Genomic DNA, 54,635 nt, shown 5'->3' with positions numbered 1-54,635 from the left:
GGAAGACACTTTTGGTTAGGCGATAAATATTAACGTTTCGAGAATTGAGGAGCGCGACGAGCGGCTTTCAATCCGTATTTCTTACGTTCTTTCATACGAGGGTCACGAGTCAAGAAACCGGCTTTCTTAAGAGCAGGACGAAGTTCCGGGTCCGCTTTAAGAAGTGCGCGGGAAATTCCGTGACGGATAGCGCCGGCTTGACCGGAAGTTCCGCCGCCGTGAGCCAGTATAAGAATATCGTATTTGTTCACCGTTTCGGTAAGGTTAAGCGGTTGTTTAACGATCAATTTCAATGTTTCAAGATCGAAATAGTCGTTGATTTCGCGTTTGTTGATAACGATGCGGCCTTCACCCGGCACGAGTCGAACTCGCGCTACGGAGTGCTTGCGGCGACCCGTTCCTAAATATTGCACTTGAGCCATTCGTAAGTCCTCCTTTTTTTATCCGCGAAGTTCGTAAACTTCAGGTTGTTGGGCTTGATGCGGATGTTCCGCTCCAGCGTATACTTTAAGCTTGGTTTGAAGCTGATGACCCAGCTTGTTCTTAGGAAGCATTCCGTAAACGGCAAGCTCGATGATGCGAGCTGGACGCTTCTGAATCATTTCCCCTGCAGTAGTCGTTTTCAATCCGCCCGGATAGTGGGAGTGAGTGTAATATTTCTTTTGTTTAAGCTTGTTGCCGGTAAGTACGATCTTTTCGGCGTTGATTACGACAACGAAATCACCTGTATCGATATGAGGGGTGAATTCAGGTTTGTGCTTGCCGCGGATAAGGGCAGCAGCTTCGCTAGCCAGACGACCAAGGGTTTTGCCTTCGGCGTCGATGATAAGCCATTTGCGCTCTACTTCTAGAGGCTTAGCCATAAAGGTTGTACGCATGAAACATCCTCCTTTTGGTAATGATCTCGCTTGTATGTGGTACGGCTATTACGATTTTCAATCATTCATATCTTAGTTGTAAGGTTAGGTATGCATAAGCTTAAGTAGTCGGATGAGAAGTCCTTTCCTTCAAACTCAGCAAATAGCGCGACATTTCTACGCTGGGGCCGTGGGTAGCCGCGCAGAAAGCACAAAATTTATTGTACATGAAATCGGGCTGTTATGCAAGCAGATATTTATCGAGTTTGCTCGCCGATCATGCTGTCCGAATATCTTGGACCATAGACGACTTCCCATAAGGTAAGGCCATGCGGGACCGCCGTGGGACCGGCTCTGGCCCTGTCCCTTGCGGCGAGTATTTCAGCCATGTCGGCAGAAGTTCTCTTGCCTTCGCCGATTTGTATCAGCGTTCCAGCAATGATGCGAACCATATTGTACAGGAAGCCGGTTCCCGTGATATGCAGATGAATGACGCCTCTTTGTTTGCCCGGATAGAAACGTTCATCCCAGTCCCTCCCGAAGTCGTTAGCCGTATCCGCCATTTGTTGGTAGTCTCTATTCGTTTCCACTACCAATCTTGCTTCGAGTATCGTCCGAATATGGCTAGGCTTCGTAGACTGGGGTGCGGTGAAAGATGAAAAATCGTGTTTACCCAGCAAACATTCAAGACCTGCGCGCATGGCTTCGAAATCCAGCGGCGTTGGATGATGGAATTCATAACGGCGACGGAATAGATCCGGAGTCCGATTGCAATTAATCGTATAGCGGTAAGTCTTGCTTAGAGCCTTTCGTCGGGCATGAAAATGTTCGGGAACGACATAAGCGCACTGAATAACAATATCGTTGGGAAGTCTCGTATTCAAGGCTAGCGCCCATCGATCGATAGGAATGCTTGATTCCGTACTAAAGTTCACGATTTGGCCTCTTGCATGAACTCCCGCGTCCGTGCGTCCGGACCCGATAACTTTTACCTGCTCGCCGGACAACATGTAGATCGCGTGCTCCAGCCTGTCTTGAACGGTGTTACCGCTCGGCTGGCTTTGAAATCCGTAGTATTCCGTGCCGTCATAACTGACGATGAGAGCTATATTCCGCACCATCTCATCCTCCAAGCATATCTGAATGACCAAGTGGTAGTCCCACAAAAAAAGGATGATCCGAATTCACGATTCGGGCCATCCTTCTTTGCTCCGTTCTTACGCGCGATCTACGAGCTCGAGATACACCATCGGAGCTGAATCTCCGCGGCGGGGTCCCAACTTCAAGATGCGTGTATATCCACCCGGACGTTCCGCATAACGCGGAGCTAGTTCAGAGAACAGTTTTTGGATGGCGTCTTGATCGCCGTTAAGGCTCTCACGACGCACGAATGCCGCTACCTGACGACGGGCGTGCAGGTCGCCGCGTTTAGCGAGAGTAATCAATCTCTCGGCGATAGAGCGCACTTCCTTAGCTTTCGCTTCAGTCGTTTGAATGCGCTCGTACAGGAACAGGTCGGTACACAAATCACGGAAAAGTGCTTTCCGAGAGCTGGAATCGCGACTCAGTTTTTGATAAGCCATTTGTTTTCCCTCCTCACTAGTGCAGTTACTACAACAATAACGATGCTACTCCTCGAAACGTAGACCCAAGCCCAATTCTTCAAGCTTCTCTTGAACTTCTTCCAAAGACTTGCGGCCCAAGTTACGAACCTTCATCATGTCTTCTTCGGTTTTCGTGATCAGCTCTTGAACGGTATTGATGCCGGCGCGTTTCAGGCAGTTATAGGAACGAACGGAAAGGTCAAGCTCTTCGATAGTCATCTCTAGAACCTTTTCCTTCTTGTCCTCTTCCTTTTCCTTCATCGTTTCGGTATCTTTTGCCTCATCCGTGAGACCCACGAACAGGGATAAGTGATCCGTCAGGATTTTCGCGCCTAAGCTAACCGCTTCTTCAGGTCGAATGCTGCCATCGGTCCATACTTCAAGCGTTAGCTTGTCGTAGTTCGTTACTTGACCGACGCGCGTGTTCTCGACTTGATAGTTAACGCGGGTAATCGGCGTATAGATCGAATCGATCGGAATGACTCCAATCGGCTGATCTTCCTTCTTGTTACGATCGGATGGAACGTATCCACGTCCGACTCTGGCGAATATGCGCATGTGAAGGCGCGCGCCGGAAGCCAACGTTGCGATATGCAAGTCCGGGTTAAGAATTTCCACGTCGCTATCGGCGCGAATATCTCCTGCCGTTATGATGCCATCGCCTTCCGCATCGATTTCAAGCACTTTTTCCTCGTCCGAATGGATCTTCAGCGAAAGACGCTTCAGATTGAGGATGATTTGCGTGACATCCTCAATTACTCCTGGAATCGTTGAAAATTCGTGAAGCACGCCATCAATCTGTACCGATACTACGGCAGCGCCCGGTAAGGACGACAACAGAATGCGGCGAAGAGAGTTGCCTAGAGTCATCCCATAGCCGCGTTCAAGCGGCTCTACGACAAACCGACCGTATCTCTTGTCATCTTGAATTTCCACAGAATCGATTTTCGGTTTCTCGATCACTATCATAACCAAAACCTCCTTCAAAACGTCGCTGACGTTGCCCTTTGTTCACCCAAGCTTAAATGGTTCAGCCTTTAGTAAGGAGAAATGTTTATAGGGTAAACCATGTAGTATGCCTAACCGTTACAACCATTATTCTCAAGTTGCTCTTGTTTGATACCACATTGCAACGATGCTATACGCGGCGGCGCTTCGGAGGACGGCATCCGTTATGCGGGATTGGAGTCACGTCTCGGATCATGCTGACTTCAAGACCAGCGGCTTGCAACGAACGAATCGCAGCTTCACGACCAGCGCCAGGACCTTTAACGGAGACTTCAACCAGACGCATACCGTGATCCATCGCAGCGCGAGCTGCAGATTCGGCTGCCATTTGAGCAGCGTATGGCGTGCTTTTACGGGAACCCTTGAAACCGAGGTTACCGGAGCTCGCCCAGGAAACCGCGTTACCGTGCGGATCCGTGATCGTCACGATTGTATTGTTAAACGTAGAACGAATATGCGCTACGCCTGTATCAATGTTTTTCCGGTCACGACGCTTGGTGCGTACGACTTTCTTGCCTTTTTGTGCCATGTTTGTTATCCCCCCTTATTACTTCTTCTTGTTCGCAACAGTACGACGTGGGCCTTTGCGTGTACGTGCGTTCGTTTTCGAACGTTGTCCGCGAACCGGCAGACCGCGGCGGTGACGGATGCCTCGATAGCAGCCGATATCAATCAGCCGTTTGATGTTTATTGCAATTTCGCGACGCAAGTCGCCCTCGACCTTTTGTTCCTTATCGATCGTTTCGCGAAGACGAGCGAGCTCATCCTCCGTCAGATCACGAACGCGAGTGTCGGGATTGACACCCGTAGACGCTAGAATCCTCTGGGAAGTTGGTTTACCAATTCCGAAGATGTACGTTAGGGCGATTTCCACGCGCTTGTCGCGCGGGAGGTCAACACCAGATATACGTGCCATAGTTAGGGGCACCTCCTTCTATTTTAGCCTTGTTTTTGTTTATGTTTCGGATTCTCACAGATAACCATCACGTTGCCTTTGCGGCGAATGACTTTGCATTTCTCGCAAATTGGTTTGACCGAAGGTCTCACCTTCATGATAATACCCTCCTTAGTGTGTGACTGAAGTAACGCGACACTGACGTCGCGGGTCAGTCATCACGGTATTGCGAACGAACTGACGCGCGTTAGTATAATCTAAGCCCGTTCCTCGCGCGCCTGGCAGACCGAACAAACTTATTTGCGGTAGGTGATACGGCCCCGCGTTAGATCGTAAGGCGACAGTTGGATAACCACTTTGTCCCCCGTCAGAATCCGTATAAAATGCATCCGAAGTTTACCGGAAACATGCGCAAGGATTTGATGTCCGTTCTCGAGCTCCACTTTAAACATGGCATTCGGTAGCGGTTCAATAACCGTGCCTTCCACCTCGATGACGTCCTCTTTGGCCACCGTCATTCTCCTTTCTCTACAGCATGCTTTTCGAGCCGTTGTTCGATTTGTCCGATAGCGAACCGGAGCTTCGCGTTGGTGACGCGACCGGTATCGCGAATACTATTCGCGACTTCCTCGCTTCGGGTCCCGATCGGTTCGAGATGCAGCACGTTTTTGCGTTTAGGCCGATCGAACCGGCGATTATCGCCGTCGGCTACGAGCGCGAATCGCTCATCGACAAGGGCGATCACGATGACCAATTGCCCTTCGTCTCTTCCACGCCGGCTTCTCACGATGTCTCCGGGCTCCAACTTAACGTTTACCGTCATTTCATTCACCTAGCTTTACGCACGGGTCAGTATTTCGTACCCGTCTTCGGTTACGGCAATCGTATGCTCGAAATGCGCGCACAGCGATCCGTCCACCGTGACGACCGTCCAATTATCGGACAAAGTCTTCACGTAACGTTCTCCCACGATGACCATCGGTTCGATCGCGAGTGTCATTCCCGGTTTCAACCGCGGACCGCGGTCGGGAACGCCATAATTCGGAATTTGCGGTTCCTCATGCAGATCGGCACCTACGCCGTGTCCGACATATTCCCTTACTACAGAGAAGCCCGCCTCTTCGATCACTTTCTGAATGCCGTGGGATACGGTGTATAGCCTTACGTCTGGACCAACCAACTCCAACCCCGCGAATAGCGATGCTTCGGTAACGTCCAATAAACGCTGCGCCTCTTCGGAAATCCTTCCGACACCATACGTCCAGGCGGAATCGCCGTGATAACCTTGGTACTGTGCGCCGATGTCGATGCTGATGATGTCGCCTTCTACTAGCTTCCTTGAACCGGGAAACCCGTGAACGAGCTCCTCGTTCGTGGAAGCGCATATGCTGGCCGGAAAACCGTTATAACCTTTGAATGAAGGAATTGCACCTTGGCTTCGGATGAAAGTATCGGCTATCCGATCCAACTCGGCGGTAGTAACGCCGGGAACAACAGCCTGTTTCATCAGGCGATGAGTTTCCGCAACGATTCTTCCCGCCTCGCGCATCAAGTTTAACTCTTTGTCGGACTTGATTACGATCATGGCCGATTACCCTCTGAGAAGGGAAGCGATATCGGCCGTAACCGTATCGATGTCCTTCTCCCCGTCTACTTCGCGGAGCGATCCTTTGTCGCCGTAATACGTCAGAAGCGGAGCCGTCTTGCTAGTGTACTCATCAAGGCGGGTTCCCACTTTTTCCTCCGTATCGTCGGAACGCTGATACAGCTCTCCCCCGTCTTTATCGCAGATTCCTTCCTGCTTAGGCGGGTTAAAAAGTACGTGATACGTCGTACCGCAAGTTTTACAAATCCTTCGACCAGTCAAGCGGGCCAACAAGAAGCCGCGATCGACTTTGAGGTTAACGACATGGTCAATCTTGCGATCCAACTCAGCAAGCATACCGTCAAGAGCTTCAGCTTGCGCGAGCGTCCGAGGAAACCCGTCCAACAGAAAACCGTCGGCGCAATCTGGAGCAGCAAGACGGTCGCGAACGATACCGTTCGTTACTTCATCCGGAACGAGAAGACCCTGGTCTACGTACTCCTTCGCCTTCAGTCCGAGTGGAGTTCCTTGCTTCATCGCTAAGCGAAACGCATCACCGGTAGAGATATGCGGAATGCCGAATTGCTCGACGATCCGTTCTGCTTGCGTTCCTTTACCGGCGCCAGGAGGCCCCATAAACAAGATGTTCATTGTTGTTCCTCCTGTCCGACTCGTTGGTTACTTATTGATGAAACCTTTGTAGTGACGTTTAATCAATTGGCTTTCGATCTGTTTCATCGTCTCAAGAGCAACCCCGATTACGATCAAGAGCGAAGTACCGCCCAATTGAACAGACTTCGGTAAACCAGCCAACGATCCGAAGAACACCGGAATGACCGAGATAATCGCCAAGAATACCGCACCCGCTAGCGTAATACGAGTGATAACCCGCATTAGGAAGCCTTGTGTTGGTTTGCCAGGACGAATACCCGGGATATAACCGCCGTTCTTCTTCATGTTATCCGCTAATTGCTGCGGATTGAATTGAACGAACGTATAGAAGAACGTAAACCCGATGATTAGCAAAATGTACAAAACCATACCAAGAGGTTGGTCATAAGACATGTTTTTGATAATCCATTGCGCCCATGCCTGGTTCGACCAGAAGTTCGCAATCGTAATCGGGAACATCAATAGAGAGATAGCGAAGATTACCGGAATTACGCCCGCGCCATTTACTTTAAGCGGAATGTGCGTGGATTGGCCGCCGTACATTTTCTGTCCGACAACTCGTTTTGCGTATTGAACCGGAATTTTGCGTACGCCCTGCTGGATGAAGATTACGCCTGCGATAATCAGGATGATTACTAGCAGGATAATGGCCAGCTTCACGATATTCATAAACAATTGGCTTGAATCCGTGAACAGCGTAGTGTAGATATCGCGTGCATGCTTAGGGATTGCTGCGACGATCGCCGCGAAGATCAAGATCGAGATACCGTTACCGATACCCTTTTCATTGATTTGTTCACCCAACCACATAAGGAACGCAGTACCTGCAGTCAAAACGATCGCAATCATAAGATACGTTGCCGTACCAGAGTCAATGACCATTTTGTATTCATACATCCGGTTAAAACCGATAGCCGTAGCAAAAGCTTGGATAAGCCCCAGGACAATCGTTCCGTAACGAGTGATCTGTGCCAACTTGCGCTTACCGTTCTCGCCTTCCTTCTGCCATTCCGAAAACTTCGGAATAACGTCCATGGATAGAAGTTGAACGATAATCGACGCCGTAATGTACGGCGTGATCCCCAACGCGAAGATGGAGAAGTTGAACAACGCACCGCCGGAGAACGTGTTCAGAAGGCCGAACAGGTCAGAGCCCTGTTGGTCGGCCATCGTTAGAACGTCCTTGTTAATGTTCGGAACCGGGATGAAAGAACCGATCCGATAAACAAACAGGATGAAAAGAGTGAAAAGGATCCTCTTGCGAAGGTCCTCGACTTTCCAAATGTTAGTGACGGTCGCGAACATTAGATCACCTCGGTTTTACCGCCGGCGGCTTGAATTTTTTCTGTTGCAGACTGAGAGAACTTGTGAGCTTTAACAGTCAGCTGCACGTTCAAATCGCCATTGCCCAGAATTTTAATTCCGTCTCTTGGATTTTTCAGAATGCCTTCTTCGAGCAGCAATTCTGGCGTCACTTCTGTACCAGCAGCAAAACGGCTTAGCTGATCAAGATTGACAATCGCGAAGACTGTAGCAAAACGATCGTTATTAAATCCGCGCTTCGGTACCCGACGGTATAATGGGTTTTGACCACCCTCGAAACCGGGACGAACACCGCCACCGGAACGAGCGTTTTGCCCTTTATGACCGCGACCTGCCGTTTTGCCGAGACCGCTACCAGCTCCGCGTCCTCTCCGTTTACGGGAGAACGTCGAGCCTTCATTCGGAGATAGCTCATGCAATTTCATCGTACGTCGCACCTCCTTGAGAGTTATGCTTGTTAGGCTTTAAATTTCTTTTACTTCGATCAAATGACTGACCGTGTTGATCATGCCGCGAGTAGCGACGTTATCTTCTCTTACTACGGAAGTATGCATCTTGCCGAGTCCGAGAGTCTTCACCGTTTGGCGTTGATTCTCCGGACGGCCGATCAAGCTGCGAACGAGTGTAATTTGAAGCTGTGCCATTTGTTTTCCTCCTTAGCGGAATAGCTCTGCCACGGTTTTGCCGCGCAGTTTCGCTACGTCTTCGGCGCGTTTGAGGCGGGATAAACCTTCCAACGTCGCATTGACCATGTTAATGGAGTTGGAGGAACCCAGCGATTTCGTCAAAATATCGCCGACTCCAGCAAGCTCGAGCACTGCGCGGACAGGACCGCCCGCGATAACGCCCGTACCTTCTGATGCTGGTTTCAGCAACACTTTGCCGGCGCCGAAACTTCCCGTAACGGCGTGTGGAATTGTCGTTTTCACGAGTGGAACGAAAACAAGATTTTTCTTAGCGTCATCGACGCCTTTACGGATTGCGTCCGGTACTTCGCCAGCTTTACCGATGCCTGCGCCAACCCAGCCTTTTCCATCTCCGACAACGACGAGTGCGCTGAAACTAAAGCGACGTCCGCCCTTGACGACTTTGGATACGCGGTTGATCTGTACCATCTTTTCGGTTAGTTCCAATGTATTCGGATCTACACGCAAGTCGTTTACCTCCTTGTGTCAAAAATGAATTAAAACTGTAATCCGGCTTCGCGAGCCGCATCAGCAAGTGCTTGAATACGTCCGTGATAGAGATATCCGCCACGATCGAAAACGACGATCTCATATCCTTTATCTTTCGCGCGTTTAGCGATGAGTTCTCCTACTTTGCGAGCAGACTCAACGTTTCCGCCGTTACCTGTTGCCAAATCTTTGTCAACCGTAGATGCGCTAGCAAGCGTTATGCCTTTAACGTCATCGATCAATTGAGCGTAGATATGTTTCGAAGAACGGAATACGGAAAGACGCGGGCGTTCGTTTGTCCCGGTAATCTTCTTACGTACCCGAAGGTGACGTTTCAGACGGGCTTTATTTTTATCGCTTTTTGTAATCATCCGAAAGGTTCTCTCCCTTCTCGTTGTTGCATCTAGGCAGCTTCTAACCACCCGCAACTTATTTCATTACTTCTTCTTACCTGCTTTACCTTCTTTGCGAAGGATTCGTTCGCCTTCGTACTTGATTCCTTTGCCTTTGTAAGGCTCTGGAGGACGAACGGCGCGGATCTTAGCAGCGATCTCGCCGACTGCTTCTTTATCGATCCCTTTAACGATGATCTTGTTTTGTGCCGGCACTTCGAATTCAATGCCGCTTGCCGGTACGATTTCAACCGGGTGTGAGTAACCTACGTTCAATACCAGCTTATCGCCGGATTTACTAGCACGGTAACCTACACCTACCAGGTCAAGGTTCTTGATGTAACCCTCGGTTACGCCACTTACCATGTTGGCTACTACGCTGCGGGTCGTGCCGTGCAGCGAGCGGTGAAGTTTGTTATCGGAAGGACGTTCAACGGTAATGACATCGGACTCGTAGGAAACCTTCATATCGCTGTGAAGAGTGCGGGACAAAGTTCCTTTAGGGCCTTTAACCGTAATTACGTTGCTGTCCAGGTTCACGTTCACGCCGTTAGGCACCTGAATCGGTTTGCGTCCAATACGGGACATAGGTACACCTCCAATCTTGTGACAGTTAAATTACCAAACGTAGCAAAGCACTTCTCCGCCGGACTTCCCTTGACGGGCTTCCTTATCGGTGATGATGCCTTTAGAAGTGGAAATGATCGCGATGCCGAGGCCACCCAACACACGCGGTACTTCAGTAGATTTCGTATAAACGCGCAAACCTGGTTTGCTAATACGTTTAAGACCCGTGATAACACGCTCGTTGTTCGGTCCGTATTTCAAGAAGATACGGATCAGGCCTTGCTTGTTATCTTCTACGTATTCAGCGTCGCGGATAAAGCCTTCACGTTTCAGGATTTCAGCAATTTGCTTCTTAACCGTAGACGCTGGCAGTTCCACCGACTCATGACGCACGAGGTTCGCATTGCGAATCCGCGTCAACATATCTGCAATAGGATCAGACATAACCATGGGGTAAACCTCCTTCCCGAACTAGGCTGATTACCAGCTCGCTTTTTTGACGCCAGGAATCTGGCCTTTATGTGCCAATTCACGGAAACAAATCCGGCAGATCTTAAATTTTTGCAAAACGGAATGCGGACGTCCGCAACGTTCGCAACGCGTGTAAGCCTGGACCTTAAACTTCGGCGTACGCTGTTGCTTGACTTTCATCGACGTTTTTGCCACTTGCTTTCACACCTCCATTAGGTACCATTTGCTAATTGACCGGACTATCGTCACTTCGCAAACGGCATACCCAATTGGGTGAGCAGCTCACGCGCTTCTTCGTCCGATTGTGCAGTCGTTACGATGACGATATCCATCCCGCGAACTTTATCAATCTTGTCATACTCGATTTCCGGGAAGATCAGTTGTTCTTTCAATCCTAGCGTGTAGTTACCGCGGCCATCGAACGATTTCGTCGATACGCCGTGGAAGTCACGTACGCGGGGTAGGGAGATATTGAACAACTTATCGAGGAAGTAGTACATCCGTTCGCCGCGAAGCGTTACTTTAGCGCCGATCGGCAAGTTCTCACGCAAGCGGAAGCCCGCGATCGACTTTTTCGAACGGGTGATTACAGGTTTTTGACCTGCGATCTTTTGCATGTCTTCTACCGCGAAATCCATGATCTTGGAGTTCGAAACCGCTTCGCCGACACCCATATTGATGACGACTTTCTCGATTTTCGGCACTTGCATGACTGACTTGTAGCTGAACTTCTGCATAAGAGCAGGAGTGATTTCATTCAGGAAACGTTCCTTCATTCTTGCTGCCATGAGTCACAGTGACCTCCTTTCCGTTCTTACTGCGATTAGTCGATCAGTTCTCCAGAGCGCTTAGCGACCCGGACTTTTTTGCCGTTCTCAAGCGTTTTGGAACCAACGCGAGTTGGTTTGCCGCTTTTAGGATCGATATGCATCACGTTAGACACGTGAATCGGCGCTTCGCGCTCGATGATACCGCCTTGTTGATTCGTTGGGTTTGGACGCGTATGGCGTTTTACCATATTGACGCCCTCGACAAGCACACGGTTCTCGCGCGGATATGCAGCGATAATGCGGCCTTTCTTGCCTTTGTCTTTGCCTGTGATGACGATGATGTTATCGTCTTTTTTCACGTGCAGTTTATTATTGTGCGATTGAAGCACTTTTTTCAGACGGGGCATGGGTACACCTCCTTGAGTGTTTCTCCATCGGTGCTTTCCGGGTTCTTAAAGAACTTCCGGTGCCAGGGAAATGATTTTCATGAAGTCGCGATCGCGAAGCTCACGGGCAACAGGTCCAAAGATCCGGGTACCGCGCGGGCTTTTATCTTCTTTAACGATTACTGCCGCGTTCTCGTCGAACGCGATGTAGGATCCGTCTTTACGGCGTACCGAACGTTTTGTACGAACGATAACGCATTTAACTACGTCACCCTTTTTGACAACGCCGCCTGGTGTTGCTTGTTTAACGGAACATACGATCATGTCGCCGATATGTCCTACGCGGCGTCCCGTACCGCCAAGAACGCGGATACACATCAATTCTTTCGCGCCGGAGTTGTCGGCAACATGCAGACGCGTAAACGGTTGAATCATCGCAAGGTCCTCCTTTCAATAACACGGTTGAGTCTCTTAGGCTAATACGCCTTTTTCAACGATGTCGACCATACGCCAGCTTTTGTCTTTCGACAACGGGCGGGTCTCCATGATTCTCACGGTGTCGCCGATTTTAGCATCGTTATTCTCGTCATGCGCTTTGAATTTCTTCGTGTATTTAATCCGTTTGTGGTACAGGCTGTGTTTTTTGTAAGTTTCAACGGCCACCACAATCGTTTTGTCCATTTTGTCGCTGACGACTTTACCAATCTGCACTTTACGATTGTTATTGCGTTCGCTCATGGTAATCCTCCTTCCCGGAATCAATCTTCAGGGTTACTGCCGGGCTCAACTTAGCTAATGCCGAGTTCACGCTCGCGCAAAATAGTTTTGGCCCGAGCAATTTCTTTCCGCAGATCGCCAAGGCGATGCGGGTTATCCAGTTGGCCGGTAGCCAATTGGAAGCGGAGGTTGAACAGCTCATCTTTGAAGCCGGCTACCTTCTGTTCAAGTTCCGCCGATGTTAGGTTGCGAAATTCACTGGCTTTCATTTGCTTCACCACCCAGTTCTTCACGTTTCACAAACTTCGTCTTAATAGGCAACTTGTGAGCTGCAAGACGCATCGCTTCACGTGCTATCTCCTCGGTTACACCTGCAAGCTCGAACAAGATTTTGCCCGGCTTAACAACGGCAACCCATGCTTCTACGTTACCTTTACCGCTACCCATCCGTACCTCAAGAGGTTTTTGGGTAATCGGTTTGGAAGGGAAAATTTTGATCCAAACTTTTCCGCCCCGCTTGATATAACGAGTCATGGCAATCCGAGCAGCTTCGATTTGACGGTTAGTCACCCAAGAAGGTTCCATAGCCTGCAGACCGAATTCACCGAAATGCACTTCTGTGCCGCCTTTAGCGCGACCTTTCATTTTACCGCGATGTTCTTTGCGGTGTTTAACGCGTTTAGGGACCAACATGATCAGTTGCCTCCTTCCTCAGCAGCTCTTTTCTTCGTCGGAAGGACTTCGCCACGGTAGATCCATACTTTTACGCCGATGCGGCCATATGTCGTATGTGCTTCTGCCGTTCCGTAATCGATATCGGCGCGGAGTGTGTGCAATGGCACTGTTCCTTCGCTATAGCCTTCGTTACGAGCGATTTCCGCTCCGCCTAGACGACCGCTTACGGCTGTTTTAACGCCTTTCGCACCAGCGCGTTGCGTACGTTGCATAGCTTGTTTCATTGCGCGGCGGAAAGATACGCGGCGTTCCAGTTGTTGCGCGATGCTCTCGGCAACCAGGATTGCGTCCAATTCCGGATTCTTGATCTCGGAGATGTTAATGTGAACCTTTTTGCCGTTCGAAATCTTAGTCAGCTGGCCGCGAAGCACTTCGACTTCAGCGCCGCCTTTACCGATAACGATACCCGGCTTAGCTGTATGAATCGTAACGTTAACGCGGTTAGCCGCACGTTCGATTTCAATTTTGGAAACTGCAGCTTCTTTAAGCTTCTTTTTCAAGAATTCGCGAATTTTCACGTCTTCGATTAGAAGCGTTCCGAAATCCTTGTTTCCTGCGTACCACTTGGATTCCCAATCACGGATAATGCCGATTCGAAAACCGACGGGATTTACTTTCTGACCCACACGTTGTCCCTCCTTATTTTTCGGATACGACCAGTGTAATATGGCTTGATCGTTTGAATATGCTGAATGCACGGCCCTGCGAGCGTGGTTGGAATCGTTTCATAGTCGGACCTTCGTTAACGAAGGCTTCGGATACGAACAATTTGTTCACGTCTAACTGGTAGTTGTGTTCAGCGTTAGCAATGGCCGAGTTCAACAGTTTCTCCAGAATAGGAGATGCCGAACGAGGCGTATGACGCAAGATGGCAACCGCATCGCCGACTTTCTTGCCGCGAATCAGGTCTACGACCAGACGCACTTTACGAGCCGGAATGCGAATGTTATGCACATGAGCTTTGGCTTGCTGAGACATAGGAGTACCTCCTCCCTCACGTTAAAGACGTAGGGTTAAAATTATCGCTTGCCCGTTTTCTTATCATCGTCTGTGTGACCTTTGAAAGTACGAGTTGGCGCGAATTCGCCAAGTTTGTGTCCGACCATGTCTTCCGACACGTATACCGGCACGTGCTTACGTCCGTCGTATACTGCGAACGTTTGACCCACGAATTGTGGGAAAATCGTCGAGCGACGAGACCAAGTTTTGATAACAACCTTCTTATTCGATCCGGACAGTTCATCCACTTTTTTCAGTAGATAGCCATCCACGAAAGGTCCTTTTTTCAAACTGCGACCCATGGAATGCTCCTCCCTTCAACGCGGCTTGAGAGATTGCCGTTCACGCCGCTAGACGATATTTCTTACTTCGTGCGACGACGAACAATGTACTTGCTCGAAGCTTTTTTCTTCTTGCGTGTTTTGTAACCAAGCGTAGGCTTGCCCCAAGGAGAAAGCGGGGATTTGCGTCCGATTGGCGCGCGGCCTTCGCCACCGCCGTGCGGATGGTCGTTCGGGTTCATAACGACACCACGTACGGTCGGGCGTTTGCCTAACCAACGATTCCGTCCAGCTTTACCGATGTTGAGCAATTCGTGGTCTGAGTTTCCGACCGTTCCGATCGTTGCGCGGCAAGTTTTGAGGATGCGGCGAATTTCACCGGAAGTAAGACGAATCGTAACATAAGTTTCTTCTTTACCAAGCAGCTGAGCGCTTGTTCCGGCTGCGCGAACCATTTGTCCGCCTTTGCCCGGCTTAAGCTCGATATTGTGGATAACCGTACCGACCGGAATGTTCTCCAGCGGAAGCGCGTTGCCCACTTTAATGTCAGCTGTAGGACCCGAAGTGATTACATCGCCGACTTTAATGCCCTTCGGAGCGATGATGTATGTCTTCTCACCGTCTGCATAGTTAATCAAAGCGATGTAGGACGTTCTGTTCGGATCGTATTCGATCGTAGCTACGCGGCCGGGAATGCCGTCCTTCGTACGCTTGAAATCGATGATCCGGTATTTACGCTTGTGTCCGCCGCCGTGATGACGAACGGTAATTTTACCTTGGTTATTACGACCAGCGTGTTTGAATAACGGCGCGAGCAAGGATTTTTCCGGCTCTGTTGCCGTAATCTCTTCAAACGTTGCGATCGTCATTTGACGACGGCTCGCCGTTGTCGGATTAAACTTTTTGACTGGCAATTGGATTCCCTCCTTACTTTACAGACTTATTAAACAGAGGATTCGAAATACTCAAGCGGTTTGCTGTCGGCGGAAAGCTGCACGATCGCTTTTTTCCACTCGGATGTATAACCGCTGTGTTTGCCGTAGCGCTTAGGCTTAGCAGGCATTCTGAGCGTATTAACTCCAGTGACCTTCACTTTGAAGATCGCTTCGATAGCTTGTTTGATCTCGGTTTTGTTCGCTTTCAAGTCAACTTCGAACACGTATTTGCGCTGTTCCATGAAGTCGCTTGTACGTTCGGTAATAACCGGACGTTTGATTAGATCGCGAGGGTTTCTCATTACGCGAACACCTCCTCAACTTTAGCGACTGCATCCTTCGTGATGATCAATTGATCATGCTTCATCACGTCAAGCACGTTAATTCCTTCGGCGGAGACGAATTTGACTCCAGGAATGTTACGCGCGGACAGGGCCACGTTATTATCAAAGTCTGCAGTGACAACGAGTGCCTTGCGGGAAACTTTGAGGTTGTTCAGAAGCTTAGCGATGTCCTTCGTTTTCGGTTGGGACAGGCTCAGCTGATCAAGTACGATGATTTGGTTATCCACAACTTTGCTGGACAAAGCGGATTTGATAGCCAAACGACGTACTTTACGAGGCAATTTGAAACCGTAGCTGCGTGGTGTCGGTCCGAAGACGATACCGCCGCCTTTCCATTGCGGCGAACGAATACTACCTTGACGAGCGCGGCCGGTTCCTTTTTGTTTCCAAGGCTTGCGTCCGCCTCCGCGCACTTCCGAACGACCTTTAGTGTCGTGCGTTCCCGAGCGAAGCGAAGCTTGTTGAAGCAATACGGCGCTGTGCAACACGTGAATGTTCGGCTCTAATCCGAAAATCCCATCTGCCAGATCCAATTGTCCAACTTCTTTGCCGTCTACATTAAAAACTGTAACTTTCGGCATGAGTGGTCCTCCTTTCCTCATACATTGTGAATTATTTCTTCACCGATGTGCGGATTTTGAGATAACTATTGCGAGCGCCCGGTACGGAGCCTTTAATCAACAATACGTTACGCTCCAGATCAACCTTAACGATCTCGAGATTCTGTACAGTGATTGTTTCGCTACCCATACGACCGTGCATTTTCTTACCTTTTGGTACGCGGTTTGCGTCACGAATAGTCGCGAGCGATCCGTTACCACGGTGATACTTGGAACCATGCGTCATTTTACCGCGTTGGAAGCCCCAACGTTTGATTGCGCCCGTAGTCCCTTTACCTTTGGAAATACCCGTTACGTCAACGATATCGCCTTCGGAGAATTGGCCAACGTTAAGTTCTTGACCGACTTCCAAGTCAGCTGGTGTAAGTCCGCTAACTTCGCGAATGAAGCGCTTGGGTCCAGTGCCTGCTTTCTTAGCATGGCCGATGGCTGGTTTTGTTGCTAGCTTCTCGCGTTTATCCGCGAAGCCGAGCTGTACTGCTTCGTATCCGTCGTTATCCACAGATTTTTTCTGCAATACGACGTTCGGAGTTGCTTCTACTACAGTAACCGGCACAACGTTGCCGTCAGCTGCGAATAGTTGAGTCATTCCGAGTTTACGTCCCAAGATTCCTGACATGTTGACACCTCTTTTCATGATGGATCTGATTTACTCGAAGCTTAAAGCTTGATCTCGATATCAACGCCAGACGGTAGATCAAGACGCATAAGCGCATCGACCGTTTGCGGCGTAGGATTGACGATGTCGATCAAACGCTTGTGCGTACGCATTTCGAACTGCTCACGCGAATCCTTGTATTTGTGCACCGCACGCAGGATCGTGATGATCTGCTTTTCGGTCGGCAACGGAATCGGTCCTGATACACCTGCACCAGTACGTTTTGCCGTTTCTACGATTTTCTCCGCGGATTGATCCAGGATACGGTGGTCGTAGGCTTTCAAACGGATACGGATTTTTTGCTTAGCCATAGAATTCCCTCCTTCATTCGCCCAATTTTGGAATCGGACATACTCCGTGAGAATAACCCGACAATCACCGAGTGGCATCCCTTATGGCAAAGGGGCCGGGTGTGTCGGCAACCTCTCACATCAACGCACAGTCACAGACCAACATTCACTATTATAGCGATCTGCCCAACTGAATGCAACATTTTTTTTATTTTTATTCATCTATTCGCTAACGCCCCTCAGCCTTGCCTTAATACATCATTTTCCGTCCTTCAGGAGACACTGTTGGAGGTGGTTTTTCGTGCTGAACGTCAACTTGGTTAATTGATTGGAGGAATTCACTGTGCCGTTATGGCTTGAAGTCAGCTTGCGTACTTTGTCTGCCATAGTTGTCATGTTTATCTATACGCGTATTCTTGGCAAAAGACAAATCTCCCAACTATCGCTTTTCGAGTACATTACGGGAATTTCCCTTGGAAATCTGACAGGTTACATCTCGCTGGATACCGATAGGAACTGGGGACTTGGATTTGTGGCCTTATCTGTTTGGGTCATGATTTCCGTGGGTATCGAATTCTTGCAACTTAAGAGCAAGAGAGCAAGAAATATTCTTGACGGCAAACCAGCGATCCTTATTCAGAACGGAAAGATTCTAGAGGATCATATGAAGAAAGAACGCGTGACGTCTGACGAGCTATTGGAAATGCTTCGGATGAAGGACGTTTTCAATATATCGACCGTCGAATTCGCGATCATGGATACGAGCGGTGAATTAAACGTTTTGCTCAAGAAAGAAAACCAGCCCTTGACCGCTTCCGACCTCAACCTTGCCGTTACTCCGGAGAAGGCAAGCATGTCCATTATAATGGATGGCAAAATACTCGAGGATTCCCTTAAGAAAGTCGGACTTAACATGCATTGGCTACAAGCCAAGCTGGATAAGATCGGTACTTCCGCAGATAAAATCTATCTTGCTCAAGTGGATTCCCAGAACAAACTGTATTTGGATCCCTACGATGATTCCATCCCTACACATTAATCAATATCCCCGCTATCCAGTCTCCTAATCATTTCCTTGTCTCATCTACCATATAGATAAGACAGGCAATGTTGAAGGGACTGGTTTAATTGCTCTCGCTCCGTAAGATCCTGGCGATTATCATCGGATGCTTGTTGATTTCATTCGGAATCGATTTTTTTCTTATGCCCATTAAAGTATTAGACGGCGGATTCATCGGAGTAGCTCTTATTTCCAACTACTTGTTCGGCTATAAGGTCGGACTGGTACTCATCTTGTGTAGCCTTCCCGTGTTTATCTATACCTGGATCAAAGACAAAGCCATGTTCTTTCATAGTCTGTTCGGAATGATCTTTTTATCCTATTTCATCGATTTTTTTGATCCGTACTATCCGTTCGGGCAAATCATTAACGACTACCCCTTCTATGCATCTGTTGCCGGCGGCATTCTTATCGGAATAGGATTCGGGATTCTTTTACGCAATGATACGAGCACAGGCGGAATCGACTTAGTCGCCAAGCTACTGGCCGGCAAACTAAAGATCAACGTCGGCTTTCTGATTATCATCATGGATGCGCTCGTTGTCATTATAGGAGGTTTGATATTCTCGGCGGATACCTTCTTTCTTTCTATCGCCACCATTTGCGCCGGCGGAATGGCGACCGGCTTATGTACGAGTAAGTTTTTCGCGTATTAACTTTCTTCATATATATAGAAGAAACAAAAAAAGAGCTGCTCTGGCGTTATCGCCTCGAGCAGCTCTTTCTATTAAAGATGTTGCTTATTTTTGGATCGAAGCAACTGCGCCAGCGCCTACAGTACGGCCGCCTTCGCGGATAGCGAAGCGAGTACCTTCTTCAACGGCGATTGGAGCGATCAAGGAAACAGTTACCTCGATGTTGTCGCCAGGCATAACCATTTCAGTACCTTCTGGCAGGTTGATGATGCCAGTTACGTCTGTTGTCCGGAAGTAGAACTGTGGACGGTAGCCTGTGAAGAAAGGCTTATGACGGCCACCTTCAGAAGATGTCAGAACGTAGATTTGAGCCGTGAATTCCGTGTGAGGCTTAACGGAACCCGGTTTCGCGATTACTTGACCGCGTTCGATGTCTTTACGGTCTACACCGCGAAGCAATGCGCCAACGTTGTCGCCGGCTTGAGCGGAATCAAGCAATTTACGGAACATTTCAACGCCCGTAACAACGGACTTACGAGTGTCTTCAACCAGACCGATGATTTCAACTTCATCACCGATTTTGATAACTCCACGCTCTACACGGCCTGTAGCAACAGTACCACGACCAGTGATTGTGAATACATCCTCAACTGGCATCAAGAAAGGCTTGTCAGTTGCACGCTCAGGTTGTGGGATGTAGCTATCGACTGCTTCGAACAGTTCGATGATTTTATCAGCCCAAGGGCCTTCTGGGTTGGACAATGCTTCACGAGCTGCTCCGCGAATGATCGGAGTATCGTCGCCTGGGAAGTCGTATTCGTTCAGAAGGTCGCGAACTTCCATCTCAACGAGTTCAAGCAATTCATCGTCGTCTACCATGTCGCATTTGTTCAAGAATACGACGATGTATGGTACGCCTACTTGCTTGGAGAGCAAGATGTGTTCGCGAGTTTGCGGCATAGGGCCGTCAGCTGCGGATACAACAAGGATTGCTCCGTCCATTTGCGCTGCGCCCGTGATCATGTTTTTAACATAGTCGGCATGTCCTGGGCAGTCAACGTGTGCATAGTGACGGTTAGGAGTTTCGTATTCAACGTGAGCAGTGGAAATTGTAATTCCGCGCTCGCGCTCTTCTGGTGCTTTGTCGATTTGGTCGAAAGCTACTGCAGCTCCGCCATAACGCTTGGAAAGTACAGTTGTGATTGCAGCCGTCAAAGTTGTTTTACCGTGATCGACGTGTCCGATAGTACCGATGTTTACGTGTGGTTTATTACGTTCAAACTTAGCCTTTGCCATGAATACTATTCCTCCTCATTGTTTAAAAGGATTATATTTGTTGGCGGAGGGAGTGCTTATAGCGCTTCCCGTATCCGCCCGCTTACTAATTTTCTTTCGCGCCTTTGTATTTCGAGATGATCTCTTCGGAGATCGATTTCGGAACTTCTTCGTAGTGGGAAAGTTCCATCGAGAACACCCCACGACCTTGCGTACCGGAACGAAGCGTTGTGGAATATCCGAACATCTCAGCGAGTGGAACTTTCGCGCGAACGATTAGCGCGCCGAAACGCGTGTCCGTTCCTTCGATACGACCACGACGAGAGCTCATCATTCCCATTACATCGCCCATGTACTCTTCAGGCACTGTTACTTCTACTTTCATGATAGGCTCTAGCAAGCAAGGGCTACATTTGTCCTTAGCTGCTTTAAGCGCTAACGATCCAGCAATTTTGAACGCCATCTCCGAGGAGTCGACATCATGGTACGATCCGTCAACAACAACAGCTTTAATATCAACGAGCGGGAAGCCGGCGATTACGCCGTTTTTCATCGACTCTTCGATACCAGCTTGGATTGGAGCGATAAATTCTTTCGGAATCGATCCACCAACCGTTTTGTTTTCGAAAATGAAACCTGTGCCTGGCTCAAGCGGCGTAAACTCAACCCAACAATGTCCGAATTGACCTTTACCACCGGATTGACGAACGAACTTACCTTCGACCTTCGCAGGGACACGGAACGTTTCGCGGTAAGCAACTTGCGGTTTACCAACATTCGTCTCGACTTTGAATTCGCGAAGCATACGGTCGACGAGGATTTCCAAGTGAAGCTCGCCCATACCCGAGATGATGGTTTGTCCGGTTTCTTCGTCCGTGTGGGCACGGAACGTAGGATCTTCTTCGGACAGTTTCTGCAGAGCGATACCCATTTTATCTTGGTCGGCTTTCGTTTTAGGCTCAACCGCAAGTTGGATAACCGGCTCTGGGAAGTTCATCGACTCAAGGATAACAGGATGTTTCTCGTCGCACAGCGTATCGCCCGTCGTCGTGTCTTTAAGACCTACGGCAGCAGCGATGTCTCCTGCGTGTACTTCGCTGATTTCCTGACGGCTGTTCGCATGCATTTGCAGAATCCGTCCGACGCGTTCGCGTTTGCCTTTAGTCGCATTTACTACGTAAGAGCCTGCGCTCAGTACGCCGGAGTAAACGCGGAAGAAAGTCAGACGACCAACGTAAGGGTCAGTCATGATTTTGAAAGCAAGCGCAGCGAATGGAGCTGTATCGGAAGATTCGCGAGTTGTTTCTTCGCCGTCGTCCAGAATACCTTTGATAGCAGGTACGTCTAGAGGGGACGGAAGAAAGTTTACTACGGCATCCAGCATCGGTTGAACGCCTTTGTTACGGTAAGAAGATCCGCATACTACCGGGAAGATTTTCACTTCGCAAACGCCTTTACGAAGGGCTGCTTTGATTTCCTCAACGGAGATCTCTTCACCCTCAAGGAATTTCATAGTTAATTCTTCGTCAAGTTCTGCTACCTTCTCAACCATAATAGCACGTAGTTCTTCCACTTGCGCTTCGTATTCTGCAGGAATGGCAACTTTCTCAGGGTCTTTACCGAGATCGTCTTTGTATTTATAAGCAACCCGTTCAATCAGGTCGATCATTCCTACGAAAACATCTTCAGCGCCCATTGGAAGTTGAATAGCTACAGCGTTAGCGTTCAAGCGCAATTTCATGTCTCTAACGACATTCAGGAAGTCCGCGCCGATGATATCCATTTTATTTACGTAAGCGATACGAGGAACGCCGTAACGGTCGGCTTGACGCCATACCGTCTCGGATTGCGGTTCCACGCCTTCTTTGGCGCTAAATACGCCAACTGCCCCATCCAATACGCGAAGGGAGCGCTCAACCTCTACCGTAAAGTCAACGTGACCCGGAGTGTCGATGATATTGATGCGGTGGCCATCCCATTGAGCGGTAGTAGCAGCGGAAGTAATCGTGATTCCGCGCTCTTGCTCTTGCTCCATCCAGTCCATCGTAGCGGCGCCTTCGTGCACTTCGCCGATTTTATGAACGCGTCCGGTGTAGAACAAAATCCGTTCAGTAGTTGTGGTTTTACCCGCATCGATATGCGCCATAATCCCGATATTACGCGTATTTTGCAAGGAGAACTCTCTAGCCATGTTACAGTCTCCCTTCGATTGTCTTACTTAAGCGATTCTACCAACGATAGTGGGCGAACGCTTTGTTCGCTTCCGCCATTTTGTGAGTATCCTCACGTTTTTTAACGGCTGCACCAGTGTTATTGGATGCATCCAAGATTTCGGCAGCTAAACGCTCTTCCATCGTTTTCTCGCCGCGGTTGCGGGAGTAGTTAACGAGCCAGCGCAGTCCTAGGGACGTGCGACGCTCAGGCTTAACCTCGATAGGAACTTGATAGTTGGCACCACCTACGCGGCGTGCTTTAACTTCAAGTACTGGCATGATGTTCTTAATTGCGGCTTCGAAGACCTCCATAGCATCTTTACCCGAACGCTCCTGAATCAGGATGAACGCATCGTATAGAAGCTGTTGAGCTACACCTTTTTTGCCGTCAATCATAATACGGTTTACAAGACGAGTGACAAGTTTGCTGTTGTACAGCGGATCCGGGAGCACATCCCGTTTCTGAACTGGTCCTTTACGTGGCATTGAAGTTCCTCCTTTCCTATTCATGCGATGCTGCTATTAAGCCGCCAAAGGCTTATTAGGATTTCTTGACTTTCGGTCTTTTCGTACCGTATTTGGAACGAGCTTGTTTCCGGTTGTTAACGCCAGCGGTATCCAATGCGCCGCGAACGATATGGTAACGAACCCCCGGTAAGTCTTTAACCCGGCCTCCGCGAACAAGAACAACGCTATGCTCTTGCAAGTTATGGCCGATCCCGCCGATATAGGCGGTCACCTCGACGCGGTTGGTCAAACGGACCCGCGCGTATTTACGAAGTGCAGAGTTCGGTTTTTTCGGAGTCATTGTTCCTACACGAGTGCAAACTCCGCGTTTCTGTGGAGCGCTCAAGTCAGTTTCAACGCGCTTGAGAGCATTGAACCCTTTTTGAAGTGCGGGTGATTTCGATTTAACGACCTTCGATTGACGGCCTTTGCGAACTAGTTGGTTAATTGTTGGCATGCTGCCACCCCCTTCCCATGAACGGTAAAAATAATTAGTAAACGACTCGATCGATACCATTTGCGAAGCCCACAGATCCAGGTGGTTCATTTTGAGAGAAGAGAAAGGGCTCGATCGGTTTACTCTCACATGAAAATCTCTTTTCCGTGGTCGGAGACCGAATCAAACCCAACAATCTTATTCCTCAGCGGTCACGGCGGCTGCCGTACCGGCATAATGTCGCACTCTTTGCTTTGGTTCGCACGCATCAATGTACGTCAGTTTGACGCACGTCTGGCACACACTAGGATATATTATCACTTCAATCTGGGTGTGTCAAGAACTTTGCTACGTAGTAGAGTGACAACTCGACAATGAGATCGTTATTGGCTAATAGGCTTAGAAAAACGGATACCGTCGCCGGTATCCGCTTCTATGAGCTTCTATTACAATGCTTACTCTACGCCGACTGGCTCTAGCTCAGCCGCTTCATCGGTCGGTTCGTCAAACGGCGACACGACGCGAATGTTGCGGTAACGAGCCATCCCCGTACCTGCGGGAATAAGCTTTCCGATGATGACGTTCTCCTTGAGTCCGAGCAATCTGTCGACTTTGCCTTTGATGGCGGCATCGGTCAGAACGCGCGTAGTCTCTTGGAAAGAAGCCGCCGATAGGAACGAATCGGTTTCGAGAGACGCTTTCGTGATCCCCAGAAGGACGGGACGAGCAACTGCAGGCTCTTTGTCCGAAAGGATGGCGTCGCGGTTAGCCGCTTCGTATTCGTGGAGATCCACGAACGCTCCCGGAAGGAGAACCGTGTCTCCCGGATCCACGATGCGGATCTTGCGAAGCATCTGCTTGATCATAACCTCGATGTGCTTATCGTTGATTTCAACACCCTGGTTACGATAAACGCGTTGTACCTCTTGCAAGATATAGTTTTGAACGCCGCGAATACCTTTGATGCGCAGCATTTCTTTCGGATCGATCGATCCGTCCGTCAATTCGTCCCCGGCTTCGACTTGCTGGCCTTGGGTAACGCGGATACGCGATCCGTAGCTGACAGGATAGATTTTGGATTCCGCTCCGCCCTGCAGTTCGATCTCGCGACGATCCTTCGTTTCGCGGATCTCTTTGACTACGCCGTCAAGCTCGGAAATGATCGCTTGACCTTTCGGATTCCGAGCTTCGAAGAGCTCCTGGATACGCGGCAAACCTTGAGTGATATCGTCTCCGGCAACGCCTCCGGTATGGAACGTACGCATGGTGAGCTGCGTTCCCGGTTCTCCGATGGATTGCGCGGCGATGATGCCGACCGCTTCCCCGATTTCGACTTTCTTGCCGGTCGCGAGATTACGTCCATAACAAAGCTTACATACGCCATGACGGGCACGGCAGCTAAGCACGGAACGAATCTGTACCTTTTTGATATCCGCGCGAATGATCTCTTCCGCCTTAGGCGTGTCGATCAAATCATTGCGGTTAGCGATAATTTCTTTGGTATCCGGGTGACGGATCGTTTCGAACGCATAACGGCCTTCGATACGGTCGAACAAATCCTCGATGACCTCTTTGCCATCTTCGATTCGGGATACGGTAATCCCTTTGTCCGTTCCGCAATCTTCCTCACGGACGATAACATCCTGCGCAACGTCGACGAGTCGACGAGTCAAGTACCCGGAATCGGCTGTACGAAGCGCCGTATCGGCTAGACCTTTCCGCGCTCCGTGAGTGGAGATAAAGTACTCCAATACGGTCAGACCTTCGCGGAAGTTCGATTTGATCGGCAACTCGATGATTCGACCGGATGGGTTGGCCATCAGACCCCGCATACCGCCCAATTGGGTGATTTGCGATTTGTTACCCCGTGCTTTGGAATCTACCATCAACATGATGTTGTTGTAGCGATCCATGGACTTCATCAGAACTTCCGTGATTTCGTCCTTCGTTTTGCTCCAGATCTCGATTACGCGATCCCGGCGCTCTTCGTTCGTAATCAAACCGCGGCGGTATTGCGTCGCGACGACGGTTACGCGTTCTTCGGACTTCGCGAGAATTTGATCTTTCTCTTGAGGAACGATAACGTCCGATACGCCGATCGTGATACCCGCGCGAGTCGAATAAGTAAATCCGAGTTGCTTGATGTTATCCAAAATGATGGATGTTTTGGTTGTATGGTAAATGCGGAAGCATTCGCCGATGATGTTACCCAAGTATTCTTTGCCTACCGCTCCAGGGATAACGGGATCATTAATGAATTTGCTAATGTCCGCGCCCTTTTCGTAGATAAAGTACTTATCTGGCGTTCCTTTAACCAAGTTCTCTTTGGTAGCCTCGTTGATGTACGGGAACGTATCCGGGAAAATCTCGTTGAAAATGATTTTACCAATCGTAGTAACGATCAAAGCATCCTGCTGCTCCGGTGTAAAGGTCTTCTTCTTCAGCTCTCTGGCCGGAATGACAACGCGAGCGTGGAGGGAAATCCCCGTAATACCGCGTTGATAAGCGGATATCGCTTCGTTGACGTCCGCGAACCGAATTCCGGTACCGTATGACTGATTGTTGTCCATCGTCAGGTAATAGCAACCTAGAACCATATCCTGGGACGGAGTAACGACGGGCTTACCGTCTTTAGGGTTCAAGATGTTGCCCGAAGCGAGCATGAGCAAGCGGGCTTCCGCTTGAGCTTCCGCGGACAACGGCACGTGAACCGCCATTTGGTCGCCGTCGAAATCGGCATTGTATGCCGTACAAACGAGCGGGTGAAGCTTGATCGCGCGGCCTTCGACCAGAATCGGTTCGAAAGCTTGAATGCCTAGTCTATGAAGCGTTGGGGCACGGTTGAGGAGCACCGGGTGTTCCTTGATGACTTCCTCGAGCACATCCCAAACTTCAGGGCTAACGCGTTCTACTTTGCGCTTGGCGCTCTTGATGTTATGGGCTAAGCCCTTCAACACGAGTTCTTTCATAACGAAAGGCTTGAACAGCTCCAAAGCCATTTCTTTAGGCAAGCCGCATTGGTACATCTTCAAGCTCGGTCCTACTACGATAACGGAACGTCCGGAATAGTCGACCCGTTTGCCGAGCAAGTTCTGACGGAAACGGCCTTGTTTACCTTTGAGCATGTGGCTGAGCGATTTCAACGGACGATTGCCGGGACCCGTTACCGGGCGGCCGCGACGACCGTTATCGATCAGCGCGTCAACCGCTTCTTGTAGCATGCGCTTCTCGTTTTGCACGATGATATCCGGAGCGCCAAGATCTAGCAAACGTTTCAACCGGTTGTTACGGTTGATTACGCGGCGGTAAAGGTCGTTCAAATCGCTCGTCGCGAAACGTCCGCCATCCAATTGAACCATCGGGCGCAATTCAGGAGGGATTACCGGAAGGACGTCAAGAATCATCCAATCCGGCAGGTTGCCGGAGTTACGGAACGATTCCACGACTTCAAGGCGTTTGATCGCGCGATTGCGACGTTGGCCTTGCGCCGTGCGCAGATCTTCCTTAAGCGTCTCTAGCTCGCGATCAAGGTCGATGTCTTGCAACAATCTCTTAACGGCTTCCGCGCCCATGCCGGCATGGAATGCGAAACCGTATTTATCGCGGTAGCTGCGGTATTCCTTCTCGGAAAGAAGTTGCTTCTTCTCGAGCGGCGTATCGCCTGGATCCGTTACGACGTAAGAAGCGAAGTAGATGATCTCTTCCAACGAACGGGGAGACATGTCCAGCGCGAGTCCCATGCGACTCGGGATACCTTTGAAGTACCAGATATGTGAGACCGGAGCAGCCAACTCGATGTGGCCCATCCGTTCACGGCGTACTTTCGCACGCGTGACTTCGACGCCGCAACGATCGCAGACGACGCCTTTGTAACGAACTCTTTTGTACTTGCCGCAATGACATTCCCAGTCCTTGGTAGGTCCGAAGATTTTTTCGCAGAACAAGCCTTCTTTTTCCGGCTTTAACGTCCGGTAGTTTATCGTTTCCGGCTTCTTGACTTCGCCTCTCGACCACGACCGGATTTTGTCCGGTGAAGCCAAACCGATTTTCATGAACTCAAAGTTATTGACGTCTAACAAGGAGCAAGCCCTCCTTCATCGTTGCTAAGATTTCAGATCTTAACGACGGCCCCGAAGGTCCGGCGTATGACGCGGTGATAGCCGGGCAGCATGCGGCATAAGACGCATGCACCCGGCGGCACCCGCAACCGACAGCCGAGACGCCAACGGCGTTCTCTCTGTCAGCGCTTATTCAACGACGCCGACTTCAGTACCCTCGAGATTAAGATTCAGCTTATCTCCAGCGGCATCTTCTTCGTCATCCATTTCCTTCATTTCGATCTCTTGCTCGTCTCCGGACAAGATCTTAACGTCCATGCCTAAGCTTTGAAGTTCCTTGATCAATACCTTGAACGATTCCGGAACGCCAGGTTCCGGCACGTTCTCGCCCTTGACGATCGACTCGTAGGTTTTAACGCGGCCCACGACGTCATCGGACTTGACGGTCAAGATTTCTTGAAGCGTATAAGCCGCGCCGTATGCTTCCAACGCCCAAACTTCCATCTCTCCGAAACGTTGTCCGCCGAACTGAGCTTTACCGCCCAGTGGCTGTTGCGTAACAAGAGAGTAAGGTCCGGTAGAACGGGCATGGATTTTATCGTCGACCATATGCGCGAGCTTGATCATGTACATAACGCCGACGGTAACTTCGCGTTCGAACAACTCGCCGGAGCGACCATCGCGAAGCATCCATTTGCCGTTACGTTTCATGCCCGCTTCTTCCATGGCATCGAATACGTCCGTCTCGCGCGCTCCGTCGAATACCGGGGTAGCGGAGTGAATGCCTAGAATTTTACAAGCCATTCCTAAGTGGACTTCGAGCACTTGGCCGATGTTCATCCGGGATGGAACGCCAAGCGGGTTAAGAACGACCTGCACAGGCGTGCCGTCCGGCAGGAACGGCATATCTTCTTCCGGCAATATGCGGGCGATAACCCCTTTATTGCCGTGTCGTCCAGCCATTTTATCGCCTTCGGAGATTTTACGCTTCTGAGCGATGTAAGCACGTACCAGTTGGTTCACACCAGGCGGCAACTCGTCGCCGTTCTCGCGGGTAAACACTTTAACGTCAACGACGATTCCGTCCGTACCATGCGGCACTCTCAAGGAAGTATCGCGAACTTCGCGAGCCTTCTCCCCGAAGATAGCGTGCAGCAAGCGCTCTTCCGCCGTAAGCTCCGTTACGCCTTTCGGAGTAACTTTACCCACGAGGATATCGCCGGCGCTGATTTCCGCCCCTACGCGGATAATTCCGCGTTCGTCGAGATTGCGCAACGCGTCTTCTCCGACGTTCGGAATATCGCGAGTGATTTCTTCAGGTCCGAGCTTCGTATCGCGAGCCTCGGACTCGTACTCCTCGATATGAATCGAAGTGTATACGTCTTCGCGCACCAATTTCTCGGAAAGCAGGATGGCATCCTCGTAGTTGTAACCTTCCCAAGTCATGAACGCTACGACCACGTTGCGGCCAAGCGCCAATTCCCCAGTGTCGGTAGATGGACCATCCGCCATGATATCGCCTTTTTTGATGATATCGCCGCGGCGTACGAGCGGCCTTTGGTTGATACACGTACCTTGGTTAGAACGCATGAACTTCTGTAGCTTGTATTTAACGATATCGCCTTTGACTTCTTTGCCTTCGATGATCTCCACTCGACGCAATTGGATTTCATTGGCGGAAACTCTTTCGATGAAACCGTCGTATTTGGATACAATACATACCCCGGAGTCTTTAGCGGACTTATGCTCCATACCCGTACCTACGAATGGCGCTTCCGGAATAAGCAAAGGAACGGCTTGACGTTGCATGTTCGATCCCATTAGAGCGCGGTTGGAGTCATCGTTCTCGAGGAACGGAATCATCGCCGTCGCAACGGATACGACCTGCTTAGGAGAAACGTCCATGTAATCCACGCGATCGCTCGGCATCGTGAGGATATTATCCGTTTGTTTGTTGTAACGAACGATAATATTCTCTTCCGCGAAGGATCCGTCCGCTCTTAGTTGAGCGTTCGCTTGCGCGATGATATAGTTGTCCTCTTCATCAGCGGTCATATATACGATATCGCTCGTAACCCGGTTCGTATGAGGATCGACCTTCCGATATGGAGCCTCGATAAAGCCGTACTCATTGATCCGCGCGAAGGAGGACAAGGAGTTGATCAACCCGATGTTCGGTCCTTCCGGAGTCTCGATCGGACACATCCGCCCATAGTGGGAGTGATGGACGTCACGAACTTCGAAGCCTGCGCGTTCCCGCGTCAGACCGCCGGGTCCGAGAGCGGATAGACGACGCTTGTGCGTAAGCTCTGCAAGCGGGTTCGTCTGATCCATGAACTGAGAGAGCTGGGATGAACCGAAAAACTCTTTGATCGCAGCGATAACGGGACGAATGTTGATTAGCGCCTGAGGCGTAATCGCATTCTGATCCTGGATGGACATCCGTTCGCGAACGACTCTCTCCATACGGGATAAACCGATACGGAATTGGTTCTGCAGCAACTCCCCTACGGAACGAAGACGACGATTACCCAAGTGATCGATATCGTCCGTATTGCCGACCGTTTGAAGAAGATTCATGAAGTAGTTGATGGAGGAGATAATATCCGCAGGCGTAATGTTCTTCACCGTTTTGTCGATGATGCCGTTGGCGATTACCTTAACCACTTTACCTTCTTCGATCGGAGAGTAGATACTAACCGATTGCAATGGAATATCTTCCGATTCGTAAACACCGCCCGTTACGCGGTAGTTCTTGAATCCGACGTTCTTCTCCAATGCGGGAAGAATTTGATCCAACAATCTACGGTCGATCATTTGTCCGGCTTCGGCGATGATCTCGCCAGTGGAAGGATCCACGAGCGTTTCAGCCAAGCGTTGGTTGAACAACCGATTTTTGATGTGAAGCTTTTTGTTCACCTTGTAACGGCCTACGTTCGCCAGATCGTAACGCTTAGGGTCGAAGAACCGTGCGATCAGCAAGCTGCGCGCGTTCTCGAGCGTCGGCGGTTCGCCTGGACGAAGGCGCTCGTAGATCTCGATCAGCGCTTTCTCGGTAGAATCCGTGTTATCCTTCTCAAGGGTGTTGCGAATGTAATCGTCTTGTCCCAGCAAATCCAAAATCTCAGCATCGGTTCCAAATCCCAAAGAACGAAGAAGGACCGTTACGGGGATTTTGCGAGTGCGGTCAATACGCACGTAAATAATATCTTTAGCATCCGTCTCAAGCTCAAGCCATGCTCCACGATTCGGAATGACAGTTGCCGTATAATTTTTCTTGCCGTTCTTATCTACCTTCGTACTGAAGTAGACGCTCGGGGAGCGCACCAATTGGCTGACGATTACGCGTTCCGCACCATTGATAATGAACGTGCCCGTTTCGGTCATAAGCGGGAAATCGCCCATGAATACTTCTTGTTCCTTTACCTCGCCCGTTTCTTTGTTGAGCAAGCGAACTTTAACGCGAAGCGGAGCCGCATAAGTAACGTCGCGTTCTTTGGATTCGTCGACAGAATACTTCGGTTCACCCAAGCTATAGTCGATAAACTCGAGCACAAGATTTCCGGTAAAATCCGAAATTGGCGAAATATCCTGAAAAATCTCCCGCAAGCCCTCGTCCAAAAACTTCTGGTACGATTGTTGCTGGATTTCGATCAGGTTCGGGACGTCCAACACTTCATTAATGCGGGCGTAGCTACGCCGCGTACGGCGGCCATACTGAACAAGATGTCCTGCCAACTTAACCTCACCCCTTAAGTCTGCTTCAACACATAAATAAAGAAAAGCCCTTATGCGCCGGTTGGCGGCACAATGGCAACTCATCCTGACATCTCCCCAAAACAAACCCATTATACGTCAACGAACGTGAATTTATTCCCGGGAAAAAATCAGGCATACAGGTTTTTTGTGTTGAAGACAATTAGCCCATCCTAATACTGACATTTTTTAATAATACCATAGCGAAAATGTCAAGTCAAATTAAATTAATTTATTCTTGCTTGCGGCGACAACGATACAATCTGAAGCCCTTATCCTTGCCGACCTCGACCACTTCTTCCTCGCCGAAAATCTCCTCCAGCTTCGCTCGCGCGGATTGCGCGCCCTGCTTGTTCTGGATGACGACCCATATCGAGCCTCCGGGATTCAGATGCTCCCTTGACTCCGAGAATAGTTGGTGTACGACCGCTTTGCCCGCACGAATCGGAGGATTCGAGAGTATGACGTCAAAGGTTTCGGACCGCACGCCGGAGAAGATGTCGCTCTGCGCGAAGGAAACGTTATGAATCCCGTTCGCTTTCGCATTCAAAGTTGCTAACTCTACCGCGCGTTCGTTAATGTCGATCAGCTTGACATGTCCTTGCGGCGCAAGGCGGGCTGCGATTAATCCGATAGGGCCGTAACCGCATCCGATATCCAGCACGTTAGCGTCGCGCGGAATCTCCATATGTTCGATTAAGACTCGGCTCCCATAGTCCACCCCGTCCCGCGAAAACACGCCGGCATCCGACGTCAAACGAAGGTTTAAACCTCTGAGCATCGCATCGAAAGCCTTTCTGTTACTTGCAGAAGTAGGCTTATTCGTATAGTAGTGATCGTTCATACAAGCTCCTCCTACAGTTCCACATAGGATTCCTTCTCTAAGCATAATCAAGTTTACACACGAACAAACCCCTCGAAGAAAATCTTCAAGGGGTTTGATGATCCGCTTCTTACTTAACTTCTACTTTAGCGCCAGCTTCTTCAAGCTTAGCTTTAACAGCGTCCGCTTCTTCTTTGGCAACTTTTTCTTTGATTGCTTTTGGAGCGTTGTCTACAAGGTCTTTCGCTTCTTTCAGGCCAAGACCTGTGATTTCGCGAACTGCTTTGATTACGTTGATTTTGGAAGCGCCGGCTTCGATAAGAAGAACGTCGAATTCGGATTGCTCTTCAACTTCAGCAACCGCAACCGCGCCGCCAGCTGCAACAGGAGCTGCCGCAGTAACGCCGAATTCTTCTTCGATCGCTTTAACCAGGTCGTTCAATTCAAGAACTGTCATAACTTTAATGGCTTCTAAGATTTGCTCTTTGCTCATTTGAATATCCTCCATTATTTGAGATCATATGATCTTCTTATTTTTTTGATAAACGATTGTCTTACGCGCTTGCTTCGTTCTTCTCCGAAACCGCTTTGACAGCGAGTGCGAAGTTGCGAACCGGAGCTTGAAGAACGCTAAGCAACATGGACAGCAATCCATCGCGGGACGGAAGCTCTGCAAGTGCTCTAACTTGAGCAGCATCGATGAAACGACCTTCAACCACTCCGCCTTTAAGCTTCAAAGCATCGTTCTTCTTAGCGAAATCGCTAAGAATCTTCGCGGGAGCAACGACGTCGGTACCGAATGCAACAGCGGTAGGGCCTGTTAAAATAGCATCCAACTCGCTCAATTCCGCGCTTGCAGCCGCACGGCTAACCAAAGAGTTTTTCAACACTTGGAAATCGACGCCTGCTTCGCGCAATTGTTTGCGAAGCAAAGTCACTTGCGCTACGTTCAAGCCGCGATAGTCAGCCACAACAGTACAGTTGCTCGCGCGCAGCTTAGTTGCGATCGCATCGACTTCTTCTTGCTTTCCTTGAATGATTTTTGCGTTTGCCATTGTGTACACCTCCTAAGTCTTGGCATTACCGTATCATCTACTACGCATCCGGAGGCATAAGAAATGCCCCCGCAGACATCGCGGAGGCATGACGTGATCTTGCTCCTAGTTTCAAAATGCAAGCATCTTGATTAAGAGAAAAGCTCTATCCACACACCTCGGTAGGAAATTAAGCGAGGCGACGATCTGCTTGCCGGCTAATGCCGCCAAAGCGCGATCGCGCTTAGCACCTACGGTCTACGGTATCCATATTCATTTATCAGCTTCATCAGCTTACCATTTGGCTTGACTGATGTCAAAGACAGTTTTTACCGTCCGCAAGCTCGTTAGAGACTTGTCGGATTAGCGATATACGTTTGCATTTACGCGGGCGCCCGGTCCCATCGTCGAAGAAATCGAGATGTTCTTAAGGTAGATGCCTTTGGAAGATGCAGGTTTCGCGCGGCTCAGCGCATCGACCAAAGCTTTAAGGTTCTCATCCAATTTCTCGGAATCGAAAGACACTTTGCCGATCGGAGCGTGAATTTGTCCGGCTTTGTCCAGACGGTATTCGATTTTACCGGCTTTGATCTCAGCGATGGCTTTAGCAACGTCATTCGTTACAGTGCCCGCTTTAGGGTTAGGCATCAAACCTTTACCCCCGAGAATACGGCCCAGTTTACCGACTTCGCTCATCATGTCCGGAGTAGCGACGCAGACGTCGAACTCGAACCAACCCTGTTGGATTTTAGCGATGAGGTCGGCATCCCCTACGTAATCCGCTCCAGCTGCTTCAGCTTCTTTCAGCTTGTCGCCTTTTGCGAATACGAGAACGCGTTGCGTTTTGCCGGTGCCGTGAGGCAGGACGACTACGCCGCGCACTGCTTGATCTTGCTTTCTCGGATCAACGCCGAGTCGGACAGCCGCTTCGACGGTTTCGTCGAATTTAGCCGTTGCCGCTTTCTTCACGAGCTCGATTGCTTCCAACGATTCGTAGGTCGCATCGCGATCGATCAGCTTAACGGACGCATTATATTTCTTACCGTGTTTAGCCAAGTTGTTCTCCTCCTTTTGTGGTTTTAACGGAAGTTTCCTCCCACAAGCGGTTCCAGGAACCGCGGTCCGAATGTCCCTATTTCAGGCGACAAACGGTTAGTCTTCGATAACAACGCCCATGCTGCGGGCAGTTCCTTCGATCATACGCATAGCCGCTTCAACGGAAGCCGCGTTCAGATCTTGCATTTTTTGCTCTGCAATATCGCGAACTTTAGCGCGTTTAACAGTTGCTACTTTTTTCTTGTTCGGCTCGCCGGAACCTTTAGGGATTCCCGCAGCTACGCGGAGCAATACCGCCGCTGGAGGAGTCTTGGTTTCGAAAGTGAAAGAGCGATCCTCGAATACGGAAATAACAACCGGAATGATTAATCCCACTTGATCTGCCGTGCGAGCATTGAACTCCTTACAGAAAGCCATGATATTTACGCCAGCTTGACCAAGTGCAGGACCGATCGGCGGCGCAGGGTTAGCTTTACCCGCGTTAACTTGCAGCTTTACCAATTTGATGACTTTTTTTGCCATGTTGCACACCTCCCTGACCCATAATGCGGTTTAACGGAACTCTCGTTCCTCCCGCTCGTTCAAGAAACCCGACGAACAAGATACTTATATCTTTTCCACTTGAGTAAAATCCAACTCAACCGGGGTTTCCCTGCCAAACATGTTCACGTGCACCTTAAGCTTGCTCTTGTCGAGCAGAATTTCTTCTACGGAACCGACGAAGTTAGCAAAAGGGCCGACCTTAACGCGGACGTTCTCCTTGAGTTCGAAATCGATGACCGGCTTCGGCTCGTCCATGCCCATATGACGCAGAATTCCTTCTACTTCATCCGGCAGAAGAGCAGTCGGCTTCGATCCCGATCCGGTGGACCCTACAAATCCGGTAACGCCCGGAGTATTGCGGACCACATACCAGGAATCATCCGTTTGTACCATCTCGACAAGAACATAGCCGGGATATACTTTACGCATAACCGTCTTTTTCTTACCGTCCTTGTTCACGATTTCTTCTTCCATCGGAACAAGAACGCGGAAGATCTTGTCTTGCATACCCATAGACTCCACGCGTTTCTCCAAGTTCGCCTTAACCTTGTTCTCGTAACCGGAGTACGTGTGTACTACATACCATCTTTTCTCCATGGAAAAGCCACCTTTGGTTCCTGCGTCAGATGATTAGATCGACGAGGGATGAAATACCGATGTCCAGACCCCAGAAGTAGATCGTTACCAGCAGCACCGTCACAATAACAATGATCGTGTAGCTGACGAGCTCTTTCCGGCTGGGCCAGCGGACTTTCTTCAATTCATTCCAGCTATCCGCGAAGAATGAAAAAAAGGACCCAAAGTTTTGTTTCATTTTGGCCAGGAAAGTCACGTTCTTACCTCCTAGGAGTTAACGCGTTTCGCGATGAGGATGATGTTCATTGCAAAATTTGCAGAACTTCTTCAACTCGATGCGATCGGCGTGTGTCCGTTTGTTCTTGCTCGACGTGTAGTTCCGTTGCTTGCAGTTCGTACAAGCTAGAGTGATGATCACGCGCATCCCTTCCACCTCCCGGGATAAAAACTTCATAAAAATACAACCATTCAGCGGAAACCCCAGCTTGGCGAACCAAGGCCGAGTTCGGAAATGCCCCTTGATGACGGATCATCAAGACAACAATTCCTGGTGTTTCGCCGATGATTCAGACCTGCGCATAAGAAGCCACTTTTAAGGTTACTAAAATAATTTATCACAGGGGGAAATCGATGTCAACGAAAAGTGTCATTAGCCCTCTATCGGAAAACTTCCAATAGGCTAACAGAATGTCCAATTCGCTAGTATCATTGTACCATTCTTCCATATTTTCGTTTATCTTAACCCTCTGCCTCAAAAGTTATTAGGGACCGTCGCAAGGCTTGCGGATCTGCGGATTAAAAAAAGCAGCCTATTGGATCGGCTGCCGATAAGTATTCTTATAAGTGCTAACTGCGCTATGAATTGTGACTAAGATCGCGAACTTCCAAATATCGCTCGAGCTTGCGCTTGACCCGCTGTAAGGCGTTGTCGATGGACTTCACGTGCCGGTCGAGATCGACGGCTATTTCCTGGTATGAACGGCCATCCAAGTACAGCATCAACACTTTGCGTTCCAAGTCGCTTAAGATTTCCGACATCTTATCCTCGAGGCCGTAGAACTCCTCTTGGTTAATAATCATTTCTTCGGGATCGCACACCCTCGATCCGCAGATCACGTCGAGCAGCGTTCTGTCCGAATCTTCGTCGTAGATGGGTTTGTCCAAAGAAACGTAGGAATTAAGCGGAATATGCTTCTGTCTGGTCGCGGTCTTGATCGCGGTAATGATCTGCCGGGTTATGCACAGCTCCGCGAACGCCTTAAAGGAAGCTAGCTTATCGCCTTTGAAGTCGCGAATGGCCTTGTATAGGCCAATCATTCCTTCTTGTACGATATCTTCCCGTTCCGCTCCGATAAGAAAGTAAGAGCGCGCTTTCGCCCGCACGAAATTTCGATATTTATGAATGAGGTACTCCAACGCTTCACTATCGCCCAACCGCACGAATTCCACGATGTCTTCGTCGGCCTTGAAGTCGTACTCACGCGTTGCCAGCCTCTCCAAGTCGACGCTCACGAACACCCCTCCGGTCTGCATTGGCGTACTGGAACCTCGTACTCTACCAAACTATAATCAATATACTTGATCTGGCGCATAGCGTCAATGTATTTGCCGTTTTTCGCCACGCTTCGCCGGTGGTAAAATTGTAAATAATAGCCACGGCTTTCTCAGTTTTCTTCGAGTCCTCGCCTCATTCGCTCCAGCCTTCGCTGTACGTCTTCGGGCAACACGCCGTCCAACGGATTTTTTTTCAACTGAACGTCCCTCTTAATCACCGTCTCGATCTCGACTCTGCTCTGCTTTACTTCTATCCTCAACTCACGCGCCGAAACCCTGAGCGCACCGCGGCCGAAAGCGACATGCTGCTCGACTTGATCGGACGTCGCGACATAAATATGGCGCCGCACGGACGTCCATTCGCCCACCAATCTCTCGATCGCCTCGTCGGCCGTCTCCCTCTCTCGGGTGTACACGACTTGAAGCTTCTTGCCGTAACGGTATTCCGCTCCGGCACCCGGCACGCGGAACGCGTCGAATACGACGATGACGATCAATCCCGCGTAGCTCTGGTAATCCGCAAGCATATCCAGCAGCCTATCCCTGGCGTCCTCCAGCTTCTCGGTCTTAAGCGCGGCCAGTTCGGGCCAAGCGCCGATGATGTTGTATCCGTCTACGAGAAGAACGTCCTGGCGCTGGAACTTCCCCTTCTCATGCATGATCCGGAGCTGGAGTCGCCTGCTTTACGCCGCTTTTCTTTAGGGCTTGTTGGCGTTGGCGAACCACCTCGTACAAGATTACGCCCGCCGCGACCGAAGCGTTCAACGAATTGATTTGTCCGGACATCGGAAGGGATAGAATAAAGTCGCATCTTTCTTTCACGAGGCGCGATAACCCTTGGCCCTCGTTCCCGATAACGATCGCCATCGGCCCGGTCAGGTTCGTGTCGTAGAATCCTTCCTTCGCTCCCGCATCGGCGCCGGCGATCCACAGCCCTGCTTCCTTCAGCTTCTCCATCGTCTGGACGAGGTTAGCCACCCTCGCGACGGGAACATATTCTACCGCGCCTGCCGACGTCTTGGCGACGACCGCCGTCAAGCTAGCGCTTCTGCGCTTCGGTATGATGACGCCGTGCACGCCCGTGCAATCGGCGGTACGCAGCACGGAGCCCAGGTTGTGCGGATCCTCCACTTCGTCGAGCAGCACGATAAGAGGCGCCTCGCCGCGCTCGGCGGCGCGAGCCAGCAGGTCTTCCACTTCGACGTAAGCGACGGCGGCGGCTTGGGCGACAACGCCTTGGTGCTGCATATCCGGAACGAGCCTGTCCAGTTTGCTCTTGTCGACTTGTTGGACGACGATTCCACGTATCTTAGCCTCATCCATGATCGGTTGGACAAGATGTCGTTGAGCTTGGGCAGACACGAAGATTTTGTTGATCGAGCGACCTGCCTTCATCGCTTCGAGAATCGGATGCTTGCCAGCCAGGTACTCGTCGTCGCCCTTCAACGCGCTTTCTTCCGCCCATACTTCCTTATCCTCCGCGGATTCCTTCGGGACAGGAGTTGCCGGATAACGCTTATCCTTCGCGACGCGACCGTTGCTTGCCGGAGCTCGATCGGTTTTCCGGTCACCCGCCGCATTAGTCTTGGAGCTTCCCGGAGAACGGCTGCTCTGCGGTCTTTGATTATATTCGTTCATATTAGCATCTTCCTTTATGGTTTATTGCGTTACGTCTTGGCAGAACGATCTAAGAAAGCGATATCGATCAGTTGCTCCAATCGCTCCTTGGCTCCGCTGTAATACAAGTGTCCGACCAAGCATTCCAACGCCGTCGCATGGCGATAATCGGCCGGATCCGCGTTCTTAGGCGGTTGGCCCGACTTGGTGTTGCGGCCGCGACGGACGATGTCGGCTTCTTCTTCGGAAAGCAACGGCATCCATTTCTGCAGAAGCTTCGCTTGGGCGGCGGCGGAGACGTAACCCGTGGCCGCGCGGTGCAATTCGTGGGGCTTGCGGTTGAAACCCGCAACGAGCCGCTGCCTGACGTATATTTCGAATACGGCGTCTCCGATATAAGCCAACACGACCGGGGAAAGAAGATTAACGGGAACGTCCTTGGGCAGTTCCGGCGAAATGACTGGCGCGACGGACACCTCGTTCAAGCTCTCGCGCTCCGTCATTTGCGCCGCCAACGAATGCCTTGCGGAGTATCCTCGAGTAGAATTCCCCTGTTCGCCAATAAATCGCGAATTTCGTCCGCCCGAGCGAAGTTGCGGCTGGCGCGCGCCGAAGTTCGTTCGGCGATCAGCGCGTCTACTTCTTCGTCGAGCAGGCCTACGTCCTCGATTTCCGGCATCAGTCCCAGAATTCCGTTCATTTCCTCGATCCGGCTTAGGATAAGGTTCAAATCCTTCTCGCTTACGACTTCCCTTTTCAGATAAGCATTCACTTCCGAAACGAGGCCGAACCATGCCGTTATCGCGTCCGGCGTGCTGAAATCGTCCTCCATGCGGGAATGGAACTCGGTACGCAGCAGGTCGAGCTTCTCGATCAAGCTGTTGTCCGATGCAAGGGAAAGCGATCCTTGGGCAACGGATGACAAACGGTGCTTGACGTTGTCGCGATTGTTCGTCAGTCTCTCGACGCTGTTGATCGCCTGCCGGATCGTCTCGTCGCTGAAATTAAGCGGGCTGCGATAATGAGTCGCCAGCATGAGATATCTAATCGCGAATTTGGATGTTCCTTTCAACAGCTGCCGAACGTTTACCCCGTTGCCGAGCGACTTCGACATTTTCTCGTTGTTAATATTGACGAAGCCGTTATGCATCCAATAACGGGACAGCGGCTTGCCCGTGAAAGATTCCGATTGGGCGATCTCGCATTCGTGGTGAGGGAACTGCAAATCGTGTCCGCCTCCGTGGATGTCCAACGTGTCGCCAGCGAACTTGCGCACCATCGCCGAGCATTCGATATGCCAGCCCGGACGTCCGTCTCCCCATGGGCTGGGCCAGAAAATTTCCCCGGGCTTCGCGGCTTTCCACAGCACGAAATCCTGCGGGCTTTCCTTGCGCTCGTCCACGTCGATCCGAATGCCATATTGCAATTCGTCGAGGTTCTTATGGGATAGCTTACCGTATTCGGGAAAAGAAGCCGTGCGGAAATAAACGTCTCCCGCGTTCTCGTAAGCGGATCCTTGATCGACCAAGCCCTTGATGAAATCAACGATTTCGGTTATGTTCTCCGTCACCCGCGGCGAGACCGTCGGAGGCTTAGAGCCGAGGGCGCTCCGGTCTTCGTTAAACGCCGCGATGAATCTTTCGGCCAGCTCCGGTACCGTGCAACCGAGCTCGGCGGCTTTGCGGATCATTTTATCGTCGACGTCCGTGTAGTTCACGATGTAATTGACTTGAAGGCCGATAGCCTCCAAGTAGCGGCGAACGACGTCGAAGAAGATGACGGGCCGGGCGTTCCCGATATGGATATAGTCGTACACGGTCGGTCCGCACACGTACATATTCACTTTACCCGGTTCGCGAGGAATAAAAAGCAGCGGCTCCCGCGCCATGCTGTCGTATATTCTAAGTTTCACTTGAATTAGCTCCTTTTAGTATCATAGGCCGAAATGGGGACCGTCTCATTCGCTCGGGCAGACTCGTTCGAGTCTTTGGGTTTAGTGTGCCCGTTCCCCTCAGCGGCTTTCAGCCGTTCGACCTCGGTCTTCAAATCATTGATTTCCTTCTGCATGAACCGAAAGGTCTCGATGAGCGGATCCGGAAGGTTCGTGTGATCGAGGCGATCTCCGATTTTCTTGCCGTCTCGCTTCACGATTCTTCCCGGAATGCCGACGACCGTGCTGTTGGGCGGAATTTCCCGAAGAACGACGGAGTTCGCGCCGATGTTGGTGTGATCCCCGACCTTGAACGATCCCAACACCTTGGCTCCCGACGCGATAACGACCCGATTCCCGATCGTCGGATGGCGTTTGCCCTTCTCCTTGCCCGTGCCGCCTAGCGTTACCCCCTGATAGATGACGACTTCGTCCCCGATCTCGCATGTCTCTCCGATGACGACTCCCATGCCGTGATCGATGAACAGTTTACTCCCGATGCGGGCTCCTGGGTGAATCTCGATGCCGGTAAAGAAACGGCTAGCCTGAGAAATCACCCTCGCGACCGAAAATAGCTTGTGGCGGTATAAGAAATGCGCGACTCGATGAGACCAGATTGCATGTAAACCCGAATAAGTAAACACGACTTCGAACCAGCTCCGGGCCGCGGGGTCGTTCTCGAACACCGCATCGATGTCGGACTTGACCTTTCGCCACAATCCCATATCCAGTCCCTCCCCATATCTATCTATAATGGCATGAATTCTTGAACACCAGAATGACCGGATAAATAAAAAAGCCCCTGCAGCTTATCGCTGCAGAGACGTCATGACGTGGTCCCACTCTGCTTGAGTCGTCGTCCGTAAAAAGACTTCGGCTCCTCATCGGATGGTTAACGGGCTCCCCCCGGCACCGCTTACCCGCGACTTTCCCCGAGTATGCGATAACAATCATCGCGTTACCTTCGGAAGTCCGATCGGCGGCACAGCTCCCAGGCGCAATTTCGGTTTCGCGTGAATGTGGCGGCTCTCAGCCTAGACCGCCTTCTCTGGACATCCGTATACGAAACTTACTTTCCTGTTCGTCGCACATTTTCGATATAGCACAAGTATATCCCAACGTTACTCGGGTGACAAGGGATACCCATGCCGCCCGTGCTCTATTTTATTAACGCGTTAGTCGCTTCAGAACCCGGTCGCGGCCGAGGAGCCACACCGTCCCGTTCAGATCGGGTCCGTGCGTCTGACCGGTCAAAGCAACCCGAATGGGCATGAATAAGCCTTTGCCTTTAATTCCCGTAGCGACTTGTACCGCTTTGATCCACGCCTTGATGTTGTCGATGGAGAAATCGGCCTCTGTTGCCGCTTCGATCTGATCGCGGAAAGCGCTCAGCACGGTCGGTACCGATTCTTCGGCCATGACGATGGCGGCTTCGTCGTTGAACTCTAGCTTCTCCACGAAGAACAAGTCCGAGAGCGCGACGATTTCCGCCCCGAAGCGAAGATGATCGCGGAACAGGATCACCAAAGCGGTGGCCCATTCCAGCTCTTGAGCGTTCGGCTCAGCGGGCAATCGTCCAGCTTTAATCAGATGGGGGACGCATAGCTCGACGACCCGCTCCGGGGAGACTTGCTTCAGATAATGCTGGTTCAGCCAGCTAAGCTTGGCGGTATCGAATACGGCCGGACTCTTGGAAAGACGGTTGGCGTTGAAAATCTCGATCAGCTGCTCGCGGCCGAAGATCTCCTCTTCTCCTTCCGGAGACCAACCGAGCAAAGTGATGAAGTTGAATAAAGCCTCCGGCAAATAGCCCAATTCATCGTACTGCTGAATGAACTGCACGATGGATTCGTCTCTCTTGGACAGCTTCTTCCGTTGGTCGTTGACGATCAGCGTCATATGCCCGAACTCCGGCGGCGTCCAACCGAACGCTTCGTAGATCATAAGTTGGCGCGGCGTGTTCGTGATATGATCTTCACCGCGAAGTACGTGAGTGATCGCCATGAGATGGTCATCGACTGCGACGGCGTAATTGTATGTCGGAATGCCGTCTTTCTTCACGATAACGAAATCCCCGAAATCGTCGGCTTGGAATGAGATTTCTCCTTTAACCGTATCCTTGAAGGCGTACACCCGTTCAACGGGAACGGTAAACCGGACGCTGGGAGTCCGCCCTTCCGCTGCCAGAGAGGCTTGCTCCTCGGCGTTAAGATGGCGACACTTGCCCGAGTACTTTGGCGTTTCCCCCCGAGCCGTCTGTTCTTCCCGCTCCCGCTCCAGCTCTTCTTCGTTACAATAGCACGGGTACGCTAGCTTCCGGTCTAATAATTGCCGAGTGTGCGCGTCGTAAATCTCCAAGCGCTCGGTCTGGCGGTAAGGGCCGTATTCGCCCGGCCGGTCGGTGCTCTCGTCCCAATCGACGCCCAGCCACTTCAGATACGTCAGCTGACTTTCCTCGCCGCCTGCCACGTTGCGCTTAACATCCGTATCCTCGATGCGAATGATAAATTCTCCGCCGTGATGGCGAGCGAACAAATAGTTGAAAATGGCGGTTCTGGCGTTGCCGATATGTAAATGGCCCGTAGGGCTCGGCGCGTAACGCACGCGGACTTTGGTCGACATAGGTATTCCTCCTTGGCTTATAAGCCTATTCCCGAATCAATAAAACGACGGCTTGCGACGCGATGCCTTCGCCGCGACCGGTAAAGCCCAGACGTTCCGTCGTCGTCGCTTTGACGTTGACTTGCGATTCTTCGCATTCAAGCGCCCTCGCGATGACCGTTACCATCGCCGGGATGTATGGAGCCATCTTCGGCGCTTGGGCGATGATCGTCGCGTCGGCATTGCCGAGCTTGTACCCGAGCTCCTTGGCCAAAGCCCATACATGCTCCAACAGCTTCACGCTATCCGCATCCTTGAACTCCGGATCGGTATCGGGAAAATGCTTGCCGATATCGCCTAGCGCAAGCGCGCCCAGAATGGCGTCGCTTATCGTATGGAGTAAGACATCCGCGTCCGAGTGGCCTAATAGCCCCTTCTCGTAAGGAATGGTCACTCCTCCGATAATGCATGGACGACCTTCGACCAACTGATGGACGTCAAACCCTTGTCCTATTCGTATCATTGCGGACTCCCCTTTCCTTGACGCCCGGCGATCAGCAGCTCCGCTATCGGCAGGTCCTCGGGCGTCGTGATTTTCAAATTCCGATAATCGCCTTCGACGATGGCAACCTTGCGGCCTATCCGCTCGAGCAGCATCGCATCATCCGTGGCCGACGCGCCGTTCTCCTGAGCATTGCGGTGCGCCTGCATAAGCTCCAGACGCAAAAAAGCCTGCGGAGTCTGCACGCTCCACAGCGTCCTGCGTTCCGGGGTCGCAACGATGAAGCCGTTGCCGTCCGAAATTTTGATCGTATCTTTCACCGGTACGGCCAATGCCGAAGAGCCATGCTCTTCCGCCGCGCGGCAGCATGCCTCGATCTGATCCGGCGTCACGAGGGGCCTTGCCGCATCATGGACCAGCACGCCCTCGGTACGCAAGGCTTCAAGCCCGGCATACACGCTATCCTGACGCTCGGCCCCGCCCGGTATGATTAACGTTACTTTGCGGAATCCCTCTGCCCCGACGATTTCCGCCGCCTTCTTCTGCTCTCCGGAAGAGACGACCAGCACGATCGAGGAAACGGATGGACTTCTCTCGAAGGCTTCCAGAGCATGGGCCAGAACGGTGCGTCCCGCCACCTTCAGATAGGGCTTATTATCCGCGGCGCCCATTCGGGTGCCACGTCCTGCGGCAACCACGACAGCTCCCCACTCCATGGCACGATCCCCTTAAGATGCGACTTATTCTCTCATGATTACAAACAAAAGACGGGACACGGAGCGCGTCCCGCCCATAATTCTATTATCATACCTTGTTAGAGCGCTTTTTCCAATAGCTTGGGCTTCGCGAAGATCATTCGGCCCGCCGATGTCTGAAGGACGCTCGTCACGAGCACCTCCATCGTCGTTCCGATGTAGTCCCTGCCGCCTTCCACTACGATCATCGTGCCATCGTCCAAGTAAGCCACGCCTTGGCCGTGTTCTTTGCCATCCTTGATGACCTGCACGACGATTTCCTCGCCCGGAAGAACGACGGGCTTGACCGCATTCGCCAGATCGTTGATGTTCAGCACGGATACGCCTTGAAGCTCGCAAACTTTGTTTAGATTGAAGTCGTTGGTGACGACTTTTCCTTGCATCGCTTTAGCTAGCTTCACTAGCTTGCTGTCCACTTCTCCCGGCTCCTCGTTCGGATCCTCGTAAATAAGCACCCTGACGTCCAGCTCCTTCTGAATCTTATTCAGAATATCCAGCCCTCTGCGCCCTCTATTGCGCTTGAGAAGATCGGACGAATCCGCGATATGCTGCAGCTCCTCCAGCACGAATTCCGGTATGACCAACGTTCCTTCGATGAAACCCGTTTTGCAAATGTCGGCGATTCGTCCGTCGATGATGACGCTGGTATCGAGAATTTTGTGCTCCTCGTACCGGGGCCCGTCGCTTTTCGGCACCTCGATCGTCTTGCGCGCGCGAATCCAATCCCCGAGCTCTTCCCTTTTGAGCATGCCAATTCTAAGACCCGCATAACCAAGCGTAAGCGCAGATACCGCTGCCATTACTTGTCCCACATACGGAATATCCGTTACATAAGGATACAGGAATGAAGAAAGTGCGAGACCAAAGGTTAAGCCGACTAAGCCGGATACGAGATCGGACATGGGGTAACTGGATAGCTTATCGATTCCCCTTTGCAAAGAACGGGATAACGGAGAAGCAATGGAGGTAGCCAGCAGAAACCCGGCAAAAGCCCCAATGACCGCGCTGAAGGTTCCTCCGGAACCCGTAGAAGCTCCCAGCAACGCTCCCATCCATGGCGAATCCGATGACGTTTGCCAGGTAGACATCTGTTGACCTAGCATACCGCCCATCAGAAGGCCGACGATCTGAATAATTCTTTTCATGATCATGATAAATCACTCCCTTTCTTGTAATAAATCAGAAATGTCGTTACTAGTATGTTCCAATTTTCCGATTGCAAACCTCCGACGGGCAGCCTTCTTAAAGTTTCCTCAAAAATAACAACTTCTTTTGAAATCCGGGATCCCTTGAACTATAATAAAAGAGGATTAGTAAATAAACGGTAACCGAGGTGGAACGGATGGGCGCACCTACGCTCCAGGAATTCCAGAGTCAGGTGTCGGAATTGTTGCTCCGTCATCGCAGTCTGCTTGATGTCGTTACGAAGTACAGCCAGTCTAATGCTTCCGTGAACCGCGCCGTATCCAAATCGATTACCGAATGCGGATGCATCGAATTAACCGCCAGAAACCAAGGATTCTCGGAGGAGATGCCGCTTGATCAAGCGAATCGCCAATCGAAATCCCACATGGAAGGCGCATTATGCGAGCCATGCCGCGAAGTCATCCGGAGCGAGATGGGCAAGAACCTGTTTTACATGTCGGCTATGTGCAATTTGCTGGATATCAGCCTCGAGGACGTCGTTGCCAAGGAAGCTGATAAATGCTCCACGCTAGGCTGGTTTAATTTAACTTAAAGCACGTATTTTCAAGCGGGGGCATAAGTCTATCGGACTTTTCGCCTCCTTTTTCATTTTTGCGCAACGCAAAAAAGCATCGAAACTCCCTTATTCGAGAGATTCGATGCTTTTAACGCGAAAAAATGAAGGATTAACCGCATAAACTATGCGCTGTGCTTGGATTGCTCTTTCTCCTCCGCGGCTGCCTTCCTCCGCTTGGAGCGCTTGCTTGAGGGCAACAGCCCATCAACGTTTTTTTTTAGGCCCCATAAAGCATAGAGAAGCAACAAGGCCAGAATGACCTTGGGAATCGCCTCTTGGAACATATAAGCTAGAATGGCTGCTCCAAGAACGACAACGGGAATTGCCCATATCGCTTTCTTCGGCAAACCGAGCTTCTTGAAGTTCGGATATTTCATGTTGCTTACCATCAAGAAGGAAAGCGCCACCGTGCTTATTAGCAACAAAGAAAAGTGTAATTCGTGGTGGAACAGCGCCAGCGTGGCAAGTACTCCGCCAGCCGCGGGAATCGGCAAGCCTATGAAATAGCCCGGTATGCCGTCGATAACGTTAAACCTCGCCAACCGCAAAGCTCCGCAGATCGGGAAAATAGCCGTTACGATCCAAGCCAGCGCCGGACTGACTTCTTGAAAAGCCGCTTGATACATAATGAAAGCCGGCGCGACCCCGAACGAAATAACATCGGAAAGCGAATCCAGCTCTTTGCCGAATTCGCTCTGCACGTTCAACGCGCGGGCTACGCGACCGTCCAACCCGTCAAGAAGCATAGCTATAATAACCAATAAAGCGGCCGTATTCGAACTATTCGTCTCATTGTTGAATGCCAGTATGATGGCGATTACGCCTAATGACAAATTTCCTATGGTGAAAAGATTCGGTATCGACTTTGTAATCATGTTTGCCACCTCGACTTTACTATACCCTATTGATCGGAATGTTAAGCGCGGAAGCCAGCTCAATCCCGATCCGATCCGAATGTTTAGCGCCGATTGTAAGCACGATTAATCGAAAATAAGCTAATTTCGGTAGTTTGAAGAACATTCCAATTGTAGTCCCCTTATATCTGTCTGTCAATAAACACCTGTTCTTGAATCCGTTTCAAACCCTCTTTAATCGCCCGCGCCCGCACCTCTCCGATTCCGTCTACCTCGTCCAGTTCCTCGATCGAAGCCATTATGATATGCGGAAGAGCTCCAAAACGGTCGACCAAGTTATGAATGATAATGCTAGGAAGCCTAGGAATTTTACTTAGCATTCGATAACCGCGCGGAAGCAAGCCTTCTTCCACGACCGAGCTTAGGGAAGGATAACCGAGTATGCGGATTAGAGCAGCCGAATCGAGCAATTCTTCCGACGAGAGCTTGCGGATGGTCGCTTGGATTTCCCGCACCTTGTTCTCCCCGTCGTCCTTCGCGTAATCTCTAAGCAGCAACCAAGCCTCTTCTTCCGCCGTTCCGACCAATTCTTCCTTCTGCATGCTAATGAGCCTGCCCTCGTTTCCGAGTTCAAGCACGTAACGATTGATTTCGTTATTGATGCGCAGAACCATCTCCGCTCGTTGAATAACGTGTGCAACCTCATGCATAGTCACTAGCTCTTCGAACTCCAACGCCGACAAATTCGTTAGCGCTTGAGTAAACACGGCCCGGTATTTCTCCAACGTCTGGATCGCCTGATTGGCTTTCGTCAGGATGACGCCCATCTCTTTAAGCGCATAGCGCAAGTTGCCTTGATACAATGTAATGACGTTACGTCTTTGGGAGATGGATACGACAAGCTTTCCGGTTTGCTTCGCCACCCGCTCCGCCGTCCGATGACGAATACCGGTTTCCGAAGAGGAGATGGAGGAATTCGGTATCAATTGGGTATTGGCGTATAATATGCGTTTAACGTCCTCGTTTAGAATGATTGCTCCGTCCATTTTCGCTAATTCATATAAATAGTTAGGGCTGAAATCGCAGTTGATGGAAAAACCGCCGTCTACAAGTTCCATTACCTCCGGGCTGTAGCCTACGACGATCAACGCTCCGGTTTTCGCGCGCAGCACGTTCTCCAGCCCATCCCGGAACGGGGTACCAGGAGCAACCATCTGCAGTAGCAGATTCATCGTTTTTTCCTGTTGCGTGCGCTCTTTTTCCTTCGGATCCTTGTCCTTGTTCTCTTTCATTATATGATCGATACCCCCTATTCCAATGCGGCTTTAAGCGCCTCTGCGACCGTCCTTACGCCGATGATCGAGATTCCTTGCGGCGGCTGCCATCCCTTCATGCTTTGCTCCGGCATGATCACCCGCTTGAAGCCCAGTTTGTGCGCTTCCCTCACTCGCTGCTCCGCCCTGGAGACGGCGCGTACTTCTCCCGTCAAGCCCACCTCGCCGAAAATAACGTCGAAGGGCTTCGTCGCCGAGTCCTTAAAGCTGGACGCGAGACTGACCGCCGCAGCCAAATCCGCCGCGGGTTCGTCGAGCTTTACGCCGCCCGCCACGTTCAAATACGCATCCTGCGTCTGGAAGAACATGCCCATTCTCTTCTCCAATACCGCGATGACCAGCGACATGCGATGATGATCGAAGCCCGACGACATCCGTCTGGGCGACGGAAAGTGAGTCGGCGCTACAAGCGCTTGCAATTCAACGAGAACGGGTCTTGTACCTTCCATGCTCGCGACGACCGTAGAGCCCGATACCCCTAACGGCCTTTCCGAGAGGAACAGCTCGGAAGGATTCGTGACTTCCCTTAGCCCGTCCTCGGTCATATCGAAAATCCCGATTTCGTTCGTAGAGCCGAAGCGGTTCTTAACGGCCCTCAATATACGATAAGTATGATGACGTTCGCCTTCGAAGTACAGCACGCAATCGACCATATGCTCAAGCAGCCGCGGTCCGGCGATTGCCCCCTCCTTGGTAACGTGCCCGACTAACACGGTAGCCACTCCGTTTATTTTGGAGATTCTCATGAAATGAGCGGTGCATTCCCTTACTTGGGCAACGCTGCCCGGAGCTGAAGCCACCTCGGGCCGATACACCGTCTGGATCGAGTCGATCACGAGAAAATCGGGCTCCACTTCCGTAATCGCTTCTTCGATCACTTCCAAGTTCGTCTCGCATAGAACGAAGAGCCTGTCGTTTAATGCGCCCAGTCGGTCCGCTCTTAGCTTGGTCTGACGGACGGATTCTTCTCCCGACACGTAAAGCACCTTCAAGCCTTGAGTGGACAAGGAGTACGAAGCTTGCAGCAGCAAAGTCGATTTCCCGATGCCGGGGTCACCGCCGACGAGCAACAACGAACCCGGAACGAGCCCTCCTCCGAGCACCCTGTTCAGCTCGGATAGTCCCGTCGAAACGCGAGGTTCTTTCCCGCTTTCTATATCTATGATAGCTCGCGCCTTTTCTTTCGTACGGAGTAGCTCGCCCCGACCGACCGGAGCCTTGATCTGCGTTTCCGTTTCTTCTACCATCGTGTTCCATTCGTTGCAGCCCGGGCATTTGCCCATCCATTTCGGGGACTCGGTGCCGCACTGGGTACAGGCGAATTTCGTTTTGACCTTGGCCATCTCTAGCAACGGCTCCTTTGTTGTCCTATATTTGAATTTTAACACAAGCTCAAACGGCTGTCGCCGTCCCAAAGACCGTAGCGTGGTGTTTGAACGGAAAAAAGACTCTCCGCACGCGCTCATAAGCGTCGTAACGGAGAGTCCTTCTTTCCGTGTATTCTTAAGCTTTGGACAATTCGATCTCGGTTTTCTGCCTAACGATAAGGCCGCCATCCTCTTCGTCAATCAAGAGGGCGTTGCCCTTCGAAATCTTGCCGAGCAGCAGATCTTCCGACAAGCGATCTTCGATATGCTTCTGAATCGCCCTGCGAAGCGGCCGCGCTCCGTACTGCGGATCGTATCCTTCCTTGGCTAGGAAGGCTTTGGCCGAATCGGTCAGCTCGAAGCTAACGTTGTGCTCCACTAAACGCTTGCGAAGGTCGTCGGCCATAAGCGTAACGATCTGAGCGATATGCTCTTCGTTAAGCGGATGGAACACGATGGACTCGTCGATCCGGTTGAGGAACTCCGGACGGAACGATTTCTTAAGCTCGGCGAGCACCTTTTCCTTCATGTTCTGGTAATCGCGTCCCGCATCTTGCGCGGCCGTGAAGCCCAGCGTCGAGTTTTTCTTGATTTGCTCCGCGCCGACGTTGGAAGTCATGATAATCAGCGTATTGCGGAAGTCGACGGCACGTCCTTTGGAATCCGTCAAGCGACCGTCCTCGAGTACTTGCAACAAGATGTTGAATACTTCCGGGTGGGCTTTCTCGATCTCGTCAAGCAATACGACCGAATAAGGCTTGCGACGGACTTTCTCCGTCAGCTGGCCGCCTTCCTCGTAGCCGACGTAGCCCGGAGGCGCTCCGACGAGACGGGAAGTCGAATGCTTCTCCATATATTCCGACATGTCGATGCGGATAACCGCGTTCTCGTCGCCGAACATCGCTTCCGCGATAGCCCGGGCAAGCTCCGTTTTACCGACGCCCGTAGGTCCTAGGAAGATGAAGGATCCCATCGGACGCTTCGGATCCTTGAGGCCAGCACGCGCGCGCCGAATGGCTCGGGAAACGGACTTGACGGCTTCGTCTTGACCGATAACGCGGTCGTGAAGAATGCTCTCCATGTTCAGGAGGCGTTCCGTTTCTTCCTCTTCCAGCTTCCGAACAGGAATGCCGGTCCAGCTTGCCACGACCTGGGCGATATCCTCGGGCGTAACTTCCGAATCGGTACGTCCTTGCTTCTCTTTCCACAGGTTCTTCGTATGGTCGAGCTCTTCGCGGATTTTCTGTTCCGTATCCCTAAGGGCTGCCGCTTTCTCGAACTCTTGGCTTTGAACGGCGGCGTCCTTCTCTTTACGAATATCCTCGAGCCTTGTTTCCAATTGCTTCAGGTTAGGCGGTACCGTGTAGGAATTAAGCCTTACCTTGGAGCCTGCTTCATCGATGAGATCGATCGCCTTATCCGGCAAGAAGCGATCCGGAATATACCGGTCGGATAGCTTAACAGCCGCATCGATCGCTTCGTCGGTGATTTTGACCCGATGATGAGCTTCGTAACGGTCGCGCAAGCCGAGCAGAATTTGAACGGCTTCCTCCGGAGTCGGTTGATCAACCGTTATCGGTTGGAACCGGCGTTCCAAGGCTGCGTCTTTCTCGATATATTTGCGGTATTCGTCCAGCGTGGTTGCCCCGATGCATTGAAGTTCGCCGCGAGCAAGAGCAGGCTTCAGAATATTGGAAGCATCGATCGCGCCTTCGGCTCCGCCAGCCCCGATCAACGTATGCAACTCGTCGATGAAGAGGATGACGTTACCCGCTTGGCGAATTTCGTCCATGATTTTTTTCAGACGATCCTCGAATTCTCCGCGGTATTTCGTACCTGCAACGACGGAGCCCATATCCAAAGTCATTACGCGTTTGTCGCGTAAAGTTTCGGGAATTTCGTTGTTGACTATTTTCTGCGCGAGACCTTCGGCGATCGCCGTTTTACCTACGCCAGGCTCCCCGATCAATACCGGGTTGTTCTTCGTCCGACGCGAAAGAACCTGAATCACGCGTTCGATTTCCTTCTGCCTGCCGATGACGGGGTCGATATTGCCTTCCCTTGCGCTAGCGGTCAGATCCCGGGCCAAGCCATCCAACGTCGGCGTGCTTACGTTAGCGGAAGGACCATGGTTCTGGGAGACGCTTTCGTTGCTGCCAAGCAATTGAAGCACTTGCTGGCGAGCTTTGTTAAGGCTGATGCCCAGATTGTTCAGAACGCGGGCTGCTACTCCCTCGCCTTCTCGGATGAGACCCAGCAGAATATGCTCCGTGCCCACGTAAGTATGTCCCAGCTTACGCGCTTCGTCCATGGAAAGCTCGATGACTTTCTTGGCGCGAGGGGTATATGCGATATTCGTGGGTTGCTCCTGCCCCCGTCCGATCAGCGATTCCACTTCGTCCTGGATTTTTTCCAGTCCAAGTCCGAGCGCGATCAGAGCTTTAGCGGCAATGCTTTCCCCTTCCCGGATCAAACCGAGCAATATATGTTCGGTACCGATATTGTTGTGTCCCAAACGTACCGCTTCTTCCTGAGCTAGGGCCAACACCTTCTGCGCACGTTCCGTGAATCTACCAAACATCATGTGACATACCTCCTCTATAAGGTTAAGAATAAAACATTTATGAAGTTGTTTCCAGTCGCGAACGAATTAATTCCGCTCTTGATTTGTCCCGATCCTCCGGACTCATCGCTTCCCCGAACGTTTGTTGCAAAAATCCGGGCTGAGTAGAGACGAGAAGTTCGTTTAAGATAAGCTCGTTCACTTCGGGGAGCAACCCAAGATGAACGCCGAGCCTAATATCCGATAAGCGTTGGGCGGCTTCCTTGGAATCCATGATCATCGCCTGCGACAGAATACCGAACGATCGGCGCACCCGATCTTCGACGCGCAAACGGGATTCGGTTAATAGCTTACTCCTCGCGGACTTCTCGTGTTCGACCATTTGGCGTGCGACTTGAAATAAATTCTCGATGATTTCCTGCTCGGATTGTCCCAGCGTAATTTGATTGGATACCTGAAACAGGTTTCCCGTCGCTTCGCTTCCTTCGCCGTAAAGACCTCGCACGGCCAATCCCACTTGGGTGACAGCGGATAATATCCTTCCGATCTGACCTGTCATGACGAGGGCCGGCAGGTGCATCATGACCGATGCCCTAATCCCGGTCCCGACGTTCGTCGGGCAGCTTGTCAGATAGCCGTGCTTCTCGTCGAAGGCATAATCGACTTGTTCCTCGAAAATATCGTCGATTTTACTCGCCGCATCCCAAGCCTCCAGCACTTGGAACCCTGAGCTTAAGCATTGAATGCGCAAGTGGTCCTCTTCGTTGATCATGACGCTAATATCCTCGTTAGGGCTCAATATGAGCGCCCCGTTGCGGGACTCATTAGCCAAGTTAGGACTGATCAGATGCTTCTCGACGAGCACCAGCTTCTCGAGCTCCGTCAGTTCGGTCAACCGGACTTGCTCGATCTTGCCTAGCCCGTTCAACCTTCCGCTCTCGGCAACCCCGAGCAATTGCTCCATGACCGACAAGGATTGCTCCGGCCCGGCCATCAAAGGGAAGGGCATGTTGCGAATGTTGCGGGCAATGCGCACGCGGCTGCTGATGACGACTTCGGAATCGGGACCTTCGCCGTTCATCCAATGACTGAGCGCTTGTTTGACGAATTTCCGTTTAGCCATAGTCTAAACCTTCCCTTCAGCCGCTCATTTCTTTCTCGAGCTCGCGAATACGGTCCCGAAGCTGTGCGGCGGTCTCGAAATCTTCCCGCTCGATCCGTCCTTGCATTTCTTTCTTCAAACGATCTATTTCCCGTTTTGTCTTCAAACGTCCACCGGCTCGCTTTGGCACTTTGCCGACATGTACCGTATTACCATGTACCCGTTTCAGCAAAGGATCAAGCCTTTCCGAGAACTGCTTATAGCAATGACTGCAACCGAAACGTCCGATCTTGCTGAACTGGGTATAGGTCATTCCGCAGGTATCGCATTTGACGGCGTGCGGTTTAGCCATCGAATTGGGATTCGGAGGCTCGAAATCAAGCAACCCCGATAGGAGGTTATGGATGGAAAACCCGCTCGAGGTGCCGGGAATGAGTTCCCCCTTCTCCCTCGCGCACGTTTCGCAAATATGCAGCTCCGCCTTCTCGCCGTTAACGATTTTCGTAAAATGCAGCGTAGCCGGACGTTTGCCGCATTCCTGGCAATTCATCTGACAAGCCTCCTTTCCTCATTTCAGGAGCAACGCGACAAGCATTGCCTTCATTAGCTTGGCTCTGATCTCGTCCCTTAGCGGTAGCTTCACGGCCAATACGTCCCTGGATACGGCCGCTTTAAGCAGGTTCGACTCCCGCACGGTAAGGAAACGCGCTTCCTCTAGTTGATAAATAAGTCCTTCGGCGGCTGTTTGGTCGATCTGATCGCCTACCGTTTGCTGGATATGACGCTGCACCGCTTCGAGTGAAGGCAGGCTGACTTGCTGGATGCGAATGTATCCCCCGCCGCCGCGCTTACTTTCCACGTAGTAGCCTTTTTCCAGCGTAAACCTCGTGCTGATTACGTAATTGATTTGCGACGGTACGCACGAAAACTTATCCGCAAGATCGTTTCTTTGGATTTCGATGGACCCTTCCGAGCTACTCTGCAGCACTTGCTTCAAGTAAAGCTCGATGAGATCGGTAATGTTCGGCAACGTCCAACCTCCTTTCGTCTAACGGGGGCGGAACTGACTTTGACTTTCTTTGACCATATCCTTATTATACGCAGCTTTTCAAAAAATGCAAAGGCGATTCGACCCAACGTTTTTGTTTCATCTATTCTTTATTATCGGGGCGCCGCCTTCGCTTTATTCGTCGAACGCGAAAAGCGATCCGCATGAAAAGACAAACAAAAAAAGCACCCTTAATAAAGGGAGCTCGAATTTGCGCTTAAATAGGCTCATGCCTTGAAAACTGGATGCGAAGCAAGCAAAGGTGAGGAGATGCTGAGGTTCAATTACCTTATCATGTCCATTCGTTAGGATAAGCCCTCGACCGATTAGTACTCGTCAGCTGCACACGTTACCGCGCTTCCACCCCGAGCCTATCAACCTGGTGTTCTT

Annotated in this window: 69 protein-coding genes, 1 rRNA gene and 1 other annotated feature; of the genes, 3 read left to right on the top strand and 67 right to left on the bottom strand. The window is 51.0% G+C overall.

The window, feature by feature from the left end:
- Positions 1–29 precede the first annotated feature (29 nt).
- The 34 genes from rpsI to rpsJ all read right to left on the bottom strand — a co-directional run bounded on the left by rpsI (position 30) and on the right by rpsJ (position 17,305).
- The gene (gene rpsI, locus DFP95_RS24560) at positions 30–422 is read right to left on the bottom strand and encodes a 30S ribosomal protein S9 (RefSeq protein ID WP_115995339.1); all 393 of its coding nucleotides are present in this window, start codon (positions 420–422) and stop codon (positions 30–32) included.
- Between the two features lie 18 nt (positions 423–440).
- Positions 441–878: a 50S ribosomal protein L13 gene (gene rplM / locus DFP95_RS24555; RefSeq protein WP_115995338.1), complete on the bottom strand. Its 438-nt coding sequence runs from the start codon at positions 876–878 to the stop codon at positions 441–443.
- A gap of 236 nt (positions 879–1,114) precedes the next feature.
- Positions 1,115–1,975, bottom strand: a complete 861-nt coding sequence (truA, locus tag DFP95_RS24550; RefSeq protein ID WP_115995351.1) for a tRNA pseudouridine(38-40) synthase TruA — start codon at positions 1,973–1,975, stop codon at positions 1,115–1,117.
- A 99-nt stretch (positions 1,976–2,074) separates the two neighbouring features.
- Complete coding sequence (gene rplQ / locus DFP95_RS24545) at positions 2,075–2,440, bottom strand: 50S ribosomal protein L17 (protein WP_115995337.1); 366 nt, start codon at positions 2,438–2,440, stop codon at positions 2,075–2,077.
- Between the two features lie 45 nt (positions 2,441–2,485).
- Positions 2,486–3,430 (bottom strand): DNA-directed RNA polymerase subunit alpha, encoded by a 945-nt coding sequence (locus DFP95_RS24540; protein WP_115995336.1) that lies wholly within the window; start codon positions 3,428–3,430, stop codon positions 2,486–2,488.
- Between the two features lie 169 nt (positions 3,431–3,599).
- On the bottom strand, positions 3,600–3,998 hold the full coding sequence (gene rpsK / locus DFP95_RS24535; protein ID WP_115995335.1) for a 30S ribosomal protein S11: 399 nt from the start codon (positions 3,996–3,998) through the stop codon (positions 3,600–3,602).
- 18 nt (positions 3,999–4,016) lie between these two features.
- Positions 4,017–4,385 (bottom strand): 30S ribosomal protein S13, encoded by a 369-nt coding sequence (gene rpsM, locus DFP95_RS24530; RefSeq protein ID WP_115995334.1) that lies wholly within the window; start codon positions 4,383–4,385, stop codon positions 4,017–4,019.
- A gap of 23 nt (positions 4,386–4,408) precedes the next feature.
- Entirely contained in the window at positions 4,409–4,522 is a 114-nt protein-coding gene (gene rpmJ / locus DFP95_RS24525) for a 50S ribosomal protein L36 (RefSeq protein ID WP_003333770.1), read from the bottom strand.
- A gap of 138 nt (positions 4,523–4,660) precedes the next feature.
- Entirely contained in the window at positions 4,661–4,876 is a 216-nt protein-coding gene (gene infA / locus DFP95_RS24520) for a translation initiation factor IF-1 (protein ID WP_035121186.1), read from the bottom strand.
- Between the two features lie 2 nt (positions 4,877–4,878).
- The gene (locus DFP95_RS24515) at positions 4,879–5,187 is read right to left on the bottom strand and encodes a KOW domain-containing RNA-binding protein (RefSeq protein ID WP_115995333.1); all 309 of its coding nucleotides are present in this window, start codon (positions 5,185–5,187) and stop codon (positions 4,879–4,881) included.
- Between the two features lie 15 nt (positions 5,188–5,202).
- A complete protein-coding gene (map, locus tag DFP95_RS24510) occupies positions 5,203–5,949 on the bottom strand; it encodes a type I methionyl aminopeptidase (protein WP_115995332.1) in 747 nt (248 codons plus the stop codon).
- Positions 5,950–5,955: 6 nt separating this feature from the next.
- Positions 5,956–6,600 carry an adenylate kinase gene (locus DFP95_RS24505; RefSeq protein ID WP_115995331.1) on the bottom strand — a complete coding sequence of 215 codons (645 nt, stop codon included), beginning with the start codon at positions 6,598–6,600 and terminating at the stop codon, positions 5,956–5,958.
- 27 nt (positions 6,601–6,627) lie between these two features.
- The gene (gene secY, locus DFP95_RS24500; protein ID WP_115995330.1) at positions 6,628–7,926 is read right to left on the bottom strand and encodes a preprotein translocase subunit SecY; all 1,299 of its coding nucleotides are present in this window, start codon (positions 7,924–7,926) and stop codon (positions 6,628–6,630) included.
- A complete protein-coding gene (gene rplO / locus DFP95_RS24495) occupies positions 7,926–8,369 on the bottom strand; it encodes a 50S ribosomal protein L15 (protein WP_115995329.1) in 444 nt (147 codons plus the stop codon). Before rplO ends, secY begins: the two co-directional genes overlap by 1 nt.
- Before the next feature lie 39 nt (positions 8,370–8,408).
- Entirely contained in the window at positions 8,409–8,588 is a 180-nt protein-coding gene (rpmD, locus tag DFP95_RS24490; protein WP_115995328.1) for a 50S ribosomal protein L30, read from the bottom strand.
- A gap of 12 nt (positions 8,589–8,600) precedes the next feature.
- Positions 8,601–9,098 carry a 30S ribosomal protein S5 gene (gene rpsE, locus DFP95_RS24485; RefSeq protein WP_115995327.1) on the bottom strand — a complete coding sequence of 166 codons (498 nt, stop codon included), beginning with the start codon at positions 9,096–9,098 and terminating at the stop codon, positions 8,601–8,603.
- Between the two features lie 29 nt (positions 9,099–9,127).
- Positions 9,128–9,490: a 50S ribosomal protein L18 gene (rplR, locus tag DFP95_RS24480; RefSeq protein WP_115995326.1), complete on the bottom strand. Its 363-nt coding sequence runs from the start codon at positions 9,488–9,490 to the stop codon at positions 9,128–9,130.
- Positions 9,491–9,556: 66 nt separating this feature from the next.
- Positions 9,557–10,099, bottom strand: coding sequence for a 50S ribosomal protein L6 (gene rplF / locus DFP95_RS24475; RefSeq protein ID WP_115995325.1), 543 nt, complete (start codon positions 10,097–10,099; stop codon positions 9,557–9,559).
- A gap of 30 nt (positions 10,100–10,129) precedes the next feature.
- A complete protein-coding gene (gene rpsH / locus DFP95_RS24470) occupies positions 10,130–10,528 on the bottom strand; it encodes a 30S ribosomal protein S8 (RefSeq protein ID WP_115995324.1) in 399 nt (132 codons plus the stop codon).
- Between the two features lie 30 nt (positions 10,529–10,558).
- Positions 10,559–10,744 (bottom strand): type Z 30S ribosomal protein S14, encoded by a 186-nt coding sequence (locus DFP95_RS24465; RefSeq protein WP_115995323.1) that lies wholly within the window; start codon positions 10,742–10,744, stop codon positions 10,559–10,561.
- Positions 10,745–10,794: 50 nt separating this feature from the next.
- Positions 10,795–11,337, bottom strand: coding sequence for a 50S ribosomal protein L5 (gene rplE, locus DFP95_RS24460; protein WP_115995322.1), 543 nt, complete (start codon positions 11,335–11,337; stop codon positions 10,795–10,797).
- 35 nt (positions 11,338–11,372) lie between these two features.
- On the bottom strand, positions 11,373–11,726 hold the full coding sequence (gene rplX / locus DFP95_RS24455) for a 50S ribosomal protein L24 (protein ID WP_115995321.1): 354 nt from the start codon (positions 11,724–11,726) through the stop codon (positions 11,373–11,375).
- Between the two features lie 45 nt (positions 11,727–11,771).
- Positions 11,772–12,140, bottom strand: coding sequence for a 50S ribosomal protein L14 (gene rplN, locus DFP95_RS24450; protein WP_115995320.1), 369 nt, complete (start codon positions 12,138–12,140; stop codon positions 11,772–11,774).
- 36 nt (positions 12,141–12,176) lie between these two features.
- Entirely contained in the window at positions 12,177–12,443 is a 267-nt protein-coding gene (gene rpsQ / locus DFP95_RS24445) for a 30S ribosomal protein S17 (protein WP_115995319.1), read from the bottom strand.
- Between the two features lie 50 nt (positions 12,444–12,493).
- Positions 12,494–12,691 carry a 50S ribosomal protein L29 gene (rpmC, locus tag DFP95_RS24440; RefSeq protein WP_115995318.1) on the bottom strand — a complete coding sequence of 66 codons (198 nt, stop codon included), beginning with the start codon at positions 12,689–12,691 and terminating at the stop codon, positions 12,494–12,496.
- The gene (rplP, locus tag DFP95_RS24435; RefSeq protein ID WP_115995317.1) at positions 12,678–13,115 is read right to left on the bottom strand and encodes a 50S ribosomal protein L16; all 438 of its coding nucleotides are present in this window, start codon (positions 13,113–13,115) and stop codon (positions 12,678–12,680) included. Before rplP ends, rpmC begins: the two co-directional genes overlap by 14 nt.
- A gap of 2 nt (positions 13,116–13,117) precedes the next feature.
- Positions 13,118–13,783: a 30S ribosomal protein S3 gene (gene rpsC / locus DFP95_RS24430; protein ID WP_115995316.1), complete on the bottom strand. Its 666-nt coding sequence runs from the start codon at positions 13,781–13,783 to the stop codon at positions 13,118–13,120.
- A gap of 13 nt (positions 13,784–13,796) precedes the next feature.
- Positions 13,797–14,135, bottom strand: coding sequence for a 50S ribosomal protein L22 (rplV, locus tag DFP95_RS24425; RefSeq protein WP_115995315.1), 339 nt, complete (start codon positions 14,133–14,135; stop codon positions 13,797–13,799).
- Positions 14,136–14,176: 41 nt separating this feature from the next.
- Entirely contained in the window at positions 14,177–14,458 is a 282-nt protein-coding gene (gene rpsS, locus DFP95_RS24420; protein ID WP_115995314.1) for a 30S ribosomal protein S19, read from the bottom strand.
- A 62-nt stretch (positions 14,459–14,520) separates the two neighbouring features.
- Entirely contained in the window at positions 14,521–15,351 is an 831-nt protein-coding gene (gene rplB, locus DFP95_RS24415) for a 50S ribosomal protein L2 (RefSeq protein ID WP_115995313.1), read from the bottom strand.
- A 29-nt stretch (positions 15,352–15,380) separates the two neighbouring features.
- Positions 15,381–15,674 carry a 50S ribosomal protein L23 gene (gene rplW / locus DFP95_RS24410; RefSeq protein ID WP_115995312.1) on the bottom strand — a complete coding sequence of 98 codons (294 nt, stop codon included), beginning with the start codon at positions 15,672–15,674 and terminating at the stop codon, positions 15,381–15,383.
- A complete protein-coding gene (gene rplD, locus DFP95_RS24405; RefSeq protein ID WP_115995311.1) occupies positions 15,674–16,297 on the bottom strand; it encodes a 50S ribosomal protein L4 in 624 nt (207 codons plus the stop codon). The genes rplW and rplD overlap by 1 nt, the downstream gene beginning before the upstream one ends.
- A 31-nt stretch (positions 16,298–16,328) precedes the next feature.
- Positions 16,329–16,955, bottom strand: a complete 627-nt coding sequence (rplC, locus tag DFP95_RS24400) for a 50S ribosomal protein L3 (RefSeq protein ID WP_115995310.1) — start codon at positions 16,953–16,955, stop codon at positions 16,329–16,331.
- A gap of 41 nt (positions 16,956–16,996) precedes the next feature.
- The gene (gene rpsJ, locus DFP95_RS24395; protein ID WP_027087350.1) at positions 16,997–17,305 is read right to left on the bottom strand and encodes a 30S ribosomal protein S10; all 309 of its coding nucleotides are present in this window, start codon (positions 17,303–17,305) and stop codon (positions 16,997–16,999) included.
- 322 nt (positions 17,306–17,627) lie between these two features.
- Between rpsJ and DFP95_RS24390 the strand changes: the two genes are divergently transcribed.
- Positions 17,628–18,323, top strand: a complete 696-nt coding sequence (locus DFP95_RS24390) for a DUF421 domain-containing protein (RefSeq protein WP_115995309.1) — start codon at positions 17,628–17,630, stop codon at positions 18,321–18,323.
- Positions 18,324–18,412: 89 nt separating this feature from the next.
- Entirely contained in the window at positions 18,413–19,000 is a 588-nt protein-coding gene (locus tag DFP95_RS24385; RefSeq protein WP_115995308.1) for a YitT family protein, read from the top strand.
- Between the two features lie 84 nt (positions 19,001–19,084).
- Here DFP95_RS24385 and tuf read toward each other — a convergent pair whose 3' ends face one another.
- The 24 genes from tuf to DFP95_RS24265 all read right to left on the bottom strand — a co-directional run bounded on the left by tuf (position 19,085) and on the right by DFP95_RS24265 (position 45,363).
- On the bottom strand, positions 19,085–20,275 hold the full coding sequence (gene tuf / locus DFP95_RS24380) for an elongation factor Tu (protein ID WP_115995307.1): 1,191 nt from the start codon (positions 20,273–20,275) through the stop codon (positions 19,085–19,087).
- Positions 20,276–20,360: 85 nt separating this feature from the next.
- On the bottom strand, positions 20,361–22,445 hold the full coding sequence (gene fusA / locus DFP95_RS24375; RefSeq protein WP_115995306.1) for an elongation factor G: 2,085 nt from the start codon (positions 22,443–22,445) through the stop codon (positions 20,361–20,363).
- 37 nt (positions 22,446–22,482) lie between these two features.
- On the bottom strand, positions 22,483–22,953 hold the full coding sequence (gene rpsG, locus DFP95_RS24370; protein WP_115995305.1) for a 30S ribosomal protein S7: 471 nt from the start codon (positions 22,951–22,953) through the stop codon (positions 22,483–22,485).
- Between the two features lie 55 nt (positions 22,954–23,008).
- The gene (rpsL, locus tag DFP95_RS24365) at positions 23,009–23,431 is read right to left on the bottom strand and encodes a 30S ribosomal protein S12 (RefSeq protein WP_115995304.1); all 423 of its coding nucleotides are present in this window, start codon (positions 23,429–23,431) and stop codon (positions 23,009–23,011) included.
- A 434-nt stretch (positions 23,432–23,865) separates the two neighbouring features.
- The gene (gene rpoC, locus DFP95_RS24360; protein ID WP_115995303.1) at positions 23,866–27,489 is read right to left on the bottom strand and encodes a DNA-directed RNA polymerase subunit beta'; all 3,624 of its coding nucleotides are present in this window, start codon (positions 27,487–27,489) and stop codon (positions 23,866–23,868) included.
- A gap of 168 nt (positions 27,490–27,657) precedes the next feature.
- Positions 27,658–31,206 carry a DNA-directed RNA polymerase subunit beta gene (rpoB, locus tag DFP95_RS24355; RefSeq protein WP_115995302.1) on the bottom strand — a complete coding sequence of 1,183 codons (3,549 nt, stop codon included), beginning with the start codon at positions 31,204–31,206 and terminating at the stop codon, positions 27,658–27,660.
- 250 nt (positions 31,207–31,456) lie between these two features.
- Entirely contained in the window at positions 31,457–32,068 is a 612-nt protein-coding gene (locus DFP95_RS24350; protein WP_115995301.1) for a class I SAM-dependent methyltransferase, read from the bottom strand.
- A gap of 109 nt (positions 32,069–32,177) precedes the next feature.
- Entirely contained in the window at positions 32,178–32,540 is a 363-nt protein-coding gene (rplL, locus tag DFP95_RS24345) for a 50S ribosomal protein L7/L12 (protein ID WP_115995300.1), read from the bottom strand.
- Between the two features lie 61 nt (positions 32,541–32,601).
- Entirely contained in the window at positions 32,602–33,102 is a 501-nt protein-coding gene (rplJ, locus tag DFP95_RS24340) for a 50S ribosomal protein L10 (protein ID WP_115995299.1), read from the bottom strand.
- A gap of 50 nt (positions 33,103–33,152) precedes the next feature.
- Positions 33,153–33,363 (bottom strand) — a sequence feature (ribosomal protein L10 leader region).
- An 81-nt stretch (positions 33,364–33,444) separates the two neighbouring features.
- Positions 33,445–34,137, bottom strand: a complete 693-nt coding sequence (gene rplA, locus DFP95_RS24335; protein WP_115995298.1) for a 50S ribosomal protein L1 — start codon at positions 34,135–34,137, stop codon at positions 33,445–33,447.
- A gap of 96 nt (positions 34,138–34,233) precedes the next feature.
- Complete coding sequence (gene rplK / locus DFP95_RS24330; protein ID WP_115995297.1) at positions 34,234–34,659, bottom strand: 50S ribosomal protein L11; 426 nt, start codon at positions 34,657–34,659, stop codon at positions 34,234–34,236.
- A gap of 84 nt (positions 34,660–34,743) precedes the next feature.
- The gene (gene nusG / locus DFP95_RS24325; protein ID WP_115995296.1) at positions 34,744–35,277 is read right to left on the bottom strand and encodes a transcription termination/antitermination protein NusG; all 534 of its coding nucleotides are present in this window, start codon (positions 35,275–35,277) and stop codon (positions 34,744–34,746) included.
- Positions 35,278–35,302: 25 nt separating this feature from the next.
- The gene (secE, locus tag DFP95_RS24320; protein WP_115995295.1) at positions 35,303–35,512 is read right to left on the bottom strand and encodes a preprotein translocase subunit SecE; all 210 of its coding nucleotides are present in this window, start codon (positions 35,510–35,512) and stop codon (positions 35,303–35,305) included.
- An 18-nt stretch (positions 35,513–35,530) separates the two neighbouring features.
- Complete coding sequence (gene rpmG, locus DFP95_RS24315) at positions 35,531–35,680, bottom strand: 50S ribosomal protein L33 (RefSeq protein WP_115995294.1); 150 nt, start codon at positions 35,678–35,680, stop codon at positions 35,531–35,533.
- Positions 35,681–36,111: 431 nt separating this feature from the next.
- Positions 36,112–36,768 carry an RNA polymerase sporulation sigma factor SigH gene (gene sigH, locus DFP95_RS24310; protein WP_115995350.1) on the bottom strand — a complete coding sequence of 219 codons (657 nt, stop codon included), beginning with the start codon at positions 36,766–36,768 and terminating at the stop codon, positions 36,112–36,114.
- 152 nt (positions 36,769–36,920) lie between these two features.
- Entirely contained in the window at positions 36,921–37,469 is a 549-nt protein-coding gene (locus DFP95_RS24305; RefSeq protein ID WP_115995293.1) for an NYN domain-containing protein, read from the bottom strand.
- Positions 37,462–38,256: a 23S rRNA (guanosine(2251)-2'-O)-methyltransferase RlmB gene (gene rlmB / locus DFP95_RS24300; protein ID WP_281273451.1), complete on the bottom strand. Its 795-nt coding sequence runs from the start codon at positions 38,254–38,256 to the stop codon at positions 37,462–37,464. The genes DFP95_RS24305 and rlmB overlap by 8 nt, the downstream gene beginning before the upstream one ends.
- A gap of 221 nt (positions 38,257–38,477) precedes the next feature.
- Entirely contained in the window at positions 38,478–38,930 is a 453-nt protein-coding gene (locus DFP95_RS24295; RefSeq protein ID WP_115995291.1) for a Mini-ribonuclease 3, read from the bottom strand.
- Positions 38,927–40,339, bottom strand: a complete 1,413-nt coding sequence (cysS, locus tag DFP95_RS24290; RefSeq protein ID WP_115995290.1) for a cysteine--tRNA ligase — start codon at positions 40,337–40,339, stop codon at positions 38,927–38,929. The genes DFP95_RS24295 and cysS overlap by 4 nt, the downstream gene beginning before the upstream one ends.
- Positions 40,340–40,344: 5 nt before the next feature.
- On the bottom strand, positions 40,345–41,082 hold the full coding sequence (gene epsC, locus DFP95_RS24285) for a serine O-acetyltransferase EpsC (protein ID WP_115995289.1): 738 nt from the start codon (positions 41,080–41,082) through the stop codon (positions 40,345–40,347).
- Between the two features lie 442 nt (positions 41,083–41,524).
- Entirely contained in the window at positions 41,525–42,979 is a 1,455-nt protein-coding gene (gltX, locus tag DFP95_RS24280) for a glutamate--tRNA ligase (RefSeq protein WP_115995288.1), read from the bottom strand.
- A gap of 25 nt (positions 42,980–43,004) precedes the next feature.
- Complete coding sequence (gene ispF, locus DFP95_RS24275) at positions 43,005–43,481, bottom strand: 2-C-methyl-D-erythritol 2,4-cyclodiphosphate synthase (protein WP_115995287.1); 477 nt, start codon at positions 43,479–43,481, stop codon at positions 43,005–43,007.
- Positions 43,478–44,176, bottom strand: coding sequence for a 2-C-methyl-D-erythritol 4-phosphate cytidylyltransferase (gene ispD / locus DFP95_RS24270; protein ID WP_115995286.1), 699 nt, complete (start codon positions 44,174–44,176; stop codon positions 43,478–43,480). The genes ispF and ispD overlap by 4 nt, the downstream gene beginning before the upstream one ends.
- Before the next feature lie 98 nt (positions 44,177–44,274).
- Positions 44,275–45,363 (bottom strand): PIN/TRAM domain-containing protein, encoded by a 1,089-nt coding sequence (locus DFP95_RS24265; RefSeq protein WP_115995349.1) that lies wholly within the window; start codon positions 45,361–45,363, stop codon positions 44,275–44,277.
- A gap of 194 nt (positions 45,364–45,557) precedes the next feature.
- On the opposite strand from DFP95_RS24265, the gene DFP95_RS24260 reads away from it, so the two are divergent.
- Positions 45,558–45,953, top strand: coding sequence for a nucleoside triphosphate pyrophosphohydrolase family protein (locus tag DFP95_RS24260; RefSeq protein WP_115995285.1), 396 nt, complete (start codon positions 45,558–45,560; stop codon positions 45,951–45,953).
- Positions 45,954–46,099: 146 nt separating this feature from the next.
- Here DFP95_RS24260 and pssA read toward each other — a convergent pair whose 3' ends face one another.
- From pssA to DFP95_RS24220, 9 genes are all read right to left on the bottom strand, one after another.
- The gene (gene pssA, locus DFP95_RS24255; RefSeq protein ID WP_115995284.1) at positions 46,100–46,852 is read right to left on the bottom strand and encodes a CDP-diacylglycerol--serine O-phosphatidyltransferase; all 753 of its coding nucleotides are present in this window, start codon (positions 46,850–46,852) and stop codon (positions 46,100–46,102) included.
- Positions 46,853–46,871: 19 nt separating this feature from the next.
- Positions 46,872–46,997, bottom strand: coding sequence for a hypothetical protein (locus DFP95_RS29665; protein WP_281273450.1), 126 nt, complete (start codon positions 46,995–46,997; stop codon positions 46,872–46,874).
- Positions 46,998–47,013: 16 nt separating this feature from the next.
- The gene (disA, locus tag DFP95_RS24250) at positions 47,014–48,123 is read right to left on the bottom strand and encodes a DNA integrity scanning diadenylate cyclase DisA (RefSeq protein ID WP_115995283.1); all 1,110 of its coding nucleotides are present in this window, start codon (positions 48,121–48,123) and stop codon (positions 47,014–47,016) included.
- Between the two features lie 17 nt (positions 48,124–48,140).
- Positions 48,141–49,508 (bottom strand): DNA repair protein RadA, encoded by a 1,368-nt coding sequence (gene radA / locus DFP95_RS24245; protein WP_115995282.1) that lies wholly within the window; start codon positions 49,506–49,508, stop codon positions 48,141–48,143.
- Between the two features lie 160 nt (positions 49,509–49,668).
- Complete coding sequence (locus DFP95_RS24240; protein WP_115995281.1) at positions 49,669–52,116, bottom strand: ATP-dependent Clp protease ATP-binding subunit; 2,448 nt, start codon at positions 52,114–52,116, stop codon at positions 49,669–49,671.
- Positions 52,117–52,153: 37 nt separating this feature from the next.
- Positions 52,154–53,218, bottom strand: coding sequence for a protein arginine kinase (gene mcsB / locus DFP95_RS24235; protein WP_115995280.1), 1,065 nt, complete (start codon positions 53,216–53,218; stop codon positions 52,154–52,156).
- A 16-nt stretch (positions 53,219–53,234) separates the two neighbouring features.
- Entirely contained in the window at positions 53,235–53,747 is a 513-nt protein-coding gene (mcsA, locus tag DFP95_RS24230) for a protein-arginine kinase activator protein McsA (protein WP_115995279.1), read from the bottom strand.
- Between the two features lie 18 nt (positions 53,748–53,765).
- Positions 53,766–54,227: a CtsR family transcriptional regulator gene (locus DFP95_RS24225; protein WP_115995278.1), complete on the bottom strand. Its 462-nt coding sequence runs from the start codon at positions 54,225–54,227 to the stop codon at positions 53,766–53,768.
- Between the two features lie 324 nt (positions 54,228–54,551).
- A 23S ribosomal RNA gene (locus tag DFP95_RS24220) occupies positions 54,552–54,635 on the bottom strand; the annotation flags it as partial.

Source organism: Cohnella lupini, from assembly GCF_003386205.1.
GTDB classification, from domain to species: Bacteria; Bacillota; Bacilli; order Paenibacillales; family Paenibacillaceae; genus Cohnella; species Cohnella lupini.
The sequence above is the reverse complement of the archived record's forward strand: the minus strand, read 5'-3'. Positions and strand labels throughout refer to the sequence as shown.

What these genes read in the sequence shown, in the direction of transcription:
- rpsI (WP_115995339.1), bottom strand. Translation starts at nt 422, where the DNA reads ATGGCTCAAGTGCAATATTTAGGAACGGGTCGCCGCAAGCACTCCGTA.
- rplM (WP_115995338.1), bottom strand. Translation starts at nt 878, where the DNA reads ATGCGTACAACCTTTATGGCTAAGCCTCTAGAAGTAGAGCGCAAATGG.
- rplQ (WP_115995337.1), bottom strand. Translation starts at nt 2,440, where the DNA reads ATGGCTTATCAAAAACTGAGTCGCGATTCCAGCTCTCGGAAAGCACTT.
- DFP95_RS24540 (WP_115995336.1), bottom strand. Translation starts at nt 3,430, where the DNA reads ATGATAGTGATCGAGAAACCGAAAATCGATTCTGTGGAAATTCAAGAT.
- rpsK (WP_115995335.1), bottom strand. Translation starts at nt 3,998, where the DNA reads ATGGCACAAAAAGGCAAGAAAGTCGTACGCACCAAGCGTCGTGACCGG.
- rpsM (WP_115995334.1), bottom strand. Translation starts at nt 4,385, where the DNA reads ATGGCACGTATATCTGGTGTTGACCTCCCGCGCGACAAGCGCGTGGAA.
- rpmJ (WP_003333770.1), bottom strand. Translation starts at nt 4,522, where the DNA reads ATGAAGGTGAGACCTTCGGTCAAACCAATTTGCGAGAAATGCAAAGTC.
- DFP95_RS24515 (WP_115995333.1), bottom strand. Translation starts at nt 5,187, where the DNA reads ATGACGGTAAACGTTAAGTTGGAGCCCGGAGACATCGTGAGAAGCCGG.
- map (WP_115995332.1), bottom strand. Translation starts at nt 5,949, where the DNA reads ATGATCGTAATCAAGTCCGACAAAGAGTTAAACTTGATGCGCGAGGCG.
- DFP95_RS24505 (WP_115995331.1), bottom strand. Translation starts at nt 6,600, where the DNA reads ATGAACATCTTGTTTATGGGGCCTCCTGGCGCCGGTAAAGGAACGCAA.
- secY (WP_115995330.1), bottom strand. Translation starts at nt 7,926, where the DNA reads ATGTTCGCGACCGTCACTAACATTTGGAAAGTCGAGGACCTTCGCAAG.
- rplO (WP_115995329.1), bottom strand. Translation starts at nt 8,369, where the DNA reads ATGAAATTGCATGAGCTATCTCCGAATGAAGGCTCGACGTTCTCCCGT.
- rpmD (WP_115995328.1), bottom strand. Translation starts at nt 8,588, where the DNA reads ATGGCACAGCTTCAAATTACACTCGTTCGCAGCTTGATCGGCCGTCCG.
- rplR (WP_115995326.1), bottom strand. Translation starts at nt 9,490, where the DNA reads ATGATTACAAAAAGCGATAAAAATAAAGCCCGTCTGAAACGTCACCTT.
- rplF (WP_115995325.1), bottom strand. Translation starts at nt 10,099, where the DNA reads ATGTCCCGTATTGGACGCAAACCGATTCAGGTGCCTAACGGCGTGAAC.
- rpsH (WP_115995324.1), bottom strand. Translation starts at nt 10,528, where the DNA reads ATGGTTATGTCTGATCCTATTGCAGATATGTTGACGCGGATTCGCAAT.
- rplE (WP_115995322.1), bottom strand. Translation starts at nt 11,337, where the DNA reads ATGGCAGCAAGAATGAAGGAACGTTTCCTGAATGAAATCACTCCTGCT.
- rplX (WP_115995321.1), bottom strand. Translation starts at nt 11,726, where the DNA reads ATGCCCCGTCTGAAAAAAGTGCTTCAATCGCACAATAATAAACTGCAC.
- rplN (WP_115995320.1), bottom strand. Translation starts at nt 12,140, where the DNA reads ATGATTCAACCGTTTACGCGTCTGCATGTTGCCGACAACTCCGGCGCG.
- rpsQ (WP_115995319.1), bottom strand. Translation starts at nt 12,443, where the DNA reads ATGAGCGAACGCAATAACAATCGTAAAGTGCAGATTGGTAAAGTCGTC.
- rpmC (WP_115995318.1), bottom strand. Translation starts at nt 12,691, where the DNA reads ATGAAAGCCAGTGAATTTCGCAACCTAACATCGGCGGAACTTGAACAG.
- rplP (WP_115995317.1), bottom strand. Translation starts at nt 13,115, where the DNA reads ATGTTGGTCCCTAAACGCGTTAAACACCGCAAAGAACATCGCGGTAAA.
- rplV (WP_115995315.1), bottom strand. Translation starts at nt 14,135, where the DNA reads ATGTCTCAGCAAGCCAAAGCTCATGTGCATAACATTCGCATTCCGGCT.
- rpsS (WP_115995314.1), bottom strand. Translation starts at nt 14,458, where the DNA reads ATGGGTCGCAGTTTGAAAAAAGGACCTTTCGTGGATGGCTATCTACTG.
- rplW (WP_115995312.1), bottom strand. Translation starts at nt 15,674, where the DNA reads ATGAGAAACCCTCGCGATCTAATCAAACGTCCGGTTATTACCGAACGT.
- rplD (WP_115995311.1), bottom strand. Translation starts at nt 16,297, where the DNA reads ATGCCGAAAGTTACAGTTTTTAATGTAGACGGCAAAGAAGTTGGACAA.
- rplC (WP_115995310.1), bottom strand. Translation starts at nt 16,955, where the DNA reads ATGTCAGGAATCTTGGGACGTAAACTCGGAATGACTCAACTATTCGCA.
- rpsJ (WP_027087350.1), bottom strand. Translation starts at nt 17,305, where the DNA reads ATGGCTAAGCAAAAAATCCGTATCCGTTTGAAAGCCTACGACCACCGT.
- tuf (WP_115995307.1), bottom strand. Translation starts at nt 20,275, where the DNA reads ATGGCAAAGGCTAAGTTTGAACGTAATAAACCACACGTAAACATCGGT.
- fusA (WP_115995306.1), bottom strand. Translation starts at nt 22,445, where the DNA reads ATGGCTAGAGAGTTCTCCTTGCAAAATACGCGTAATATCGGGATTATG.
- rpsG (WP_115995305.1), bottom strand. Translation starts at nt 22,953, where the DNA reads ATGCCACGTAAAGGACCAGTTCAGAAACGGGATGTGCTCCCGGATCCG.
- rpsL (WP_115995304.1), bottom strand. Translation starts at nt 23,431, where the DNA reads ATGCCAACAATTAACCAACTAGTTCGCAAAGGCCGTCAATCGAAGGTC.
- DFP95_RS24350 (WP_115995301.1), bottom strand. Translation starts at nt 32,068, where the DNA reads ATGAACGATCACTACTATACGAATAAGCCTACTTCTGCAAGTAACAGA.
- rplL (WP_115995300.1), bottom strand. Translation starts at nt 32,540, where the DNA reads ATGAGCAAAGAGCAAATCTTAGAAGCCATTAAAGTTATGACAGTTCTT.
- rplJ (WP_115995299.1), bottom strand. Translation starts at nt 33,102, where the DNA reads ATGGCAAACGCAAAAATCATTCAAGGAAAGCAAGAAGAAGTCGATGCG.
- rplK (WP_115995297.1), bottom strand. Translation starts at nt 34,659, where the DNA reads ATGGCAAAAAAAGTCATCAAATTGGTAAAGCTGCAAGTTAACGCGGGT.
- nusG (WP_115995296.1), bottom strand. Translation starts at nt 35,277, where the DNA reads ATGGAGAAAAGATGGTATGTAGTACACACGTACTCCGGTTACGAGAAC.
- rpmG (WP_115995294.1), bottom strand. Translation starts at nt 35,680, where the DNA reads ATGCGCGTGATCATCACTCTAGCTTGTACGAACTGCAAGCAACGGAAC.
- DFP95_RS24305 (WP_115995293.1), bottom strand. Translation starts at nt 37,469, where the DNA reads ATGCATGAGAAGGGGAAGTTCCAGCGCCAGGACGTTCTTCTCGTAGAC.
- DFP95_RS24295 (WP_115995291.1), bottom strand. Translation starts at nt 38,930, where the DNA reads ATGACGGAGCGCGAGAGCTTGAACGAGGTGTCCGTCGCGCCAGTCATT.
- epsC (WP_115995289.1), bottom strand. Translation starts at nt 41,082, where the DNA reads ATGGGATTGTGGCGAAAGGTCAAGTCCGACATCGATGCGGTGTTCGAG.
- gltX (WP_115995288.1), bottom strand. Translation starts at nt 42,979, where the DNA reads ATGTCGACCAAAGTCCGCGTGCGTTACGCGCCGAGCCCTACGGGCCAT.
- ispF (WP_115995287.1), bottom strand. Translation starts at nt 43,481, where the DNA reads ATGATACGAATAGGACAAGGGTTTGACGTCCATCAGTTGGTCGAAGGT.
- ispD (WP_115995286.1), bottom strand. Translation starts at nt 44,176, where the DNA reads ATGGAGTGGGGAGCTGTCGTGGTTGCCGCAGGACGTGGCACCCGAATG.
- DFP95_RS24260 (WP_115995285.1), top strand. Translation starts at nt 45,558, where the DNA reads ATGGGCGCACCTACGCTCCAGGAATTCCAGAGTCAGGTGTCGGAATTG.
- pssA (WP_115995284.1), bottom strand. Translation starts at nt 46,852, where the DNA reads ATGATTACAAAGTCGATACCGAATCTTTTCACCATAGGAAATTTGTCA.
- DFP95_RS29665 (WP_281273450.1), bottom strand. Translation starts at nt 46,997, where the DNA reads ATGTTCTTCAAACTACCGAAATTAGCTTATTTTCGATTAATCGTGCTT.
- disA (WP_115995283.1), bottom strand. Translation starts at nt 48,123, where the DNA reads ATGAAAGAGAACAAGGACAAGGATCCGAAGGAAAAAGAGCGCACGCAA.
- radA (WP_115995282.1), bottom strand. Translation starts at nt 49,508, where the DNA reads ATGGCCAAGGTCAAAACGAAATTCGCCTGTACCCAGTGCGGCACCGAG.
- DFP95_RS24240 (WP_115995281.1), bottom strand. Translation starts at nt 52,116, where the DNA reads ATGATGTTTGGTAGATTCACGGAACGTGCGCAGAAGGTGTTGGCCCTA.
- mcsB (WP_115995280.1), bottom strand. Translation starts at nt 53,218, where the DNA reads ATGGCTAAACGGAAATTCGTCAAACAAGCGCTCAGTCATTGGATGAAC.
- mcsA (WP_115995279.1), bottom strand. Translation starts at nt 53,747, where the DNA reads ATGAATTGCCAGGAATGCGGCAAACGTCCGGCTACGCTGCATTTTACG.